Below are 57671 nucleotides of genomic sequence, written 5' to 3' on the forward strand. Positions count from 1 at the left end.
CAGGTTTTGAGTGGATGTTTTGAGTTTCAAGATCATTATCACTAATTAAAAATCAATTTTATTAAATGATTGACTATTTGTTGACCAAACCGCACATAAAAATCTTCTAATCACAGGCATAAAGAAATGAAAGTACTTGAAAGAACTTTCATGCTAAACAAGGATTGAAACACGAGATTGACTTCTGAATTCGGGATGGGATCTGAGTACATAACTAATCCCAAAAAACTTAAACCAAAACCTAAAATAACCCCCAAAGTCATTACTTAACAGGGTGAAAAATTATGACCACCAACCTCGAAACTCCTGAATGTTGTCCTCGTTTTGACCCAGTCCCCTGGGACGGAAAATTGTTTGAATGGAACAATAAAAGGTTCATCAAGGACTCGGTTACCACGCAGTTTTACATGCCTCTGAATTTTGGAGAGGTAATAGTGCAGATGATCGAGAAAATTGCCAGGGCAGGAGCAGAAATGCCGGACCAACTCTGTTTGTCGGACCACACCTCAGAAAGCAACATGGACCTTTACCTGGCTGTTGATAAAGAAGTGGACGGCGCCGAAAACGTAACACTGAGCGGGAAATTTTTGAGCAAAGTCTATGAGGGAAACTTTGAAACAACAGGAGAATGGTGCCAGGACTTTGAAGCATACGCAAAAAGCCAGGGCCTGGAAATCAAGAAATGGTATATGTGGTATACCACCTGTCCGGCCTGTGCCGAAAAATACGGGGAAAACTACGTCGTGATTATTTCCGAAGTGAAATAAAAGTAAAGTAATAATGCCAACGATTTGCTTCTCAGTGATTTGAGATGATATAACGTATTACAAAGACGGTCATTTACATAGCGAAATCTCCCGCTTGAAACGATAAAGCAAAGATAATCTCAGCAAGTATTGGAATTTAGGAATAGAATGAGGTGTTTGCATGCCCGAGAACAATCCTCCTATAACTATATTATATGAAGGTGGAATGCAGTTTGTTGCAGAGAATGGAACTGGATGCAAAATTCCCGTAGAACCGGCTGTTTCTATGGGTGGAAGCGGTAAAACCCCAAATCCGGTAGAGTATCTGGTTACGGCTCTTGGTAGCTGTGTAGGTATTATTATGGTCATGGATTTTTCCAGGAAAGGCTTTAAACTGGACTCTTTTACAATGAAGATCGATGGTACCAGGAGCAAACTCTGCGATTGCTTCTTTGAGAAGCTGCATCTTATAATCACTCTTTCCGGAGACATGGATGATCACACAGTCGCTGAGGTGATTCAGAATACGATGCATACCTGTCCCATTGCGGCGATGTTTAAACAAACAATGGAAATTACCTGGGAATACCAGATTATAGATAGGACTCACGCACTTGAGGTACAAAATCAAGCACATTGGGCTTTGTGACTTGTTTAATTTTTTAAACAGTTGAAGGTTTAATGCTATTGATTTCTCATTTCAACCGCATAAGTCCTGATAGAATGAGATTCGGGAGCAACTTCAGTTAAAAAACTAAAAATATTGAACTCGACTCATTTCAAAAAAGCAACCCGTTTAAAAAACTGTTTGACCGTAAATGCTGGCCAGAGATTTAAACTAAGGATTTTCCAAACCTCTCTATTTCAGTTGCCTTTAAATCCCATAAACTATCTACTAATCCTGATCGACGTGGCACGGAGAAAACAATTTGAAAAGCCCCTGCATGGGGATAAGGAAAGCCTGCGCTTTGCAACCCCTGAGCCAATTGCCCGCTACAGGGCGCAGCGTTTAAGATCAAAGGTTCTGGCTGACATAAGCTGCGGGATAGGAGGCCAAACCGTCTTTTTTGCCCAGCAGTGCGAGTTCGTATATGCAGTGGAAATCGACCCCCAAAAAATCGAGTACGCAAAGCAGAACTGCGCAATGTACGGGCTTGACAACGTGAAATTCATTTGCGGGGATGCTCTTGACCCGAAAGTCATAGAGCAGATCCCGGCCGTTGACGTAATATTTTCTGACCCCTTCAGGCCGGCCGAAGAAAGCGAAAGGCATGTCTCAAGCCTTGAGCCGGGAATTCCAAATGTTCTGGCTGCTTACGGTGAAAAAACCCGAAATTTTGCTTTTGAAGCTCCGCCCCAGATGCCGCCTGAAAGGATTCCTTTTGACTGCGAAAAAGAATACATCTCGCTTGACGGGCAGCTCAATCGCCTGACCCTTTACTTCGGCGGGCTGAAGCAGTATGACAGAATGGCTGTAGCTCTGCCTGCAGGCGAAGGGCTGGTCCCAAAATATGGTCTCCCGCAGGTAAGGGAAACTGACAAAATGAAACTTAACGCCTACGAGCCTGAACCATCAGTAGTTGCAGCCGGACTGCTGCCTGAGCTTGTTGAATCAATGATGCAGATGGCAGGGCCTTTTATGGGGGGTTTCGAGCTTTTCAGAGTTGACAAAAAAAGGCTTTTATTGACCTCGGATGCCCTGATAAAGCAGTCCATGATCAAAAATCATTACCTCGTACTTAAAGTCTGCCCCTTTGAACCAAAAGAGATCAATAAATTCCTGAAAGGCCAGAATATCGGGAGTGTTGTGCTCAGGGCAGGCGTAAAGCCGGAAGATTACTGGGAAGTGCGAAACGAGGTTGAAAAAGGTCTTGACGGAAATAAAACCGTGCACCTCTTTGTAAAAGACGGGACTGCAATCCTTTGCGAAGTTATCTTTAACGATTAATTGAAAAATAATTGAAAGAAGAAGTAAAACGGGAGAAAAAGATAAAAGAAGAAATTGTTGGGAATTTAAAACCCGATACCTTTAGACTTTTGTTACATACTTCCTTCTTTCAGACTTCCTTACATACTTCCTTCTTTCAGACTTCCTTACATACTTCCTTCTTTCAGACTTCCTTACATACTTCCTTTTTGAAGGCTTACTTCCATACTTCCTTCTTGAAGGCTTACTTAGACTTATTTGCAGGCTTCTTTTACGAGTTCAAGCCCGCGGGCAAGCGCATCCTGAATTCTTGAAGGGTCAGTTCCACCACCCATAGCAAGAGCAGGTTTCCCGCCTCCGCCTCCGTTTACAAGCTTCGACATCTCGCGGACAAGGCTGCCGGCATTGATCCCACAACTTACGGCTTTTTGTCCGGCAGATGCCACGAGTTTAACTCCTTCGGCATCACTTGCAAGAAGAGTTACCACATCTTCATGTTTCAGAAGTTCAGTAGCTGTCTTCTGGAGTTCAAGGGAATCGGCTTCGGGAATAAATTCGGCAATAACCTTGAGACCTCCAACCTCGGAAGCTCCTCCCAGCAGCCTGTAAACCCTGGCGCGAGCAATTTCTTCCTTGAGTTTTTCGTTTTCTTTCTTGAGGTCTTTCCATTCCCCAAAGAAACGCTCAACACTTGCCGGAAGCTGTTCTGGAGGCACACTCAGGGTCTTTGCGGAATCTGCCAGGAGAGAATCTATCTTTTGCATGGCACGTACGGCTGCAACTCCTGCTGCAAACTCAACTCTTTCAACTCCATCCTGGATCCTTTCTGCCCTCAGGATTTTGATCGGGCCGACAACTCCCGTACTGACGCAGTGCGTACCTGCACAGGCTTCAACATCGTCCCCGACCTTTACAACTCTGATTTTTTCTCCTGGAGGCACTCCACCCTGATAGAGCCCAAAGCCGTATTCCTGCTCGGCTTCAGTCCTTGGCGTCCACTCCGTAACAACACGCTTGTTTTCCATAACCGTGCGGTTTGCCAGGAGCTCTATCTGCTTCAGTTCATCAGGGGAGATATGCTTGTAATGTGAAAGGTCAAGCCTGGAGTGGTCCACAAACTTCTGGGCACCGGCCTGCCAGATGTGTTTTCCAAGTACTTTCCTGGCTGCATCGTTTACGATATGGGTTGCCGTGTGGTGCCTGGCAAGGGTCATCCTGCGCTTTTCATCCACTTTACCGTTTACAATGTCACCCTTACGGATATCCAGATTCCCCTCAGGGTTCTCTATTGTATGTACTATTACGCCGTCGTAGACCTGGACGTCCACAACCTTGTATACCGCATACCCGGTAGCGATTGTTCCCATATCTGCAGGCTGTCCACCGCCTTCGGCGTAGAAAAAGGTGTTATCCAGCACTATATTGTTGTCAAAGATATCCAGTACAACAGCTTCGAATTCAAGGCGCGTGGGCTCGTCGTAGAAACTGCGCTTTGTCTTCGGGAGGTGTTTAAGCCGGTCTGCAAACGGAACTACTTCTTCTTCCTTTTCCTCAGCCTTGTTATGCAGTTCACCAATAATGGAATAGAAGTTGTCAGGGAATTCGACGTCCACTCCGATTTCGGAGGCTACTTCTTTTGCCATCTCGGGTGGGATTCCGTGAGAATCGTAAAGTTCAGTTAACTGAGATAAAGGAATCTTTTCCCCGGTTTTCTTGAAATGAGATGCTGATTTCTGAATGATCCTGCGGCCTCTTTCCATTGTATTGCGGAACTTCTCTTCTTCGGATTCCAGGATGTCCTGTATGACCGGGAAGTTTTCTCTGAACTCGGGATACTCCGGCATATTCTTTATATGCATATCCATAATCTCAGTAAGCGGGGTCCGGATGTCAAGGTCACCCATCATGCGTAAAGTCCGCCTGATGACAAGCCTTGCAAGGTATCCTGCCTTGACATTCGAAGGAATAATCCCGTCTCCAAGCATGAAAGTCAGACAACGTGTATGGTCAGTAATTGCATAGACCTTTTCTACAGGTTCCATGATATCCGAGAGTTTTTCCACGGTCATTCCAATGCTTGAAGCAACCTTTTTCCTGAGTTCCAGAAGGTTTGCCTGTTCACTTACGTCCATAAACCCTGCAAGCCGAGCATTCTGGGCCAGGATATTTGCATATTCGGAGTTGTCCAGTTCATGCTCAAGCCCTGCAAGCCCCATGAGTTCGTTTACTATGCCAGGGAAAAGTGCGTCATAGATTGTAGGGGAACCCTTCGAAGCCCAGACGAAACGTTCGAGTCCGTATCCTGTATCCACGATGTAGTTATCCATCTTCGAATAGGTTTCACCTTTGATGAGAATGTCACCCTTTTTGTCGGTTTTCAGACCCATGAAAACAAGGGTAGCAAGCTCAAGCCCGTTCACAAGGACCTCAACACAGGGCCCTGCATTTCCTCCGCCGGCCCATGGCTCTTCCTTGTAACTTACAGCAAAGGGATCTAACTTAAGTGAATTAAAGAGTTCATCACATAGCTCCAGAGTATGTTCCTTCCAGTAAATTTCGTTGTCCCTTTTATTGAAGGCGTGATGTGCCATCATTTCAAAAGTTGTAAGATGGCGTCCGCTTCTGCCCACTGAATCCAGGTCGTTCAATCGAATGCAGGGCTGGGAAATCGTGAGGGGATTTGCAGGTGGGGGAACCTGCCCCGAGGTTACGAAAGGCTGAAAATCTGCAATGGATGCGATGGTAAGATAAAGGTCATCTCTCCAGCGAGCAACTACAGGATAACGGTTGATCCTTGTGTGCCCTCTCTCCTCAAAGAATGAGAGGTAATACTCACGCATCTGGGAGATATCAAATTCCCTGGAAAAAACCGGGTTTCCTATAAAGGTATAAGGATCACAGGGCGCATCTCCACATGTCTTTCGGTCAGGGTCACGTGTCCAGAAGAATTTGCCACATGACTGGCACTGCTTCCGGACGAACCCGTTATTTTTGAAAAATTCAAGTTGATATTCATCTTCAAGCATAACAATCTCTCCGGAGGGTTGGGTTTTGCTCTGCCCTGGTCTATCTGATAACAAAAGGGGAAATACCCCAACTCAACCGTTTTAAGAAACTTCCAGGCACTTAAAGTGCTACTATGGAATTTTGAATTTCTATACAATAATTCAGTTTATTCATTGTTAACTTTTATATAAATTATAGAGAGCTGATTTGAAATAATGAAACACCGTGAATCGTGTGCGAATAATTTGCAACTCGATGTTGCTTTTGCAGCATAAATAACTTACCAACATAACGAAATATATAATGAGTTTGTATTAAAGCAACTTCATACTTATAGACTTTAACCTATTACAGATACACTACAGAAAAACCTTATTCCTCATTTAAAAGGCAGGAAGTTATTCTCATTTAAACAAAAGGTAGCTTTGTGTTCGAAGGCTCACCAAAAATCGGAGTTCGGAAAAGGATAAATTCCTGCGTTTTAACTCTTCCCTGTCTAGAATTTTTACCTGTATAGAATTCTTCCTGTATAGAATTCTTCCTGTATAGAATTCTCACCTTTATAGAATTCTCACCTGTACAGAACCACGGTCCTTCCACGTACCTCTATCACAGTGGATCTCGTAGCAGCAGCAATTTCCTCCGCGATAGCCTTTAAGTCTTTTCCTTCTTCAGCGCTTTTCAGTACTCTTACTTTCACAAGTCTGTTAGCTTTTATCTGCTTGTTCAGTTCCTCAATCAGAGTGTCCGTTACCCCATTCTTTCCTATATTAAGAATAGGGGAAAGCTGATTTGCTTCGGCTTTTAACCTGTATAACTTTTCTTTCTCCATTGACCTTCCTCACATTAATTGTAAAACTAATTTTATCAAATATGAAACACTCATATTATTATAATTTATACCCTATTATAATTTACACATTATTATATTTTTTACGAAAAATTATACAATCAATAAATGAAAAGATTATTTACTTCTGAAAACTGTTTGCCACTTACTCGAAGCTACTTGTCACTTACCTGGAGTCATTTACCATTCATCCAGGCTTCTCCCTTTTCTCATTATCTTCTATATCAACGTTTCCTAGCAACCCGAAAAGCAGTCAGGTGAACCTCTGGATTTATAGTGAAAATGAATTATTTTTTCGAGTTTAAGACTATCAGTAATTTAAGTTTCAGATTAATACTTTCAGTAATTTAAGTTTCAAATTAATACTGGCAATAAGTTAAGTTAAGCAAGCAATAAGTTAAGCAAGCAATAAGTTAAGCGAGAGCAATAAGTTAAGCAAGCAATAAGTTAAGCGAGAGCAATAAGTTAAGCGAGCAATAAGTTAGCAAGCAATAAGTTAGCAAGCAATAAGTTAGCAAGCAATAAATTAAGCGAGCAATAAGTTGAGTTTGTTCAGGATTCTTCGATTATTCTTTTTACTTAACGGGACTTATCAACTTATTCTGGACTCACATTAAGTAGATAAAACTAAAATAAGGCTTTTAAGAAAATCTTTATCCGTAAACTCTTTAAATTATGGCTATTTTCCCAATTTGGTAAGAAACAGGACGAAGTTTCCAAATAATTTCGACACCTTTATTAGCAGTCTGGGACTCATAAAGGATAAAAAGCGAACCCTAAAAACAGAACCGGCGAACAAAACTTTTTTTCATAAGTTCAGGACGGAGACTTTAAAATGAATCCCGGCTTGCTTGATCTTATCCTGTTTTCAGAGAAAAGAAAAGATTTTCTTCTGTTCCTGAAAGAAGGACCTAAGGATATCGAAGAGATACTTGAGAGGCTTCAGGTGCCGAGGACGGCTCTTCTTCCGCAGATAAAGAAGTTAAAAGAAGAGGGTCTGGTAATACATGAAGAAGGCATATACCGGCTTAGTGCAATAGGGGAAATTGTCGTCGAAAAAATGCAACCCCTGATTGAGACCCTGTCAGTGTTTGAGAAGGACGAAGAATTCTGGGCCAATAGAAAGCTTGCTCCTATTCCACCCCATCTTGTAAACAGGATTAACGAACTTGGAAGCTATCGTCTCATAGAACCGGATCTAAGTCATACTTTTGATCTGAACCCGGAATTTATAAAAAACCTTTCTAACTCAACCTATATCCACATGTTTTATTCGTATTTCCATCCTCAACTTCCAGCTCTTATTCTCAACCTTGCAAGAAAAGGCATTGAAATTTCCCTTGTTTTGAGTGAAGCTGTATACTTAAGGTTTGTAGAGGATTTCAAAGAAGAGGGAAAAGAATTTCTCAAAATGGAAAAATCAAGCCTTTACATTCTGGAAAAAAAAGAAGTTGAAATCCCCGCGCTAATTGCTGTCTCTAACGGGATAATGACTATGGGATTGTTTAGCGAAAACGGCAGGTTTGACCGCCAGTATGTGATAAATTTCGAACCACAGGCAATAAAATGGGGACAAGAGTTTTTCGAATACTACAGGGATATGAGCAGGGAAGTGAACTACCGCTAAGCTAAATACCCGGCAGCTTCCGGAGTCATCCTTCCTCCTAATGGCGAAGCTAAAGACTCAGAGGTATTATCTACTGTATACGATTCCCAGCATAAAATCAACCCATTTTTAAAGTTTTAGCGTTTATTGCTACGATTACAGTGCTAAGGCTCATGAAAACAGCACCTATAGCAGGGCTCAGTAAGATTCCATATCCATAGAGTATCCCGGCTGCGAGAGGAATGGCAAAAATGTTATACCATGTTGCCCAGAGGAGATTCTGATACATCTTGGAATACGTTTTTCTGGAAAGCCTGATTATGTCAACTACATCTCTCGGATCGTTTTTTACCAGAACTATATCAGCGGTTTCGATTGCAACATCCGTCCCTGCTCCAATAGCTATCCCGACATCAGCCTGAGCCAGGGCAGGTGCGTCATTAACCCCATCTCCGACCATTCCTGTGATGTATTCCGCCTGAACTTCCCTGACCTTCTCGGCTTTCTCATGAGGGAGGACTTCTGCGAAATAGTCGTCAAGCTCCAGTTCCTTAGATACCCAGGCTGCCACATAACGATTATCTCCTGTAAGCATGAGGCATTTAATTTCCATGCTTTTAAGTTTCGAGATAGCTTCCCTGGACTCTTTCCTGATAATGTCGGCAAGTGCAACGGCTCCAAGTGCCCTGTTTTCCTCAAGCAAGAACACGACAGTTTTTCCCTGTGATTCGATTTCTTCAACTTTATCATTTTTGAGAGCAATTCCGTTTTCTTCAAGATATCCAGGACTCACAACAAGGAACTTTTTTCCTCCAATCAGGCCCTGTACACCTTTTCCAGGAATTGAACTGAATTCTTCCACGGATTGAGTCTGCAAACCTTTTTCCCTTGCACTTTCCAGAATTCCTGCTGCAATGGGGTGTTCAGAACTGGCTTCCAGGGAGGCTACAAGGCTTAAGATTTTTTCATCATCCCTCCCATCCTTTCCGGTTCCATTTCCTTCGCCTGAAAGAGAAACTACATCCGTAACACCAAACCGACCTTCGGTTAGTGTACCGGTTTTGTCAAAAATAATAGCCTGAAGGTTCCGAGCTCTTTCAAATGCCTGCCTGTCCCGGATGAGAAGCCCGGATTTTGCAGCAATGGACGTCGAAACTGCGACTACGAGAGGTATTGCAAGCCCAAGGGCATGCGGACAGGTAATAACCATTACAGTCACTGCCCTTTCCAGTGCAAAGACAAGCTGTTGACCGAGAAGAATCCAGAGAATAAAAGTGATAGCTCCTACCGTCAGAGCTGTGATTGTAAGATACATGGCCGCCCGGTTTGCCAGGTCCTGGGTTTTTGATTTGCTTTCCTGAGCAGCCCTGACAAGTTCGACAACCTGGTTGAGATAGGTATCCTTTCCGGTCTTTTCTACACTAACAATAAAAGCCGCTTCTCCATTAATTGAGCCGCCAATAACGTCATTTCCCGGCTTTTTCGTGACAGGCTTTGATTCTCCGGTAAGCATAGACTCGTTGACACTGCTTGTCCCCTCTACAACCGTGCCGTCCACAGGCACTTTTTCCCCGGGCTTGATCAAAACTTTATCCCCTATTTTTAGCTGGTCAACCCCAACATCAACAACTTCTCCATTTTTCTTCAAGTGAGCAACTGAAGGCATGATCTTTACCAGCTCCTCAAGAGCCCTTGAAGCCCCCATAACCGAACGCATCTCCAGCCAGTGTCCGAGCAGCATTATATCGATAAGAGTCGCAAGCTCCCAGAAAAAGACCTTACCGTAAAGCCCGAAAACTACAGCCGAACTGTAAAAATAGGCTACGCTGATTGCAACAGCTATAAGTGTCATCATGCCAGGCGATTTTTCAGAAAGTTCTTCTTTAATTCCCTTCAGGAAAGGATACCCACCGTAGAGATAAACGACCGAAGAAAGCAAAAAAGTTAGATAATCAGCACCTGGAACACGAAGCTCAAAGTTAAAAAAGTCCTGGATCATAGGAGAGAGCAGCAAAATAGGAAACGTTAACACGAAAGAAACAATAAATCTACTTTTAAAATCTTCAAGCATGTGAGTATGATGGTTGCCGTGTCCTTTTCCACCCGCAGCCTCATGGCCTTTATGTTCCATTTCTTCATGTTTCATTCCTTCGTGTTCCATTCCTTCATTTTTCGTTTCTTCATGTTTCATCTCTTCATGTTTCATTCTTTCATTTTTCGTTTCTTCATTTTTCATTTCTTTATGTTCCATTCCTTCGTGTTCCATTCCCCCGTGTTTCATCTCTTCATGTTTCATCTCTTCATGTTTCATCTCTTCATGTTTCATCTCTTCATGTTTCATCTCTTCATGTTTCATCTCTTCATGTTTCATTTCTTCATGCAGCTCAGTTTTTCCAAGCTTCATTTCTTCACGTTGCTCTTGCTCCAGTGATTTCTCTTCAGTATGCATCGTTTGTGCTTCGACATGGTCCTGGTGCGCCATATTTCCGGCAGGCTTATTCCCACTTTTTTCGTGAGACCTACGGGAATTACCGTGCATGTACCTTCCAGAGCCGTGTTCATTACCATGAGATATAGATACATTTACCTGAGTTTTAGAAATCCTGGTGTCCACTCTCTTCTCTTCAGTCTCCATATTTTCCCCGATTCCTCTGATTTAATTTTGTTTTTTAATATATTAGAATTTATTATCTATTTGAAGCTAATGAAGCTAAAAGAACCAAATATCCTGAGAGAAAAAAGAAATTCTTTTATAACCAGCTAATTCAAAGGATTAGTTTCAACCTTAGTTCCGCATTTTTAAGCACATAAATCTCGCTTGATATCGATACATGTGCTTAAACTTAAGCACATTATATACAAGGTAAAAATTTCTAAATCGCAATCATATGACCCCGCAGAGATACAGAAAAGCACATATGCGCCTAAAAAAGCGGAAGTTAGGTTTCAAAGGATAAAAAACAGGAAAAGCAGGAAAAGCAGGAAATGAAAGAAAAGAAGGAAATGAAGGAAAAACAGGAAATGCAGGAAAAGCAGGAAAAATACTCAAAAAATTGATAAACAAATATCGGGAAAGGAAACCAAAGCCAAGCTAATTTAAGCCCTCCAAAGGGAGAATAAAGAAAAAATGGGTATGTGAGAATATTTAACTACTCTTTGCTATCCGAACACTATGACGCACAGTGAGGAACAGAGTTAATAACAAAACGACACAAAAGATCCCGATAAAAATAGCATCCCTAAAGGCTATGTCCAGAGGAATATGACTGATAGACCCATAATCAGGAGGCAAGTAAGTCATACTTTAATCTATGTATCCAAATATAATAAACTTACCGAATTGTCTTATATACCAACTAAAATAAATACATGTGTTTAATTCTATGTTCTGAAAAGCATTTTTGAGTCATGGGGTAGGCTCGATAATTGCATTGGTTTAAAAGTTCTCCGCACAAAGGTGAGAAGATAAAAAGTTAATTGAAAAATTGCATAAGCAAGCGTTTCACACTCAGTCTGGACTCAAAAGACAGCGGACTAAATACCAAGCTGTATTCAGATAACACCGAAAAACGATAAATGAGTAAAATCTATCAGGTAATTCAGATAACACCGAAAAACGATAAATGAGTAAAATCTATCAGGCAATTCAGTCTAAACTAAACAAAATAAATTCTTCAGAAGTTAACTGGAAATCTTATCAAAGGGTTTCTACAGAACTTAAAAATCATATACATATCTGGTTTCCTTAATGACTTTACCATTGCTATCTTTTTCTACGAATCTCATGATTTCTTTGTCATGGGTAACTACTGTGTTGCAGTAAGGGCACAGCTCTGTATTTTTGTACATTACAGAGTGCAGAAATGACTCTTCATCTTCAAACTGAAAAAGCTGTGAGCTGAACCATCTTCTACACTTTGTACACCTAACTTCACAGTCTTTTATGTTGTTCATTTTTTCATCTTCACATTTAGTTTTAGTCTTAGTATTAATAAAATATTATTAAACTTATATATAATCAACGTGGCTGAAATTAGTTATGTCCTAATACCTGAAAAATAAGCTTACTCCAGACTTTTCTATGTATCCTTAAAACAAAGAGCTTCACAGAATATGTGCTGCTTATGAAGAAAAAAACAAACGCCGAGTAACAGTCCAGGGCAGCAAAACTAACTTTGAAACGCTTTAAAAAGCCTTAAAAATGGCTCGACGTTTGCTCATGAATGTTTTATCCTGAAAGTAACAGTTTTAGGTTCAGAGGCATTACATTCGAAGCTTAAATCTAAGGCAACCTTATGAATAATGGGCTATAAACCGATACTAAATTATCTTTAAATGAATTGTAACTCTTGAGTAGGGTTCATTAGAACATATTTAAGGTGGTTCGAACAAAAATTTAGAAGCCCTGTGCATGATTCTCAGGTGCAGTTGATTCTCAGGCGCAGTTATCATTGCTTTGGTCTTATGGTCACGCGACCCGGTGATTACAAGTCACTCACTTTACTGGAATATGTCATAAATGCATGGTCTTATGTAACAAATCATTAGAGCTTGAAACGAGACTTAACTTGGAGACTTGTTCTGACTGTTCTACATAAATTATTGATAAGTTTCAAGCTCTGGAAATTGAATCTATCTACAATTAACTTTCTTGATTCAGGAACCTTTCTACCATAGCCCACTCAACTTTCTTTATATACTTTGCTTGAAGCTTGGAAATATAAAGAACATTGCTACCAATCAGGATTTTCATATCTGACGGTTTGGGTTCGGCTGTACTAATTGGGAGAAGCACAGGGCCCCCTGGGGAGGTACAGAGCCTGAAATCCTGCCCGCTTTTTCTGATATAAGCTCTTACCTTTTCATCAATTGTAAACGACGGAATCATATTAACACCGTGCAGAACTTGTCCGGGAAAGATAAATAATTACAGGTTATAGTTTCAATATAATAAAATTTCTCATAATCAGGAAAAATTCCTTGTTTGTAAAAGTCTCCGGGGCAGTTTTAAATTTCATGAAAGCAATCTAGGACGAAGATAACCATGATGATGAGAGACAGGGGAAAACTTGTAATCTGGCCTGTATATCTCGACCAGACAAAGTCAAGGAGCAGCGGCAGAATAATATCCCGAAAAAATGCTATAAAGGAACCGCAGCTTAATGAGATAAAAGAAGCAGCCCGACAACTTGGCCTGAATCCCGAAGTAGAGCCTGAAAAAGCCTATCCCAAGTCCTGGTGGGAAGTAAGCGGGAGAGTGCTTGTGGATGATAATGGTCCGAAAACCGTTATTGCAAAACAGATAGCTTTAGCCATAAAAAAGATGCGAGGGCCGGAGAGCTCTGCTAAAGCTTAAAGTTAATATTGCTTCTTAATAAAGAACGTTAGTAAAGAAACGTTAGTAGAGAAACGTTAATAGAGAAACGTTAATAGAGAAACGTTAGTAGAGAAACGTTAGTAGAGAAACGTTAATAGAGAAACGTTGATAGAGAAAAAGGGATTTTGAGAAATCCTGAGAGGTCCAAAAAGCCCCAGATCCCTGAAAATCTTTTTGTCTGGGCTTTCGGAAGCTCTAATAAGCTCAGCTAGCCGTTATTTTAATTTTTTATAAGGATACCTCATCTCTTTTCCGCAGCACTGGCAAGAAACAATTATATATCCTTCTTTCAGCCTGTAACGGGCATTTTTTCCGGGCACGAGAAAAGCATAGCAGTGTTTGCAAATTCTGCTTTTTATTTCTCTTGGAATACTCATCCGGTTTCTCATAGAGATGTTCCTTATAAGTTGCACGTAACGCTCGCTGCGTTCAGGATGTTCTGCATGTTCTCTTTTTGCAAGCTCAAAAAGCCGCCACATGCGCTGGGTTGCGATTACCTGAATCAGGTTTTTCTGCTGTTTTCTTGCTATTCTGGACATGGGTAGATTGATCCTGTATTTTCGTCTCAGATCTTGATTTTTAATCTTCTTTAAGAATCAAAATCAGGAATCAAGAATAATCACATTAATCTCAGGGTTTTTGCCGTGTACAAGGGCTTTAAACTTTTCGGGATCTCCATCTGTTATGTCTGGCTTCCCGTAGTGCATCGGAATTACATCTTTTGGGGAAATTGCTGCGGCTGCACTTGCTGCTTCTTCTTCGTCCATTGTATACGTGCCACCTATAGGCAAAAGAGCAACATCTGCCCTAATATCTTTCATCTCAGGGATAAAATCGCAGTCTCCTGCATGATAGATCCGGATTCCTCCAAGTTCCACTATATACCCCACTCCCAATCCACGGGGATGATAGGGTTTATCTAGGTTATAAGCCGGAACTACTTCAATTCGGGTTCCCTTAATCTCAAGCCCGTCGGCCAGCACATCCCCCTCAGCAACCCGCCTTGCGTCCCCCTTGAATTGCAGGGATAAATTTTCAGGGATCAGGGTGGTTGAGTCCGACCGCCGGACCTTTCGGATATCATCAGGGCTGCAGTGGTCAAAGTGCTCATGAGTAATTAACAGGATATCAGCTTTATCTTCAAAAGCTGGTTCTTCGCTGAGGTCGTAGGGGTCAATATAAATCTTCTTTTCATCCCCCTCAAGTAAAAAGCCAGAGTGTCCCAACCACTGAATTGTAACATTTCCAATCTTTACTCGGTTCATTTCATACACCTGTGGACTTCAGTAACTGAGTTTAACAATAAAAACCTTCGAGAAAGAAAACCTTAGAGCATGAAAACCTTAGAGCATGAAAACCTTAGAGCATGAAAACCTTAGAGAATGAAAACCTTAGAGAATGATTTCACGATTAGATTTATAGAAGGATTGTTTTCTGATTATATTAATGATACCCGAAAGAGTTTATTCTACCTTCAAAGAGAAAAATAATCTTTAAAAAGCTAGCAAACTTCTGCTTTATACTCCTGCTTTAAACTTCTGCTTTATACTCCTGCTTTATACTCCTGCTTTATATTAGTAATCACAGAATAGAGGTTTTGATAAAATTAGGAAATTCTTATTGATATGCTGGGTTATCTGTCTTGTTTGATAAAACCTGGTTCAAGCACCCTCTCATAGATCATTTTCTGCATATAGGAAACAATCGGCAATTTGATTATCACTGCTTCTCTTTTGTTTCCTGCGCTGTGAACCCCTATTGATTCCTTTCCATCGGCAATCATAAAAAATTCTTCTTTATACTGGATGCCGTCAATTACAATGTTATTCATGAAATTCGTAAACTCTTTATTGGTTTCCTTGAACTCAAAAGGAAGTGACTTGAACCTATCCAGTTCATCAACTATAAGAGTTAGATTACAGGTTTTTTCCAGTTTTTTTATTTCCTGCTTAAATTCCTTGAGTAACTCAGGGCTTGATGAAAAAATAATTAATTCTTCTCTTACTCCTGCCATGATTTCACGTATCCGGTTCTTTATTCCCCAGTCGCTCTGGATGTACCATACAGGAGAAGTTTTTGGAAGTTCATAACTCAATTCATTGAGCTGTCCAAGTGTCTCTATTGCACAGTTTAAGAATTCGTTTTTTATTTCTCCGATTACCTTCTTAGGATCAACTGCTCGGAAATACGTTGGAGATCCCTGTCTCACTTCCAGATAGCCTTTTTTTGCAAGTACCTTCAGAATTTCATATATTTTGGCTCTTGGCACATTTGTAAGTTCGTGAATCTCACGGGCTGTAGCCTCCCTCAAACTAACGAGCCCAACATATGCTTTTGCTTCATTTTCGGTTAGCCCCAGTTTTTCAAGGTTATGAATTAACTGAGGATTTGTTTGTAATGCCATCTGTTACCCCTAATGTAACAATAAATTTAAATCTTTTCTGTTTGTATACGTCAAAAGATCTAAGTCACAAAAGATTTGCCGCAAAATAGTATAATCTTAGCAAAATATTATATTTATTAACATTTATACAAACTTTGGATGTTATATTTTCAGTTCCGGGATAAAAAAAGGCAAGTATTATTTAAATGTACACAATATTAGATAATGAGCCTTCGGCCCAGAGAAAAAAGGCAAATTCAAGACGTGTACCAAGTTCCTTAAATTGTATTTCACACTAAAAATATATGAGGGGAATCTACTATTAAAAATATTTTTGAAAAACTGGGATTTTTCATTCAGAAGAACCGTTTTTCCATACTCCTGATAGCTTTACTGTGTATACTTATAGCAACGCAGGGAGCGCAGCTCATTGAGATGGAATCAGGAACAGAAACCTTTGTTGGAAAAGACTCTCCTCTCTACCAGGATTATGATCACCTTTATCAAAAAATTTTCCAGACACAATCTGTTGTGGTAATGGTAGAGGGCAACGATGTAGAAACTGCTGACGTGATGAAAGCTGTAGACAGGCTAGAACATCAGGTCCAGGCAACCAATGGGGTAATTGAAACTACAAGCCCCGCTTCACTGATCAAACAGATCAATTATAAGATGACAGGGAAATCTAAACTCCCTGATACCGATGAAGAAATAAAAACCATTGTGGATGGAAACCCTGATATTTTCGGCCAGCTTATTCCTGACAATACTCATATGGTAATTTCGGTAGTCATGGCCGGTTCAGCTAGTGAAGATAATCAGGAAGATATCCTTGCTTCCACTCAAGAAGCTGTTTCACTTGCGGATTTTCCACCTTCCTACAACATTATTGTTACTGGCGATCCAGCATTCAGCGTTTCCATGAACGATGAGATGACTTCCAGTATGGGAGTGCTTCTAGGACTTTCAGCGGTTTTCATGATTATTGTACTGCTTCTTGTGTTCAGACATGTTCGCTGGTGTCTTCTTCCTCTGCCGATAGTTCTTCTTGGTATTGTTTATACCTTCGGAGCCATGGGTTATATAGGAATTCCCATGTCCATGGTTTCCATGGCTGCATTCCCTATCCTTATAGGCTTAGGAATTGACTATGCTATTCAGTTCCATAACCGACTTGAGGAGGAACTTCGGGAAAAAGGGAACAAAACAACAGCAGTTATAGAAACCGTAAAGCATACCGGGCCTGCAGTCCTCACAGCTCTGGTAATGACAGCCCTTGGATTTTTCTCCCTTTTTACATCTACAGTGCCAATGATCCAGGATTTTGGTAAATTGCTTATGATAGGCATTTTAATGTGTTACTTCTCTGCTATCTTTGTAGGGGTTATAACAATTTCTTTATTTGACAAATACTCGGATAAAAACCCCCTGAGGAAGGTAATAAGTAAGATAAAACCTGCAAATCCGGAAAAGAAGAAAAAGTCTGAGGAAGGAGACGAAAGTGATCGCCTGATAGGAAGGATCCTGCAGAAAACTACAAACCTGACTATCAAATATGACGTTGTAGTACTGGGAATTGCACTCTTGCTCTGCTTTGGCGGACTTTACCTCGACCAGTCCGTGCCTATCCAGACTGATGTTGAAACTTTTGTGCCTCAGGACATGCCTGCACTCGTGGATCTTCAACATATGGGAGATATCATGGGCAATAGTGATGAATTAAACCTTATCATCAAGGTTAAGGACGTAGCTAATCCAGACGTCCTTAAGTGGATTGATCAGTTTTCCGAGCATGAAGCAGCGTCTAATAGCCACATTTACGGCTCTTCGAGCATTGTAGATCTCGTAAAGGAATATAATGGAGGGGTAATTCCCGATACCAGCCAGGAAATAAAGGATATTTACTCTGAAATTCCTGATTCACAGAAAGACCGCTATATATACGGGAATAATATGCTTCTCCTGAACTTCGACATAGGAAATGCGGTTGCGGACATAAAGGTAACAGGTATTGAGGAACTCAGGAATGTTGTCAAGCAAGACATGCAGTGGATGCCGGCTCCACCGGGCACAGCTGTCACGATTACCGGAAACTCGGTTGTGTACATAGAGGTTATCTCTGCTCTTACCAGCGGAAGAATTACAATGACTTTCCTTGGCCTGATCCTCGTGCTCGCAGGGCTTCTTATTGTATACAAAGACTGGGTGAAAGCCCTTGTTCCTGTAATCCCAATGTTAATAGTTATTGGTTGGTCAGGCGGAGTTATGAGCCTTCTTAATATCAGCTATACTCCCCTCACAGCAACCCTGGGAGCTCTGATACTGGGAGTCGGGTCAGAATATGCTATCCTCATGATGGAACGTTACTTTGAAGAAAAGGATAAAGGAGCAAGTCCTTTAGAGGCTATCCAGCTAACCAGTTCCAAAATAGGAAGTGCAATTGTTGCTTCAGGGGCCACGACGGTATTCGGGTTTATGGCCCTGCTGGCTTCTCCTTTCCCCATAATAACCGACTTTGGTACAGTTACGGTTATCGATGTCTTGCTGGCTCTCTTGGCAACCTTTGTAGTCTTCCCCCCGCTTATGGTTACTTTTGATATCTGGCGCGATAAAAGAAAAGGGGCCAGGACAGCAGAAAAACAGACAGATACAAAAAAACAAATTCAGGGGGCCGAGATATGATACGAGTGCCCATAACAAAACTAAGGCAAAGAATGATTAAAAAAATTGCTACGTTTGCGTTAATTATACTGGTAGTATCAGTGACTGCACTCCCAGCTCTCGGAGAAGACGATGATGAAAACAACTTCATTGCTCTAGATCATGGGTATACTGTGGATTACTACAAGAGTTACGGGTCACCAGTAATACAGGCGTCAATTACAGGGGATCCCGAGCTTGAAAGGGGAGAAACTGCAGATCTGAAGATAAAAATCGCAAATGCCGGAGCTATATCTGGTTTTAAGAGGTTAAACGCAAATCAGAAAAGAATAAACGATTCCATTGAAGAAACAATTGCACTGGGAGAGATGGGAGAAGAAGAAGAATGTACGACAGCAAAAGATATAGACGCTACTCTTCAATCAGAAACGAAGTACATTGAAGTAGAGTCGACAGGCAATTTCCAGAACGTTGAGGAACTTGAAACCGGTCATATAGCACTTCTTAGTTACACAATAAAAGTTGATGGCAATGCACCTGCTGGAAATTATGAACTTCTTCTGCCAGTGACCTATCAATACCAGGCAAATGTCCGAACTGTAACTGCAGATGCGGTAAATCTCGGAATTACTGATGTAGACTATGCAAGAGAGTACAAAACGAAAACAGAAACTCTCAAAATACCTATTTCCATAAAAAGTGAACCTAAATTCGAAGTAACCAATGTTTCTGGCAACCTGGTGCAGGGTGAAAGTAAGGTTGTTAATGTTACTTATAAAAACACAAGAGAAACTGTAGCAAAAGATGCTTTTGCTCGGATAATTGTGATGAGCCCTCTGAGCACTGAAAAAGCTACGGTAAGATTAGGGGATATTGGACCGGGAGAAGAAAAGACTGCCAGTTTTGAAATTAAGGCCGATTCGGATGCTACTGTAAAAAAGTATGGAGTTAATAGTGAAATAAAATATCTTGATAATGACGGAGATTCTAAATTTTCAGAAAGTATGAAAGTAGACTTACCTCTTAAAGCAACAGAACAAAAATTTAGCATAACAGGAATAGCAATTTTATTGATTATAGTTATCGCCCTTTACCAGATAGTAAACGTACACCGGAAAAGAAACCAGAACGATGAGAATGTATCAGGTGATGAAAATGAATAATAAAAATGGATTATTTATTACTGTCACAACTCTTCTGATCCTTTGTTGGGCAGTCTTCCCAGCGCAGGCAGCTGTACCAGACAATTTTGATATTAGTGAAAACTACTACTCAGTATACGGAGGGCCTGACCTTAATGCAACACTTGTTGGAGACAACCAGTACTCTAGAGGAGATACTGTAACTCTCAATCTAAATATGATGAATAAGGGTGAAATTTCCGGCTTTAAATCTGAAAAGGATGCAGATATTGGGGATTATGCAAATGAGATGCTACAGCAGTCAGAGATGCAGTATGAAGCGCAGGCTACGACAGCAATAGGCATTCTTGCAACCCTTAAATCTGATGATCCTAACATTAAAGTTAAGTCTGGATCCCAGGAAGCTGGAACTCTCAAGCAGGGAAAAGAGAGTGCAAGTCCCACAAAGTTTACAGTTGAAATTAACAAAAACACTCCTGCAGGTACTTATCCTCTTACCCTTGAGCTTTCTTATCAGTACCAGAATAATGTTCAGGTAGGCGGAGATGACTTTGACAGTGTTACAGGCCTTGTAACGAATAAGGAAGTCGGTCTCTGGTATGAAAACAAGACACAGACGCAGACCATAAATATCGAAGTCAAGAAGGAGCCTTACTTTGAAGTTACAAATGTAACAGGTGACCTTTACCCTGATGAAGGTGGGATGCTTTATGTTACATATAAAAACACAGGAGAAGAAACTGCAAAAGATTCAACTGTTAGAATTAGTGCATCTGATCCCTTCAGTACCACTGATGACCAGGCTTACCTTGGAACTCTGAAACCCGGAGACAGTGAAGTTGCTGTTTTCGATATGGATGTAGACGAAACTGCTACTGCAAAGCCATACTCTATAAGCAGCGAGATTTTCTATGAAGATGCTGATGGGCACGACCAGACTTCGGATACTATTAAATTAAATACCGAAGTTCTGGAGGCAAAAAATTCTCTCCCGGGATTTGGGCTTGTGACAGGGATTACAATGGCTCTAGCTGCATGCTTTGTAATGCTCAGGAGAAAGAAACAGGATTGAAGCAGAAAGGTAAATAATAGTAAAGTATGCACGTAGCCTTTTTAAAGGCTACGACCCTCTATTTTTGGAAATATACTCGTGCAGTTTTTCTTGCGATTTTCTAACTTTTGAATTTTACCTGTAGTAGTAATTAGAATTAAAGCTGAACATATTAAGTATAACCAGGCTATTTTATAACTTAATTAGTTTAATTCTGTCATATTGGTACTTTTTATGTGAAGGTGCTTTTTATGTTAAGATACTTTTTATGTGAAGCAAGTGGAGATAAAATATGAAGAGAAAACTTTTCCGAAATATAGTTATTGCAACAGATGGATCTAAGAATGTTCAGAGGGCTATTTCTCACGGTATTGAGTTTGCAAAACTTAGCGGAGCCATTGTCCACGCTCTTTACGTAGTAAATACACCCTCTACAATTTCTGAAAATTGGACTGCTGGTAAAGAAACAATCTATAATATTATGAAAAATGATGGGCAGAAAGCAGTATCTAAAATTAAGAAGATTGGAGAGGCCTCAGGTGTAGAGGTCAGAGAGGTCCTTTTAAAAGGGTATCCAAGTAGTGAAATCATCTATTTCGCGGAAAATAACAATATTGATTTGATAGTAATGGGCTCCCTTGGAGCAACCGGACTTGAAAGGTTCCTAATAGGAAGCGTTGCAGAAACAGTAGTAAGAGGTTCTAAAGTCCCGGTCCTGGTTGTTCGGAGTGAAAAGCAAAGCTGAACTTTCTGTTAACTGGAAGCCTTTGAGAATATAAATAAATCAGAATTCCGGACTAAAAATAGAAAACATAACTCCATCTATAGTCACGAAGCTAAATAATGCAAATATTCAATGAGGTGCAATGAAGGTTTTTGTTGCAACAATCACAGGTGTGACTATATGTATTGGAAAATGTATGCTCCTGTCAAATTGGGTTATAATTTTTCAGTCGGAGCGATCCGTCTCCATTGAATCGATTTTTGCAGGTTTTTTTTCACCGACAATTTTTGCAACCATTACCTCGGTTGATTTGATGACCGCGTAGACCCTGTCTCCTGGTTTGATATCAAGTTTTTCTACAGCTTCTTCAGTGACTACTGAGGTTATAACTGAAGGTTCCATTTCAATCGTAATTTTAGATACTAGCCCGTTTTTTTCCACTTCAAGCACTTTACCAGGTAGCTGGTTTCTGGCTGATAATTTGAAGCTTACGTTTTCCCAGGCTGTTTCATCCCCTATGGTTTCACTAATAAGCTGCTTACTGGATTCGTACTCAGCTAACAGCTTTCTTCCGAGGTCTGTCAGGAAGGTACCCTGATTTTTTCCCCCTCGTACAGTGACGACTGCGGGTTCGCCAAGAGCTTCATTCATTTTTTTAAGTACTATCCAGGCTTGTTTATATGATATCTCAAGCTTCTTGCAGGCTTTCCGAAGCGAGTGCTCTTCTTCTATCGTCTTCAGTAACTTAGCTCTTCCAGCACCCATGACGGTCTTTCCGTCTTCCGTAAACCAGACCTTTGTTCTTGCTTTCACAAATTTCACCTTTTACACCGGAGCACATGGACAGAACTTGCCCTGTAATGGGCATACACCGGAACTCCAGGAAGGATACCCATTTCCTCTGCTGATTGTCGGGTTATGAGGGCATTAAGAAGAACGCTGCAATCAACTTTCACCCGAACAAGAGCTCCCAGCATCCAGCTTTCAGTAACCTTGCCCTGTAGAGAGTTTCTGATTCAGGATTGTGTGGAAGTCTTACTTAAATCTATGTTCTCAGACGTCAGGAAGGCATGTAACTGGCTACCTACCTTAATATCCCTGAAGCGTGAATAATTCTCTCTCCGGCTTCAATCCTTATAAGTCAACGGCCTGCAGAGGTAACCTTACCGTTCAGCATATTTTCAAACCCTACGAAGCTGGCTATCCTGCTATCAATCGTTTTTTCGAAAATTCCTCCCGGAATCCCTACCTGCATAAGTTTTCCGTCTATTATTATCGTGATCCTGTAAGCCATTGTCCGCTGTTCGGTCTGGTCATGGGTAGTATGCAGCACAGTCAACTTTTTATTTGCCCATATATCCTGAAAAATAACGGAAATTACAACAGTAGCCTGAGACTATTTTAAAAATAAACTTTATAATATAATTACTAAAAATAAATCTAGTTTTAATTAAAGCTAGATTGTCTAACTGTAAAAAAAGATGCCTGTAAGACTATAAAGTGTTAAATAAATGTTGTAGTGAAAGTAAATGTTTATTTATTTATATGCCGATACGATGAGCATATATATAAAGTCTTATATTTGAAAATTGAATAATATCTCGAAAATTCGATAAAATAAGTGGCTTATACACATTACTAATATCTCTGAAGGTCTATTTATGAATGGCTATAGTGTTTTTCTTTTAATGCTTACAGTCTATATAGCCGTGCTTGTGGCTATTAGCTGGTATTTTAATAGTAGACAGAAGTCCATTACCGATTTCTGGCTTGCCGGCCGCATGATAGGGCCCACAGCAATAGGTTTTTCGGCGGCAGCTTCATGGTTAACAGCCGGAGGAATTCTTGCAGTTGTCGGATATTTTATGCTAGGAGGAATGGGTTCTATATGGGAATTTGTTGCTCCTAATATCCTTGCTCTCCTTGTTATTGCCGTGCTTGTAAAGAAGATTAAAAGCCTGCCCGCAATCACACAACCCGAACTTCTGGAACAACGTTATGGTAGTTCAATAAGATTGCCAATTGCCGTGATTATTACTGTTGTAATGACCCTTTTTTCAGTATCGGATATTACAGGGCTTTCTCTAGTGTTGCAGGTATTTTATGGCCTTGATCCCCTCTATGCTGCAGCTATTATTGCGATCTCAGTTTCTCTCTACGTAACTTTGGGAGGACTTTCAGCAGTGATCTGGACAGATGTTATCCAGTTTTCCTTCCTTGCGATCTTCGCATTGGGAATGGCTTTTGCATCAGTAGGAACAGTAGCTGACGGAGGACTTAATACTACTGCAATAAGCGCTTCCCAGCTTTTTGGAAATGTACCTGGCAGCTGGTGGAATCCCTTTTCGGTTGGTCTTCCTCTTATAATGATCCTTAGCTTTGCCTTAATTCCTGGCTGGATTACTGAGCAGGATCCCTGGCAAAAAGTCTGGGCTGCAAGAGATGCAAAATCTGCCAGTCGTGGAATGGTAGTCGGTGCTCTCATGATTACTGTAGTCTTCGCAGCCTGCGCTGTAATTGCGATAGCTCTCAATTCTGTATATCCTGAAATAGCAAAGATGGGTTTTCCTGCAGGCATGGATCTGGCAGAACCTGCACTCCTGAACTTTGTCAATACACGTTTTGCCTCTGCCCCTGTGATTATAGCCTTAAGCGCAATCGGGCTTGCGGCAGCTTCTATGTCCTGTACAGACACTTTTTCAACATCAGGAGCCTCCTGTGTCTCCAGGGACATTTTCCAGAGATACATAAAGCCTGATGCCACAATGAAAGAGATGCTCGCGGTAAACAGAATCAGTGTCATCGCTATCATACTTGCGGCAACAGCAGGCTCATTTGTAATTCCAAACATTATCGATGCCATTCAAATCGCAACTTTCATTGCAAGCTCGTCCTACTTCTTCCCTTTAATGGGAGGCCTATACTGGAAGCGGGCTACTAAAGAAGGAGCTTTTGCAGGAATGGTCGTGGGATTCTTAGTTCAGGTGGTTCTTGTGGCGTTGGATCTTATAAAAACACCACCTTTGGGCACCAACTATCTTGAGACAATCCACCCGATCCTCACAGGTCACGGAGTAATTGTAGGAATGACCGTGAGTGCAATTGTTTTCTTTGGAGTATCCCTTATGACAAAACCCTCAAGCAAGATTCACCTTGCGCCTTTCTTCGAAGAGGAAGCTGAAAAGCTCGCCCATTACGAAGCAAAGGGAGTCAGTGAAACAGATAAGTCTTACAGCGCTTTTCTTGAAAACGTTGATGAAAAAATTACCGGGGAACGTGCTCATCTCCAGCTTAATCTCCGAGCTTCTGGAAATCTCAACTGGCATGAAATAACAGAACGGCTTAAAATCAGCTATCCTGCCTGGATAACTCCTACAGGAATTGATTCGGTATACAGGTTGACCCATGGTGATATGCTTTCCTGTGTTGCGATAACGAGAGGGAGCGGAGATAGAGATATCTGGCTCAAAGCCGAGCCTACCCTTGAAACCGTCGGAAGGCAGAAGAGGGAACTTTTCACAGCCTACGAAGAGTTAACAAAAGTACTTGGCCAGAAGAACATAAGCCTGGACTTTTTTTAAGTAAAAGTTGAGGTTCTTACCAGAACCCATCTGTTCTTCTTTTTTCAGATTTAAGCAAATTTTATAGCTTGAAGGCGTTTTCAAGGGTCTTTTTTCCAAACAGAATATCTTCAAGAGAGAATACCTCAAAATTATAGACGCCTCTGTATCCCGAAAGCAATTTCAGGACTGAAAAGTCCGCACAACCTTCTCCGGGAGCCATATGCTCATCTCCATCGTATTTTTCTGTCCATTGCCCACTATTATCATGCAGGTGAAGATGGATAATATGCTTCTTCAAGGTTCGGACAAATTCCTTGAGTTTTTCAGGATCACCTCCACAGGTAAGGTTTGCGTGTCCTATATCAAAGGTGGCTTTCAAGTGTTCGGAATTCACAGCTTCTATGGTCCGGGAAAGCTCTTCGGCTTCGCAGCAAAAATTCGAAGGATCTGTACCTTCCTTGTTTTCAAGGCCCAAAATAACCCCATAATCTTCAGCCACGGATGCAAGCATGCTGAGATTTTTGACCATCGAAAAATAAGATTTTTCCCTGTCAGGTCCAATCCTACCCGGATGTAATACCACAACAGGGGCTCCTATGCGGCCTGCAAGCGAGATTGATTCTTCCATAAGGGTAAATTCCCTCTCGCTCATTTTTGCAGTATCAACCTGGAGAGCTGAAGGATATTTCAAGTCTCCAGCAGAGTAAGGGGCGTGAACTGTATATGCAAAATCGTGTATCGAGATTTCGTCAAGTACCCGGTCAAGCTTTTCAATTTCAAGTGTCGAACCTTTGTAGATCCCAAGTTTGGGGAGATACAATTCTATGGACTCAACATGTTCCTTTAAATCCCCAGGGCGGCCGGCAAAAGATGAAGCTCCTAAAATCACGCATTATGCAAGGAAACTAAATATAAAAATCCTTTTCTGATGCCTGCAGAAATCAAATTCGTAAATAACTTGACGATGTCACATTACAGAGTAAAACGCCATCATTAGATCTAATATACCAAGTATATTGTTCGTAGTGAAATCAATATCAGCGATTGGAGTAACTGTCTAATCTGACAAAGTCGAGATAAATATTAGCCAAATTCCCAAATTTCTAAAATAATTAATGTCTGGATAAGTAAAAATTGAAACTATACAGTGAGTTTCTCTTATATTGCAGCCAAACAGTTTTTTGTCTTATTATTATTTAATAAAGCAGCCAACATATTTATATATAAATAAATGTTACCAGTCGCACAATCTAATTTTATTTATATATAGTTTTTATATTAAATATATAGTTTCTTATGAAAAATATATTTTGACGATGGGTGCAAACAGTGTTAAATAATTTTTTATATATGACACAGAAAACATACCATCTTCTTTTCTCAAATAAACGAGAAAGTTAATAGATCGTACATTTTATAAATATTTCTAATATAAAAACTACATCGGGAAAACTTATTAATATAAAATTATTAATTATATTCCTGAAAATAAATACAAAAATTCATTAGTTACAATCGGAATCTTTATATTATATTGGGGAGAGTTGAATTTTTTTATTTATATAAATTTACGACTTTGTTTATTTTTACCTGCGCTGGCTGTCTTATAAAATTGATTGTATATTATATAGGCATATAATAATATTTTAAAAGCCTACATATTTCGAAAGGTTTATGAATGATCCTCTCTAATCAAAAAATTAACGCGCGTCATAATCATATTTCTTTGTAATGATATGGCAGACGATTTTAAAAAAATGTACAGCGTTTTTTGAATCCACCTTATTACATGTAATAATACAAAGGAGGAAAATGAATGGAACCACTCATAAGCATGGGAGTGCTTGCACTTATTGGAGTGGCTGCGACCATTGCAGGTGCCTCAGAGGACCTGGAATCTGATATCGGTTCGCAGAGTAACCCTAACTCTCAGGTGCAGTTAGCTCCCCAAATGATGTTTCCCCACAGAATATTTAACAAAGCGATATCTGGAGAACCACCATCAAATGCATTAATGTGTTCGATCGGTGCAGCCGTTGCAACAGTACTAATAAGTGAGTTTACGATGTCCCCACTTTTTGCACTGGTATTTGGTTCCCTCATTGCAGCATGCGTACACGGTACCTTTGCGGTAACTGCTACAATGGGCAGATGTGCCAGTCAGAGTCGGTTCAAGCAGCCGATTTATCTTGATATGATAAGATCTCACACCCCAGCAATTATGGGATATGCGTTCATAACAACTTTCTGTGTTCTAGTGGTATCGTTTTTGATGACCGTTGTACTCGGACACCCCTTCCCGCTAACTATGCTGGCTTTTATCTGGGGTATTACAGTAGGTGCAATTGGATCGTCAACAGGCGACGTCCACTACGGTGCCGAACGTGAGTTCCAGCAGTTTGAATTTGGTTCAGGGCTGAATGCTTCGAACTCAGGAAACATTGTAAGATATGCCGAATCTGGTCTCAGGGATGGTTTCGATAACTCCTGGTTCTGTGCTAAGTTCGGAGGTCCTGTCACAGGGCTTGCTTTTGGTATGACTGTATTCCTGGGAAGCTGGGTAACAACTATTTTTGATCCTGCAAAAGGTCTGACCATGGGATGGCTTTCTGTTGTTGCAGGTGTTGTCATTGTCTTTATTTTAATTATCTGGAACTGGAAGATGGAAGTCGAAGCCCGCAAAGCATTTGGACCTTACAAAGAAGATAAGGCTGAGGAGGCTTCAGCATGATTGACGCTATCTTTGGAAACATTATCTGGATGGCCCTTATCACAATCGGCGGCGTTCTGATTTCCTGGAGTGTTCACTTTGTGCCTGTGGGCGGTGCACCTGCAGCTATGGCTCAGGCAACCGGTATTGGTACAGGTACAGTGCAGCTGGCAGCAGGTGCCGGTCTGACAGGGCTTGTTAGTGCAGGCTTTATGATGAATGTAACAGACAACCTTCCGCTAATTCTTGCCTCAGGCGCAGTGGGCGCAATGATTATGATCGCTGTGACCATGATCGTTGGTACCTGGGTCTATGTTTATGGTGTGGGTGTTGTGCCTGCTTCAGCAAAAGTAAAAGTTGATCCTATTACAAAGTACAGGCAGGACCTTTATGTATCCCAGGGTACTGAAGGGCATGGACTTCCTACAGTAAGTTTTGTGAGTGGAGTTATAGGCGGTGGCCTTGGTGGAATCGGAGGGTCCCTTGTTTACTATTCACTCATAGAAGTGGGTATGAACGCAGGCCTGGAAGCGGTTGGAGTTACCAATTCTGTCACAGGACATGAGCTTGTAGCAGTTGCAGCAATATTCGCAATAGGTATTTTCTTTGTGAACGCTGTAATTCCTTCCTATAACATAGGAGGTACAATTGAAGGGTTCCACGATCCTAAATTCAAAAAATGGCCAAAGGCGGTAGTTTCCTCCCTCGTAGCAACATTACTGTGTTCTATCGTGGCGGTAATTGCAATTGCACAGCTTGGAGGTATCTAAAATGTCTGCAGGTGGAGCAGGAGGAGAAGCCAAAGGCGGTTATCCTCCACAAACAATAATGGCTTTAGGTATAGTCGGCGGCCTTGTCGGAATCTACGTTGGCAACTTCATGCCTCCAGCATATTCTTTCTTCGGAGGAATTGGGGCAATCTGTGCAACGGTCTGGGGTGCTGATGCGGTTCGCCGTGTCGCAAGCTATGGACTTGGTACAGGTGTCCCATCAATAGGTATGCTATCCCTCGGTATGGGTATTATAGCAGCTCTTTTCGGGCTTTCAATAGGAGGTCCTGCAGGGCCCATAGTTGCATTTATTGTAGCAGCAATTATAGGTGGTGTTATTGGTGCCCTTGCAAACAGAGTAATTGGAATGGGTATCCCCATTATGGAACAAGCAATGGTAGAGATTGCAGGTGCAGGTACTCTCGTAATTATCGGGCTGAGCGTCGTCATTGCTGGATCCTTCGATTTTGCTTTAGTTGTCCAAAACGTCGTTGCAAATGGATACATTGCACTGATCTTTATAATAGGTGGTATGGGAATCCTTCACCCCTTCAACGCTAGCCTGGGACCTGATGAGAAGCAGGACAGAACCCTTATGCTTGCTGTTGAAAAGGGAGCAATTGCATTAATAATTGCAGGCTTTGCTTCTTCACTCCATGAAGGACTAATGGCTGCTGGCTTAAACATGCTTGTAGGAATTGTCATCTGGTATTTTGCCTTTAGCAAGCACTACGCACTCATTAAGAGAGATGCATACGCAGTGGTTGGTAGTGGTATGCTGCCAAGTCCGGAGGAACTACAATGAGCATGGTTAGAATAGCTCCCGAGATAAATTTAGTTCTGGACCCAGACACGGGAACCGTGACACAAGAACGGAAAGACTCGATTCAGTATTCTATGGAACCCGTGTTTGAGAGAGTGGACAAACTGGACGCAATTGCAGAAGACCTGCTGAATTCCCTTTCGCCCAGCAAACCGCTTCTTAATTCCTGGCCAGGCCGTGAGAACACCTCCTATATGGCAGGATTTTATGGAAACACTTTCTACGGAGTTGTTGTAGGTCTTGCCTTCAGCGGGCTACTGGCTCTTATCATATATATATCAAGTTTGATGAAAGGGGTGGTGTAAAATGGCAGATAAGAGAGAACCAGCCCCAGGATGGCCTATCCTGAAAGGAGAATATGAAGTAGGCGATGCCAAGAACTGTGTACTGGTAATTACCTGCGGATCACACCTCCCGGGAAAGCCAGTCCTTGATGCAGGAGCAGCCGTTACAGGGTCCTGTAAAACCGAAAATCTTGGTATTGAAAAGGTAGTTGCCCACGTTATCTCAAATCCTAATATCAGGTATCTGCTTGTAACTGGCTCTGAAGTTAAGGGGCACGTTACCGGGCAGTCAATTATGGCCCTCCATGCAAACGGTGTAAAAGAAAACAGGATTGCAGGGGCAGTAGGCGCAATTCCATATGTGGAAAACCTGAATGCAGATGCAATTGCCCGCTTCCAGCAACAGGTTGAGGTTGTCAACCTTCTGGATACTGAAGACATGGGTGCTATTACCTCCAAGGTGAGAGAACTCGCCTCAAAAGACCCGGGTGCCTTTGATGCAGAACCACTGGTTGTGGAAATCAGTGAAGAGGGCGGAGAAGAAGAAGAGGGCGGCGTTGTCAGGCCTGTCTCCGGGGAAATTGCAGTTATCCGGAGCAGACTGAAAGCAATTGAATCCCGCATGCTTGATATAGGAAACTTGAACAAGTTCCACTCAGGAGTTCACGCAGGAAAGATCGAAGGTGCCATGATTGGTTTGACAATAACCATATCCCTGCTTGGGTTCTTACTGCTAGGGAGGTAATGAAAATGGCAGAAGAATACGATAAAGGCGTCCCAATGGTGCTTGCCCCTCAGATGGGCGCGATTGATGCTACTGTTGAGAGCATTCGATATAGAGCACAGTTGATTGCGAGAAACCAGAAGCTGGATTCCGGGGTTGCGGCTACCGGAGTGATCGGCTTTGCAGCAGGTTTCATCTTTTCGCTGCTGATGGTCATCGTACTCCCGTTACTAGTCTGGTGAGAGGTGAAATAATATGGATGGAAAAGCACCAGCAGCATTTGTAGAGCCAGGTGAATTTAACGAAGTAATGAAAAGGCTCGATAAGATCGATGAAAAGATTGAGTTTGTCAACAGTGAAGTTGCGCAAAAAATCGGAAAGAAAGTAGGAAGGGATATTGGAATTCTGTACGGCGGATTTATTGGCCTGCTGCTCTTCCTGATATATACCGTGGTATCATCAATGTTCATGTAAATGAGGGATCAAAATGTTCAAGTTTGACAAGAAACAGGAAGTTTTTGAAATAGGTGGAGTTAAATTCGGTGGACAGCCGGGTGAAAACCCAACCGTATTAGTCAGTACTATGTTCTATGCAAGGCACAAGATTGTGACCGATGAAGATAAGGGTATCTTCGACAGGGCAGCTGCAGAAACCCTCTGGAACACCCAGGTCTCACTGAGCGACGCCACAGGTCTCCCCTATGTGAACCAGATTGTAGGAGAAACTCCTGAAGCGATCAAGCGCTATATCGACTGGTTCATTGAGATTGACGACAGGACACCTTTCCTGATCGACTCCTCAGCTGGAAATGTGCGTGCAGCCGCAGCTCAGTACTGTACTGAAATAGGTGTTGCAGACAGGGCAATCCACAACTCGATCAACGCAAGTATTGAACAGGAAGAAATCGATATTCTCACAGAAAGCGACGTATCAGCTGCAATCGTTCTTGCCTTCAATGCAACCGACCCGACCGTAAAAGGAAAGGTAGATATCCTTGAAGTCGGCGGTTCCGGACAGACCAAGGGTATGCTCCAGGTCGGAGAGGAATGTGGAATAAAGTATCCCATTATCGATGTTGCAGCCATGCCTCTTGGTGCAGGCTCAGGTGCAACAATCCGTTCGATACCCACACTGAAAGCAAAATTCGGATTGCCAATTGGTGGTGGATACCACAACATGGCTTCTGCATGGGACTGGCTCCGCAAATTCAAGAAGACTCAGCCTGACCCCAAGGCAATCTACATGCCTGCAGATATTGGTACCAACCTGGTGGCTCTGATTGCAGGGTCCGACTACCTGCTCTACGGTCCAATCGAGAACGTAAACCAGATTTTCCCGGCTGTTGCAATGGTAGACATCATGCTCGGTGAAACTGCAAAGGAACTTGGTGTCGAGATCGCAGACTTGGAAAACCACCCGGTAACCAAGTTGACATAATCAAAAAGAATAAAATTACAGAGAGTCTCAGGACTCAAAAGCAGAGGAAATTTTCCTTTGCTTTTTTCTTCTTTTAAAAAGTTTTGTAGTATTTTCATCTGATTCAGGTTCTTATTCTTGATTTTTTTGGTTTTGCTTCCCTCAGTGCTTTCTGTATTTATCCTCTATATTACTTTGAGAATATTTTTTGACGTGTCTACTTTCATATTATTTTTATCTACTCTTAAGTCTGATCTCCAGATGATAGGACTTTTCGTTGTTTTGTGTGGCTATCTCCATAGTGTCCTCATAAAAACCAATAGTTATGCCTGTAATTGTTGCAACAAAAAAACTCCACTGTGCCTCATCGGCAGTTGCATTATTTAGCTTCGTGACTAAATGTGATCTTGAATTGAAAATCATTTTGTCATAGGATGGCAAAGAGCCAAAAATAGAATATTTTGGTAAGCCAGGAGATAATGCCAGTGAATAGGAATAATATGAATTTAAGGGCAAATAAGTGTGTTATGGATGAGCTAGAAAGGAAAAGATAATGATAAGCTTCTGTCCTTCATCAGGAGAAAAGTCCCTGGCTGGCTAAATAATCCATCTGAACCTGCCAGGTACTTATGACTCCACTCCCAAACTCGCTTTTTGGGACTGTTATTGCCTCTGAAGATTGTGAGTTTTCAGGAAAATTGTAATAACCTGTGAGTTTTTATCCTGCGCTTAAGCAGGAGCTATACAATCTACTCAGAAACTCACGGCTTTTGAACATGTCAACCTATACTCTCAAAATTAAATTAGGGTAGATAATCGAAGGTTAAACAAACTGTAAGGATAGGGTGAAATCAATAATGCGATCTTCCAGGTTATAGCAGTCCGACTTACATCCCAATGTTTTTAATTTACATATTGTACACTCTCTTAACATATATATATAAAGAGTTGTGAACCAGTACCATTCGTTTCCAGTCGTTTGTCAAGCTTTCAGTTCAACGTTCTAACGAAAATTAATTACACTTTGAAAGTAGGACAACATTCTAAAATATACATCCAGGCAATTCGACGGAATTTATAGGTATGCCAATATTGTTATTATATTTTAAAATTAATCGGGACTTTGGATGGAACGTCTTTTAATCCTAATAATCAAAGAGTAGTAATAAATAGAAAGATTTAATATTCGGTAGCACTTACCAGTATCATAAATAGAGTCCTAAATAAGAACTTTTAGAACTCAAAGTGTACTTCTTAAGAAAAAATGTTTTTCTAAATCTCTAACCGGAAACCACAAAAAGTCCTGAATCTTACGGGCATCAAAACGGATCATAGCATAAATAGCCAGGAAACCGGATCTATCGGGTGGAAATATGCTGATCAGAAAGAACATTTCCCTGGATGATAAATACCTTAAAAAGTTACAGCCCCTTCTGGATGCCAATAATGGAAATTTGAGTGCCGCAGTCAGGGATACCATTGAAGTTGCGGATACAGCTCTTTTATGTCATAAAAGTATTGATGAAGCAATTCGATTTTTAAAAGAAACTCCTGCAAAAGAAGAGTTAAATGAGACAATCCAGAACGGAGAGAACATCGTTATAAATAAAACGATGCTTGAATGGCTGTTCAGGTGTACCAAGGGTAGGCTAACGGATGAGGATCTTGTTAATGAGCTTATCAATCCATTTGAGATCCAGGATATGAAACAACTCGAAGATTACCTTAATAGGGTTTCCAGAAGCTATCAATGGGTAATTCGAACTTCAATAAAGTGTGAAGATATTAATAATCCTGAATCTGCACTGGTACTTATTTCCAACTCGACAGTACACAGTAGAGACTTTTTTGCTCAGCTTGTGGCTCATTTTCTTTCAAGATGGAAACAGCTTGATGTTGAGCATGTTTTCAGGAGATCAAACTCGACCCAGATTTCTTTCAAAAGAAATACCTCTATCTCATCGAACGAAATTATGCCCGGAATCCGGAAGAATTTTGGATATCTTGATATTTTATGTAAGGAGTTGGACGACAATACTGAGTTCTGGACTCAGCTTATGTATACTTATAGTGCTGAGCGGTTCAACCTCGTGACTCTTCATCGGAGCCAGTTTGAAGTTTTTGCAACTGGAGAAGTCCCAAACCCGACAAAAATTCTTGAGCGCCTTTGCAAGCAGTTGATAAGTGAAATGACTCTTCCGGACTTGCTGGTTCATTTTAGAAAAATGTACCTTGCAACTCAGCTTGTCAAAAATATAGAAATCTCCCTTGAACCTGGAAACGAATCAGTAACCATTTTCCATGACTTCAAAGATGAAAGGGTTATTCGTAATCTAGTTAAGTATTTTTCAAATATATTCCGGGAAAACGGCACGCCTTTTGAGACATTTTCATATTCGAGCATGATTGTATTTCGGTTCTTCCAGGGGCGAGAACCTGACAGTTCAGATTTATGTTTGATAGAATCAATGAAAGATCCCGATTAAATTGATTCGAATAACCTGAAAAAGTTCAAAGGTCTACTGGAGTTCAAAGATCTACTGGAGTTCAAAGATCTACTGGAGTTCAAAGATCTACTGGAGTTCAAAGATCTACTGGAGTTCAAAGGTCTACTGGAGTTCAAAGATATATTGGCCAGAACCAGAAAATAACTAAAATATTTTTATGACCCAATTGAAAAAATTCAGGACTAAAATCCAGGGCTAAAATTCAGGGCTAAAATTCAGGGCTAAAATTAAAGGGTAAAATTTTAGCCCGTAGATTAAAGTTCCCATAGAAACTTCAGGTACTGAAGCCTATAATTTCTGACACTTATTGTTTAAACCGGTCGTTTAATCTTAGTTAACCTTTTGTAACCCCCAAAGGAAGGACTCTTGCGACCTTACGGGCAATTCCGAGTTCGTGCACGACATTTACCACTTCGCTGCTGGACTTGTATACATCCGGAGCTTCCTCTGCAATGACTGAAGGATGGGTGGCTCTTACTGTAATGCCCCGAGCTTCAAGGTTTTCTTTTATGCTCTGTCCGCGGAATTCTTTCTTTGCATGTGCTCTGCTCATGACCCTGCCAGCCCCATGACAGGCACTACCGAAAGAAACATTCATAGCCTCTTCTGAACCGCATAGTATATAAGAAGGAGTTCCCATGCTTCCAGGAATCAGCACTGGTTGACCTACATCTCTGTATACGGCCGGGACTTCGGGATGCCCTGGAGGAAAGGCTCTTGTTGCTCCTTTCCTGTGTACATACACCTCTTTTTTCTTGCCGTCCACGGTATGTTTTTCAAGTTTTGCCACGTTATGAGCAACGTCATAAAGCAAATCCATGCCCAGGTCGTCAGCATCTCTCTCAAATATTCTTTCAAACGATTCCCTTGTCCAGTGAGTAATTATCTGACGATTTGCCCATGCATAATTTGCAGCACAGAGCATGGCTTTAAAATAGTTCTGGGCTTCCATTGACTGGGCAGGGGCACAGGCAAGTTGTTTGTCCGGAATTTCTATTTTATAGTTCTTTACGGCCTGAGAGAGTTCCTTTAAGTGGTCAGTACAGATCTGGTGCCCTGCACCTCTTGACCCACAGTGGATCATTACCGTAACCTGGCCTTCTTGAAGCCCAAAGGTTGAGGCTATTTCCTGATCATAGATCTTATCAACATACTGCACCTCAAGGAAGTGGTTGCCGCTTCCAAGAGTTCCTAACTGAGGTTTTCCTCTTTTTCTGGCTTTTGTGCTTACCTGGGCAGGGTCAGCTCCTTCCATATACCCATTAGCTTCACAGTGCTTGACATCAGCTTCTACGCCATACCCGGCTTCTACAGCCCAGCTTGCCCCTTCTAAAAAAGCACTGTCCAGTTCTTTATCCGACGCCCTGATCCGGCTTTTGGAACCAACGCCTGCGGGCACATTACTAAAAAGCTCGTCAGTTAACCTCTTTATGTTTGGAACTACCTCTTCTTTCTGAAGGTTGGTACGGATTAACCTTACTCCGCAGTTGATATCAAAGCCCACCCCGCCCGGGCTGATAATACCTTCTTCTACATCAAAAGCGGCAACTCCCCCTATAGCAAAGCCATAGCCAAGATGAGCATCAGGCATTGCCATGGAGTACTTCTGAATACCAGGTAGGGTTGCTACATTTGCAATCTGGTCGATAGTCTCGGGTTCAATGCCTTCAAGCAAACTCTGGGATACAAACAGGCGGCCTGGAACCCGCATGTTAGGGATGTGGCCAACAGGAATTTCCCATTCGTTTTCGGAAAGCTTCCTGACCATACCCTTTACATCCTTCTGTATATTTTCCGTGCTTAATTCCTCAATAGCTGTATCTTCACTCTCTACCATGATTTATGCTCCCTGCTCCTTCATGCTTTAGATATAATCCTGGAACTACTAATTTATCTTCCGTTTTCCAGGGGTTCTGCATATTAATTTGGAAATGTGATCAAGATATACTGTGTCAGGCTGGATTAGAGCCACAATGAATTTTGGAAACGGATTTAAGATCGGTTCGATATAACAAAGTCGATCTAAATGTTTGATATAACAAAGTCGATCTAAATATGACTGAACCAATTCAGGACTAGATAATTCAACTTGAGATATACTTGAGATATACTTGAGATATACTTGAAATATTATAGTACTTGAGATATTATAGTGCAGAATAGGATAATTCCTATACATGAAGATATGCATGGTGCTAGTAGTTAGAGGAGAAACAGCCAGTATTCGGTGAACCAATTCCGGGAAATCGGAAGAAAACTTCTGCGCCTTTATATATCCACAACAACCTGAGCCTTCCAGCCGTCAGCAGTCTTCGTTATTTCTAACTGGTTATAGGTAACGGCCTTAATTTCAGTCTCAAAGGGGAGTTTTTCTAGATAGTACTTTTTGCCCAGTGCCTGAGCTGTTATTGAATATTCACCTTTTTCTTCCCTTATTTTCTCAACTCGAAACTCCCTAAAAACGATTTCATCAACTTCAAATAGATATAGAAGTTCAGAAAGCCAGTCCACAAGCAGGGATTCCAGGTCAGGTGACTTGAGAAAAATTTCTCTTGCGGTGTCTCCCGAGATTTTTCCTGTATCAATTATGACATTAAACATAGCGAGAGCCGCATTTTCAAATACTTCTTCTCGAGTTTTTCCGTAAGCCTGGAACTTTATATCTGCAGTGTGATCCAGATACTCATACTGTTTTCCTTGAGATGACATAGCCAGGTAATTGTGTTTTTTGTTACATTAACTTATTTACCACATAAATCTGTTTTCAAGCCTAGAATTTCCCTTAACTTGGGTAACGAACCTAAACAACAAACCTAGACAACGAATCTGACAACGAATCTAGACAACAAATCTGGACAATAAATCTGGACAACGAATTGAGACAGAACTCTAATTGAAATAAAACTAAGTTGCAAAATTATTAAAAAAAGGATGTTGTTACTGCAGCTCTTTCCATATATAGTAGATTCTCTGGATTGCTGTTATGTGGCTGGTTACAGCAATCAGAATGACGGCCCAGCCAAGAATTGAAAAACCTGCAATTGGACCTGGAAATACAAAGTTGCCAAAGGCTGCAAGAATTATGACTACAAGTCGGTCAGCCCTGCCCATTATCCCTCCATAGTATCTTCCAAGGCTGAGCGCCTGGGCCTGGGTTCCAAGATAGCTGGTAAGGAGCACACCTACAATTGCCGTAACTCCTAACTGCCAGGAAACGTAACCTGCAAAAAAGATGCTACATATTATAAAAACATCCGAGTAACGGTCAATGACGTGATCCAGAAAGTCACCTCTTGGGGTTGCCCTATTTGATTTCCGTGCAATTATCCCATCAAGGGCGTCAAAAATAGAGTTAAGTATTACCAGGATGCCTGCCAGCAGGATAAATTCCCTGGATGCAGGCGAATAATAAAAACTCAGTCCTGCAAAGAATGCACATATAAGGGAGGCTATGGAAACCGTGTTGGGTGATACCTCATATCTAATGAAATAGTCTGCCAGTGGGTCGATAACTTTTGAGGCAAAAGGTCTCAGGGTGTTAAACGTCATGGTACTCGAGATTTTTCTTTAGGTGATACTCGTAACAGAAAGCTGCTCCAGAAACAGGCGTCTCGTCTTACTCGGTATTCTGGGTTGGATTTGCTTATTTATTCATTTCTGTGTTTACCTGCTTTTTTATATTTATACTTAAGCTGTATGGTTATCCACTTACTCAATAGATAAGTTTACTCATTTTATTTCCTGTTTTTCAAGCTCTTACTTATAAATCGTGGATTAAACAAGCGAACGTTTATGTTTACTCATTTTCTCTTTCTGCTGTCACACTCTTAAGGATAGAAAAGAATCACACGAACAAGCATTTGCAAGCGAGCGTTTATAGTTTATTTATTTTTCTTTTCTGCTTTTGCACGCTCGTACAGGTACTTAACTTTGCAGGAATGCTCAAGCTGCGTGGTCACTATATAGGCGTCTCCAAGTGTTCTTCCGATTGCAAAAGTCCCATGACTGTAAACTATAGCGCCTCTATGCCTTGAGAGCGCATTTGCAAGATTTCCTGCAAGCTTGCGGCTGCCTATCCCTCCTCCTACGACCGGAATCTCCCCAAGGAAGTACTGCCCTTCACTATCTACAGGTGAAATTCTTCCTTCAGGGCCTGCGAGCAGGGACTCAACAACCGCATATGGAGCATGAGCGTGAATGATTGCAAGTGCTGAGGTCTGCCTGTAAATCTCCCTGTGCACGACAGCTTCAGAAGATGCAATTATATCCAGGGAAGAAGTGTCCCAAACGTCAACTTCAACAACGTTATTTTCTGTAATTTCATCAAGTGCGGCGCCTGTCCGGGTGATAAGCATCCTGTCGCCAGCTCTGAGGCTGATATTTCCAAAGTTGGATTCAACAAGCCCGTGTTCAACCAGCTTGCGCCCATATTTTGAGATTTCCTGCCACATCGTAAGCGGTATATTACACATTTGGTTAATAATACATATTGCTTAGAAGTTTGCGGTTATGTTTCTAAAAAAGACTCTAATAATTCTTCTTTTCTTCTTAAAGTCTAAAAAATCTGAAACTATAATCCATTTAATCTTTTTAATTTTATGAAACTTCACCTGTTTTGAGCGTATGCTTAATGGGCACACTAACCTCATCTCTATTCTTCAAAAGATCCTTTGGGTCCTTGTGGTCACCAATAACAAGAGCCTTTAAAATACTATATCTGCCTTTCTTCTAAGAATATTACACAAAAAGGAAAAATTAATGATTACGTCCTTTCAAGAAATTCTATGAAAGAATCTAAATTCTGCTCTTTCATTTGAATACAAAAATCATTATTTTTGTCTATATTTTTATATTGTTCGTACATGGAAGTTAATTGATTATACATTGTTGAGTTTATTGATTTATACCATTGCGCATAATCGTAAATTATGTTAACAGACATCGGACACAATAACAACGTTAAACCAAATCCTGCATCCTCATCCTGAAATATTACAAAAGGGAATGTTCTACATGCTTCCGATCTGTTATCGTATATTCTACATTTCGAGTTTATCAATAATGGGCACTGCTCGACGGCATTTATTGCTTTATAACATCCTTCCAACTCTGATTTTACCGCATTCGATTTTAAAATATTCACACTTTCTCTATCTGCATTTTTTAAAATTTTCTCATATTCTTTTCTATGAAAGTCAATAATATGATGTTTGCAGCAACTCGCATTACATGATTCAGGACAGATATAATGTTTAAGTATGCTTTGAGTTTTTGAGAGTAACCAGTCGTGTTTTTCAATACGTTGTCTTCGATCCATGGCCAAGCCTCGTAAACTTCCTTTTTCCACATCTCATAAAGTCTTTTTCTTTCCTGAGCTTCTTTGCTACTCTCAATAATGTCTCTACTTTCTCTCTGCTTCAAGAATATGAATCATAGGAGTCGGATCCTTCTATTAGTTACCCTGGATATAATGTCTTAAGCGAGATAGACACAGGACTCTCTGAGGTCTATGTACTATAACCTCTGGTACCCGGCAAAAAAGAGAATAGATCACAGGCAAATAAAGACGGCTGGCTTCCGGATAAAGAATCCGGCCATAAAGTTTATCTGTGAGTATTGTATTTAGGTAAGTCGCAGTATTTTACAATTGCCTCGTTGGCTCAGCCCGGTAGAGCGAGTGACTTGTAATCACTAGGTCGCGTGTTCAAATCACGCACGGGGCTTTTTACTAATTTTGAATCCAGCTCTTCGCTGTTTTGTATGGGTAACTTTTATTCATCTCCTAATAACCTATCCGAAAAGTGGTTACCTGCTATAACTTTTACGATATGCAATATGCAAAATCGACACGGGTGCCCGGGTATTTATACCTATTGTAACTTTTCGATGTGCATTACTGATTTTTCGGATAGGCTCTAAATGCTAAAGTAACATGTCTAATATCTAGAAACACTTGTTATGGAAAATCATATTCAAGCTTCATGTTTCTCTTTTTGACCTGGCTACTTCCTAACTGAGCAATTATTATCAATCCGCACAAAACAGCGAAGAGCTTTTACTCCTATTCCAAAGAGTCAGTTTGGGTGGGAACAGGTACTTGTGACAATATGAGTGTTCAAAAACGTTTAAAGTCATTGAAAAATACGCCGATATCCTTATTCGTAAGGAGCTAATTTGGCATGAAAGTATGGAATAAAACTGGCTCTCAATACTCCTTTTGGTTTTCTGCTCCTTATCAAATTTAAGTCTTCTATGGCAATTTACTGATTAGTTTAGCGATGGTTTGAAAAACCAAAATTAGGACAACATTACTACCTAAGTTAATGACGAAATCGATAGTAAAAAAGGGTACGGTGAAAAGTACTTTCATTTCTTTGTGCCTGTTATTCGAAGAATTTCATGTGTGTTTTTTATGAGTGGCTAGTCAATCATAAAATACATATACTAAAAGCCATATCATTACTGACTGTTCAGTCAGTCAGTGGCGATATTATGTGATACAATTCTAATATTCAGGAGAATTAAAAATGTCGGGAAATATGGAATCTAAAAATGAATCAAGTATGAAAACTTTTGAACTCAGTGAAAAAGTAACTGTAGAAAAAGTATCCTATAAAACCCGATACGGAATTACCGTTGTAGCAGACATGTACTTGTCAAAAGATATGGATGAGTCAAAAAAATATCCGGCAATTGTCATAGGAACGCCTTATGGAGGTGTAAAAGAGCAAGGTGCTGGTATTTACGCACAGAATCTGGCAGAACGAGGATTTGTTGCCATTGCGTTCGATGAATCTTTTAATGGCGAAAGCAGTGGTGAACCAAGACATGTCTCTTCCCCGGATATATTTGTTGAAGATTTTATCGCGGGAGTAGATTTTTTGGGAACACGTCCTTTCGTGGACAGGAACAGGATTGGTGCTATCGGTATCTGTGGAAGTGGTGGATTTTCAATTACTGCAGCTCAAGTTGACCCACGTATCAAAGCAGTTGCTACTGCAAGTATGTATGATATAAGTAGCATGATAAGAGATGGATTTGGGAAAACAATGACTGATGAACAGCGTGCTCAAACTTTAGTTCAGTTGGGCGAGCAGCGATGGAAAGACTTTGAGAATGGCACTCCAGAAGTGCCGGTGGGTTTTCCAGGTGAACCAGCTGATTCAATTCCAGAAGGATTAGATCCAATTTCAAGTGAATTTTTTGAATACTACGGAATGGAGCGTGGACATCATCCTAATGCAGGAGCTGCATTCACTATTACAAGTAGCATGTCATTCATGAACTTCCCTTTGATGAACTATATTGATACCATTTCACCAAGACCAATTTTGTTCATCATCGGTGAAAATGCTCACTCAAGATATTTCAGTGAAGATGCCTATGAAAGAGCTGCCGAACCCAAAGAACTCTACATAGTTCCGGGAGCAAGACATATTGATCTGTACGACAGGACCGACATGATCCCATTTGACAAATTGGAATAATTCTTTGCAAAAATCTATGTTAAAAAAATGAACAGAGAAGTGTTCTACAAACCGAAATTTGAACAATTATCTGGAGATGGCAGGCTGGATACTTTTTTTCGGTCTCGCCTGTAAGTGATTAGTCAATCACAATGCCGCTAAACAATTCAAAAATTCAGGAGAATTAAAATGTTATACAGAAAAATGCCAAAGAACGGGGACGAGCTCTCGATACTTGGATTCGGATGCATGCGCCTCCCCGTAAAAAAAGACGGTAGTATAGATGAAGAAAGAGCCAGCAAGCAGGTGCGCTATGCAATCGACCAGGGTGTAAACTATATTGATACTGCCTGGCCCTATCACATGGGAGAGAGCGAGCCTTTCTTAGGTCATGCCCTTGCCGACGGATACCGTGAAAAAGTGAAACTCGCAACAAAACTTCCTTCGTGGCTTATAGAGAGCCGAGAAGATATGGATAGATTCCTCAATGCTCAATTAGAGAAACTCAAAACCGACCACGTTGACTATTACCTTATCCACGCTCTTGTTGGTGACCTGTGGGACAATATTGAAAAGCTTGATGTAGCTGATTTCCTTGACAAAGCCAAAGCTGATGGCCGAATAATTAACGCAGGTTTCTCCTTCCACGGTTCGGGAGAAGACTTCAATCGAATAGTGGATGCCTATGACTGGGACTTTTGTCAGATCCAGTATAACTTCCTGGACGAAAAGAATCAGGCAGGTACCAGGGGTTTGGAATATGCAGCTTCAAAAGACCTTGGAGTAATCATTATGGAGCCCCTCCGTGGAGGAAACCTCACAAATCCAGTACCCTCTGCTGTAAAAGAGATCTGGGATGAGGCTCCGACGAAGAGGACCGCTGCAGAATGGGCTCTTCGCTGGGTATGGAATCACCCAGAAGTCACTGTTGTCCTCTCTGGAATGAATGAGGAAACACATATTGAAGAGAACCTTAAGGTGGCAGGCGAGGCTTACCCGAATTCCCTGACAGAAACTGAACTGCAGCTAATAAAGAAAGTCGAACAGAAGTACCGTGAACTGATGAAAGTAGGCTGTACAGGCTGCAGATACTGTATGCCCTGTCCATCAGGGGTGCATATTCCACTCTGTTTTGAATTATATAACAATCTCTACATGTCTAGCAATGTAGACAGTGTAAAGTTTCTCTATGCTGAACATTTAAGCGGTACTTTATCAGTTGGAGAAACCGGATATGCATCCCAGTGCGTACAGTGTGGACAGTGCCTTGAAAAATGTCCCCAGCATATAGATATACCAGCGATGCTTGACTTGGCTGTAGAAAAACTTGAAGGACCTGATCTGGAAAAGAGAGTTTCAATGGTAAAAGAGATGTTCAAACAGATATAACAGCAGGGACAATTCTACATGAAATAGCAAAATGAAGATATTGTTTAATCTTTAAATAAAAGTCAGACTAAACGATATCTTCATTTTCCGCTGTTCATCTTCATGTTTAGTTAATTATATTCATTCAGCTTTGGAATTTTGAATTTTTACCTCAAATTGCAAAGCAACAACCAGATAATTCTGAAAATCAAGCTTGTATGAGTATAGCGCTAAACTCTAAAAAGTCTCCAAACGAATAAATTGTTATCCAACAACTTGATATTTAAACTGTTTATTGCTAAAGCATTTAATTCTTTTAAGCAAAGGTTAATACATGGATCTTACTGACATACTTAAGGCTGTTAAAGAGGGAAAAATGGATCTTGAGAGTGCGGAGCAGCAGGCTCGGGGCCTGGGGTTCGTCTCTTATCTGGATATAGCAAAACTTGATTCTCACAGAAAAAGCAGAACAGGAGTAATTGAGGCTATTCTTGCCGATTGTAAAGATCCTGATGACGTGGTAGAAATTGCGAGGGTCATGGTTGCTGAGAGCAAAAGAGCCCTTATTACACGGGTCTCGCCAGGGCATCTCGAAGCCTTAAAGCAGGCCTTTGGCCAGGATAAACTGGAGTGGAACAGCAGGGCTCGTACAGTTGTTATCCATGACGGCACGCCTGCCCCTAGAACCGGGGGAGTCGTAGGGTTCGTTTCAGCAGGCACGGCAGATATCCCGGCTGCGGAAGAAGCCAGGGTTGTAGCTTCAGAAATGGGTTGTGAGACGGTTGCGGTTTATGATGTGGGTGTTGCGGGAATCCACAGGCTTATCCCGGCGCTGGATAAACTGAAAGCCAGGATGCCAGGAGCAATCGTCGTTGCGGCCGGGAGGGAAGGAACGCTTCCCACAATAGTCTCAGGATTAGTTGACGTGCCTGTAATAGGGCTTCCGGTTTCGACAGGCTACGGAGCCGGTGGAGGAGGAAAGGCTGCCCTGCTGTCAATGCTTCAATCCTGTTCCACACTTGCAGTTGTAAATATTGATGCAGGCTTTGTTGCGGGAGCGTATGCGGCCAGAATCGCAAATATGATTGCGGCTGCTTATGCCCACGGCAAAGAGGATAGGGCCGGGCAGGCAAGAGGGTAACGGCAATAAAAAGGGAATAAAAAGGGAATAAAAAGGGAATAAAAAAGGACTAAAAGGAATAAAAGGAAAAGAAATCGAAATGCAGGAAAGAATTTTATGAAAGCACTTGTATTCAACCCTTTTTCAGGGGCAGCAGGAGATATGATCCTTGGGTGCACTCTCGATCTTGGAGCTAACCGAAAAATGGTTAAAGAGCTGATAGAAGCTTCTGTCAACGTATCCGTAGATATAAGAGAAGTTATGAAAAAGGGAATAAAGGCCCTGGATGTCCGGATTAACGTACCTGAAAAAGAACCAGTCCGTACATATCCAGAAATTCTGGACGTGGTAAAGGCCGCAAAACTGCCCTCCGGTGTGGAAGCAAGTGCCCTTGATATCTTTTCGAAGCTGGCCGAGGCCGAAGCTTCAGTTCATGGGCAGACTGACCTTGAGAAGCTTCATTTCCATGAGGTTGGGCAGAGTGATGCGCTTGCTGATATAATTGGCTCTTCGGCAGCTATCCATTCCCTTAACTGCGATTCCGTTTACTGCACTCCTATAAATGTAGGCAGTGGGACAATAGAATGCGCACATGGAGTTCTTCCTGTGCCAGCGCCTGCAACCCTTGAGCTTCTCAAGAAAGGAAAATTTTATTTCAGGGGAGGGGCTGAGCAAAAGGAGCTTCTTACTCCTACAGGGGCTGCTATTCTTGCTCATTTCGCAAGACCTCTGGAAGCTTTTCCTCAGGGCAGAGTAATTTCAATAGGTTATGGAGCCGGGGATTCCGAGCTTGCCGGGCCCAATGTGCTGCAGGGAATGTTATGTGAACTTGATTCCTGCCTGATTCCGGATATAATTGAGGTACTCGAAACGAACGCTGATGATGTGAGCGGAGAAGTACTGGGGAACCTGTTTGAGGAGTTACTTGCTATGGGGGCAAGGGATGTTGCAATTCTCCCGGCAACGATGAAAAAAGGCCGTCCTGCTCATGTTATTAAAGTCATCGCAAAACCTGAAGACACTGAAAAACTCGCCCGGAAAATCATTATCGAAACAGGGTCTCTGGGTGTGAGAGTTATCCCTACCCGGCACAGGTTGATGGCTGCCAGACGAATAGAACCGGTTAAGTTTGAGGTCAAAGGGCAGATATATGGATCTGCGGTCAAGATTGCCAGGGACTCTGAGGGAATACTGCTCAATATTTCTGCCGAGTTTGAGGATTGCAAAAAAATCGCAAAAGCGAGTGGCATCCCTGTAAAAGAGGTTATGAGAAAGGCAGAGGAAGCTGCAAGAAAGCTTTTCTCATGAAATCCTTAAAAGGTCTAAACTAAGTAAAAATAAAGAACGAAATAGATTTAAAATGAGTAGCGAAGCTGAAAAGTAAATCTGAAAAGTAAATCTGCGAAGTAAAGTTGAAAAGTAAAGTTGAAAAGTAAGTCTGGAAAGCAAAGTTGAAAAGTAAAGTTGAAAAGTAAGTCTGAAAAGTAAAGCTGGAAAGCAAAAGCCTTCTTAAGCTGTGAGGCTTTCACTTTTCATTCTATTTTGCTTGTAAGCCATCCAGATTTAGAGTTTGCCCATTGAATGCAGGAGTTCCGCATTCAGCACACTTGCCCCGGCTGCTCCACGGATGGTGTTATGTCCCATTGCGATGTAGCGGATTCCTTCTCTTATACGGCCCACTGAAACGCTCATGCCTTTTCCCATGTTGCGGTCAAGGCGCGGCTGAGGCCTGTCAATTTCATCTCTTACAATTAAAGGTTTTGCAGGTTCGGAAGGAAGTTCTTTCAGCCTTGGGTCAAATTTCAGGAAAGCTTCCCTTACTTCTTCAGGCGTTGGTTTATCCCTCATTCCGGCCCAGATGGCTTCTGTATGCCCATCTATTACAGGAACCCTGTTGCAGGAAGCACTTACTTTCATATCTGCAGGCACGACTTCAGAGCCGTTGAACTCTCCGAGGAGCTTTAAAGTTTCAGTTTCCATCTTCTTTTCTTCATTTCCTATGTACGGAATGATATTGTCGTAAATTGCCATTGCGGCAACTCCGGAAAAACCTGCGCCTGAGATCGCCTGCATTGTGGCTACCTGTATGGTTTCAAGTCCAAACTGCATAAGAGGCTTTAAGGTAACAGTCATGACAATAGTGGAACAATTGGGGTTTGTAATGATATATCCGTCCCATCCTCTTGCATCCTGCTGGACTTCGAGAAGCCCGAGATGTTCTGGATTTACCTCCGGAATCACAAGAGGTATATCCTTTTCCATCCTGTAGGATGAGGCATTGCTTGCCACTGCAAATCCGGCCTTTGCAAATTCGGGTTCCACTGTCAGGGCAAGGTCTGCAGGAAGGGCCGAGAACACCACGTCCGCATCTACGGCTTTTGGATCTACCGGAACAACTTTGATATCTTCAACGCTTTCCGGCATAGCTGTATCTAACCTCCAGCCTGCGGCTTCTTTATATGTTTTGCCGGCGCTTCTCTCGGATGCTGCGAGGGCTGTAATCTCAAACCAGGGGTGGTTTGCAAGTGCTTCTACAAATCTCTGCCCAACAGCGCCTGTGGCGCCTAAAATACCCGCTTTAATTGCTACCATTTAAGCTACCTCCGGAAAGATAAGAGTCATTGACAAAACTGATTGATAAAACTGACTGATAAAACTGATTGATAAAACTGATTGATAAAACTGACTGATAAAACTGATTGATAAAACTGATTGATAAAACTGATTGATAAAACCGATTGATAAAAACAACTAATAAAAACGATTTATAAAACTGATTGATAAAACCGATTGATAAAAACAACTGATAAAAACGATTAATAAAACCGATTGATAAAAAGGAAAAAGAAAATTGGAATAAATAGATTATTCCAACTAGTTACCTTTTTACTCTTCTACTTTAATTGCCTGGTTCGGGCATGCCTCTTCACATGCACCGCATTCTACGCATTCGTCATTGTCGACTATTGCGATTCCCTTTTCTTCATCAAGAGTGATTGCATCATTGGGGCATTCATCGACACAGGTTCCACATCCGGAACATTCATCTGCATTAACTGTTGCTGGCATATTTATTCACACTCCTTTTTGATTACTCGATATATACGGAAATTAAATGGGACGTTTTTGAAACTTCCATAGGATATCGAAAAGTTTGGTCATAACGCCATTGACAAGACAAACATAAAAACTTATCGCTTTTTAGCAAAAGGAAGCCTTCTAAAATCAGGATGGAGTTAACCACCAGGCAACTAAAAAATCTTATTGAAAGTTATAAAATAAAGGGAAAATTAAAAAAAATTTATTTAACACACCGAATCGTGCATGGAAATTCCAGAAGCGGTCAGACGATACATTCCATCTTCGAGTTTCAGAAAACCTTCCTTTAGCAGGAAATCCATATGGAACTTAAAGAAGAAGTCATTTAATCCGGATTCATCCTTTAGCTGTTTTTCAGTCTTTCCAAAGATTCCAACAATCCGGAGGAGCTTTCTTCTTTCAGGGCTTACGGAAATCTTTTCCATCATCATGTGTTCCAGTTTGACAGCTTCTCCTTCAGTAGGCTCGCTTTTGTTTTCAAAATAAGCATCAAGTTCATCAATTTCCTCGCTCATGTTAAGACTCCATTATTTTTTTGTAATTATAAAACCTCAACTCTTTTTTATACAGTTCCGAAAAGGATAAGTGTGATTGCAAACCTCTTAATTAAATTGCAGGTTTCTACCATACCTTTAAGTTTAGTTGTAAGTCCAGCTTTAATTTAACTTTGAGTCAAGCCTAAGTTCAGCATTAAATTATCTTTAAGTTGAGCCTGACATATTTTTAATCGTCTTTCCTGTATATATTAACCTTGCATATTTGCTCATTTTCATGTTCACCATGACTCTCAGCGTGAGCATCAGTACCATGCTCATGAACCTCTTTTTCAAAGATAAAACCTGATTTCTCGAGATTTCCTTCAATAGTACTTTCAATTATCTCTATGAGTTTATATTTTGAGACCTTTGTAATTGCGGAAAGCAGCCTGAGTTCTATGTTCTCATTTTCCAGAGCCGGAAGAAGCTCTACCTGAGGCACTTCTTTAGATGAGGTTACACTGCCCTTAACCGAAGATTTCGGAAGTTTCATGGAAAGCTTTACATGCCCTATAAACTCAGGATTAAGTTCCCGAACTCTATCCTGAATGGTCTGAAGGTTTTCTTCTACGAAACGTACACTTTCTTCAGGGCTGAAATCCCGTGGTTCAAGGGTATAGAGAGCTGAGTAAGCCGAAACTTCAGAAAGCTCAATGGAGTTTTTCTTTTTCTGGGAAGGCTTTTTAAATCCCGGTACAGCGAGGTGAAGAAGTAGTTTTTCGAATTGTTCATCTTCATGTTTTGCGGAAAATTTCAGAATCCGAGCTTTCGGGTTCATCTCGTAGAGCATTTTCTCAGCATCCAGGACAGTTTCTACAGGAGTTACATCAATCTTGTTTATGCAGAGAACTTCAGCATCTTTTATCTGCGTCTCTATAAACCTCGGGATCTCTTTTGCCTCGGTCCCGAACCGACTAGGATCTATAAGGGTTACTATCGGGGCAAAGGAGAGCTCAGAGAGTCCCATTGTTTCGATTTCTTCTCGTATCTGACCAGGGAAGGCGATTCCTGTCGGTTCGATAATAACAACGTCAGGCATAAACTCTTCTTCAAGGGTCTGAAGAGTATACTGCATGCTTATCCTGAGTGTACAGCAAATACAGCCACTTGTAAGTTCCTCGGTTACAATGCCAGGCCTTGTAAGAATATCCCCATCAAGCCCGATTTCCCCTATTTCGTTTACAATAATCGCAGTCTTCTTTCCTGCGTTACTGAGCTGCCTGCTGATTTTCAGTATAGTGGTTGTTTTCCCGCTTCCGAGAAAACCTCCTATGATCATGACTTTCATGTCTCTCTCCTTTTTTCAATAATAAAATTGTTTTTTAGACGGTCGAGAGGTATAATCTATTTTAAGATATATATAAAATTGACAGTGCCGCCCGAATCAGCAGAGTTGTAGCTCAACCCTTTTAAAAACTGCTTGGCTGCGAGCCATTTATAAAAAATTTGAACGAAAACCTCGAACAACGACATGGTCGAAAAGTGCTAATAAGAAAGCAAATAAGACCTTTAAACCAAAAAAGAAGAAATTCTTTTATTACCGGGAGAAATTATCGGACAGCTTGTAAAGACTCAGGGGTTTTACGCTTCGTCCTATAATTTCTTGTATCTTATTTTGTCAACGTTTTCTGCCGACTTCCCGGGCAATTTGAATGATTCTAAATATACATGTTGAATTTATTTTTTAGATCGCTTTTTTAAAAAACCAAATATACTAAACGATGTCCTATAGTAAATCCTGTTATACACTGCTTTTTTTGGATTCTTTATAAGTCCCGTTCCCTTTTTTCCATAAAATGGTACTACAGCCTTTTTTACTTTACGTTTTAATTTGCCTGTAGTCCTTGCTTTGATAGACTTTTTCAAAGATGGTTTTCTGAAACCAAATTTCATAAACTTCCACACCATTGATTTTATTTTAAAAATAAAAATATAACATTAGTATATAACTGGTTTACTTCTTCTTAATCAGAATAAACGCTGTCAATAGAATACACAAAGTTTGAATACTCCCAGTCCAGACAAAAACGGTGTTTCACGCTTTACATAGACTTCTCTCATCTGTGATACCTTGAGCATGTGCCATTCAGCTTTGTTTCCATTTATGGCATTAGCATTGGGAACCAATGATATCATTTGGTATTTCCAGGTAATAGTGAATAGACATGTTATAAATGATTTTTTATATTTCCCTCTTAATCATAACTCTTAAACGTCGACAGATACGGTTATTCGTAAAACTCCATTTTAAATCATAGTTCTTTTTAATATGAAACTTGGAATAACTTTTTATTTTTCCCACAGCCCATATTGTCCTGATAAGCTTCCTGGCTGATGCACATGTTGCGGTATTGCAGTGCTTTCCTTCACTTATTGTTGAAATACGTTCCAATCACAGGATTTGACACTTTGCCTGCACAAAAGCTCTTCCCAAAACCCATCTTAGCATTTCTGATCCACTTTTGTCAGGTCCTGAAATCACTTATTTTTTTAATTCTCTGGAAGCTGATTTTACATATTTTCTGAACTTCTGAACTCTCAGGCTACGTTTGTTTTATGAAAATGCAGCTATAAAAGTAAAGCTACATGTCACTCTTTATACGAGTTATCGATATAGCCTTAATATTTGAAAAAAAAGATTGCGTTCTCATCAAGGAACCTGGAAGTTCTGAACGGCTCTAAGAGATTTTTATATGGGAAGAGACACTGAGGTACTGGACTCACGGGTTGCGAGCTTTGGTTAATTCTCTTTCCGTTTGATCCCCTTAATTATGGAGTAGATACTAATGAATTGGGTGTTAAAGGGATGAGAACGCAATTCATACTATGCGCTTACCATATATAATATTTTTAGCACAGAATGTTATGTAGTTATCTTGATATTAGCATATCATTATAATTTCAATCCATTATTCTAAGCTTATATGATTGTTATAACCAGGACTATATGCAGTTGAACTGAAAAATCAACAATATCAAATCGTTAACTATATAAAACGTGACTTTAATTCGCAACCTTTAACGTAATTGATTTTGTTTTTCAGGTGCGTGAGTCCTGGTTTGAGGGGATAAATTTAGGGCAACGGTCAGAGGCAAGCTACTCTCAGCAAAGGTTAGGGCAGCAAGACCCAAAAAATATTTCTTCTGGTATTGAATTGGCTGAAAACAATTTAACAGGTTGTCTCAAACTTGACCCATTTCTATAACTGGATAATTGGAATTGTTACCTTTAAATTCAGATCGAAAATTATTCTGAAATAACAGAATAATTTATATATTTCTTTAATGATGAGAGAAAATAAAGAAGCTGCAGAACTAAATTTATTTTTGGAATTACTTGTGATTAATCCCTTTTAATCATTTTGTGATCACTTAGTAGTCGCTTGATAGTTGCCCTTGTATTCACTTTGTAATCACTCTCAGGAGAATTTGCATGCAAAGCAAGCTAATTACGCCGGAAATTAAAGCTTTCCTTATTTCTATAGGTTCGGTTTCCGTAGACCCCTCACTTATCCCACGGGCCCGAGGTTCGACTGCGGGTCCGGGGGCAGGTACGAGTTCAGTTTTTTTCAGGTCGGGAAATAAACGGGTAAGGCTCAGCATAAATAAAGACTCTCCGCTTTCGATTTTGAAAGTTGAAGGTGAAGGAGATGTTGGAGTCTTCTATCAAGGAAAAGAGCTCGTAAGGGGAAAACTTGAACCTGCACCTGCGCACTGCCCTGATCAGGCATTTATAACCCTTTGTGAAAGGTGCGTATTTGACTGCAAATATTGTCCTGTACCCAAGTTACAGGGGCACGTTAAGAGTGACGAAGAAGTCCTGAATATAATCGATGAGGTTTTACGAGCAGGAAATCTGAAAGCTATTTCCCTTACTTCGGGAGTTGAAACCTCAATAGAAGGAGAGGTTGAACGTGTGCTTAAATTGCTTCCTGCTCTCAAGAAATACAATGTCCCCATTGGAGTTTCGGTGTACCCTACTGAAGGATGTTCCAGAAAATTCTATGAAGCCGGAGCTTCTGAAGTCAAGTACAATGTTGAAACTATGGACCAGGAGATCTTCAAAAAAGTCTGTGGAGACCTTTCCCTTGATTACATTCTGGATAGACTCCGGGAAGCTGTTGACGTTTTCGGGAAAAACCGGGTTTTCAGTAATTTTATAATAGGGCTTGGGGAAAGTGACGATTCTGTAAGAGATGGAATCGAGACCCTTGCACAAATGGGAGTGATTCCTGTCCTGCGGCCGGTAAACCCGCATCCTCTAAGGGCCGGAGATTGCTTTACAGAACGTCCGTCCCCTGAACGCCTTTTAACGCTTGCAAAACTTGAAGCCGAAATACTCAAGAAATACGGGCTCGATCCAGGGCTTGCAAAGACAATGTGCCTGAAATGTACAGGTTGTGACCTCGTTCCCTTCGTTGATTTTTAATTTCCACTTTTTTCTCTTCGTTGATTTTTAATTTCTACTTTTTTCTTTTTTCTTTTGAAAATTTGGCTTTTCTCAAAGAGCCCGTCGTAAACGGAACTTATGACTTGAGTAGTAAAACCAGGTACAATATATGTTTCTGTTAAACCTGCATTTTAGGCAACTAAAGGTTTAATGTTATATTCCATTTCAACCACATAATTTCTGCTTTTATTTCTTTAAGAGGAACCCCATAATTTCCACTGGAAACTTCCACGGGTTAATTTTTTTGTTACTATTGATTATTTTACTTTTTTCTTTTTTGTTATAGTTCTATATATTTTTTTAATTTGTTCTTTGAGTTTTAATTTTTATGTGAAAACGGTTCTGTTTACTTTTTTGATGTAATTTTTAAAAATTTTGAAACACTTTTTATCCAGTTATATTTATTATAACCCATCGGCAATTCGCTTACTGTACTCAAATGTTTGTTTTATTATCGCATTCAATCTTATCTTTTTGTTTTCGTTCCTGATAATTTCAGTACCCCCTAATTTCCACTGGAATCTATTGGTTAACAGCCGGGTTTTCATGGAATATATACATACACTTGAGTTTAACTCCGGCTTTTTCAAAAAAACGCAAAAAATATCTCAAAAAGAGTTCATGCCGCTTAAAAAGCACTTTATCTTATTCTGCATTCGTTCACTTATTCTGCATTTGTTCACTTATCATTCGGCATTTTTCTTTTATTGTTCATTCTGTACATAGCATGTGAGATGATTTTAAGGTAATTTGTTCTTAAACTATGTACCTGAGAACTATTTGTTAAAATGTAACTTTTAGGTTTCAATTTAGATAGATATTAGGTTAGCAGCTTTAAAATAGAAAAATGAACGAATTTGAATATTTGAGTAAAGTTTTGGAAAATAACAAGCTACGACTAATTAGTGAGTCCAGAACATGAAATTTAAAGTTTTTAACCGAGGCTTTTTACTTTTAGGAATTTCTTAAGTCTTATTCAAACACCTTATTATATTTATAATGTGTTTCTTCATAATATATAGAAGAAGAGATTAGAAGAAGAAATCTATCTAAAAAATTATAACCCGTTTATTTCCATTGGAAAAAGTGGAACTTACCCCTCTGGCCTTCTTCTTTCGGTATGATTTTAAATTCCACTTTTCCTTTCCAGTTAAACTTTATCTTTTAATTTTTACATCAGTCTTTTTAACCTTCAGGATTTACCTGTTCGACTTTGATATTTCTTCCACACTTACGCCCCCGTGAACAACTTTTGCAATTTTTTGGACAAGGTCTGTTGGGTCACGGGACTGGAAAACATTTCTTCCTATAGCAACACCTCTTCCTCCTGCCTCGAGTGACCCTGCGATCATTTCCAGCAGTTCCTGTTCAGAATCCATTTTTGGACCGCCTGCGATGATTACAGGTACAGGGCATCCTTCAACTACTTCTTTAAAAGTTTCAGGGCTTCCGGTATAATTTGTTTTGATTATATCAGCTCCAAGTTCGGCTCCAATTCGAGCTGCATGTTTTACAACATCCACATCATATTCAGAACGAACCTTTTTTCCGCGTGGGTACATCATCGCAAGAAGAGGAATTCCCCATTCATCGCACTTTCCTGCCACATAGCCTAGCCCCTGCAGCATTTCATACTCGTCTTCAGCCCCGATATTTACATGAACTGATACGGCATCGGCCCCTACTTTTATAGCTTCTTCTACGGTTGTCACCAGAACCTTATGGTTTGGATCAGGAGAAAGAGAAGTTGAAGCTGAAAGATGTATTATAAGGCCCACATCATGTCCGTATCCACGGTGTCCGTACTTTGCAAGCCCCATGTGTCCGAGCACGGCGTTTGCCCCGCCTTCTGCAACCTTGTTTACAGTTTCCTGAAGGTTTTTAAGCCCTTCAATTGGACCTGCACTAACTCCATGGTCCATAGGAATAATAATTGCATTACCGGTACTTCGATTGAATATACGTTCCAGCCTCACGGATTTACCTATAGTGTTCATAGGCTGCATATTTCGAATTAGAGAATATAAACTTTATCAGTATATCTTTAAGGAACCAAATGCCAGGATTTCTCTTGCTTACTTTTCATGACTCAGATTTTCGGAAGGCAGAGACTATAAAGCTTAATCTGCTTTTAAAAATGCACATAATTTGTGAAAAATAACTTAAAAAATTCGGGGAAATATTAAAAAATTAAAAATGTTACTGAAAATTCGAAACGTTAAGAGGGTTAACAAAGGTTACAAAGGTTACAAAGGTTACAAAGGTTAAAACCATTAAAAATATTAAAAAAAGTTTAAACACTTTTTGATGACTTATTTTGGCTCTTCGTTGTTTTGTGTGGATATCCTTATAACGTCCTCATAAAAACCAATGCGGTCTTGAATTGAAAATCATTTTATCCATAGGGAATAGCGAAGAGCCCTTATTTTGTATTTTCGTTCTGATAAATCCCTGAATACCCTTTTTCTACTTCAGTATCCAGAGTATAGAATAAAAGCTGCATAATTCGGGCGTCTTTTTTCAGTCTGAATCCTTCCGTATTATAAACCACCAGCATCGACTCGCTGCGGCCTCTGTATCCTGCATCCCATACCGCGGTTTCAAGGGTAGCTCCGCATCGAATAAGAGTTGAACGTGGCTTTGCAATCGCAGCTAGATTCATGGGAATATTTACAATCTCATTGAAAAGTACCTTGTAAATCCCCTCTGGCAGGTGAATCCAACCATCATTTTCGAATTCAAGAGTTTTTCCATCTGGAAGCTTTCGTTCAGAGTTATCAAAATCCACAGCTCCAGAACCTTCTATTGTTTTCACTTCTTTCAGGGTAAGCTCAAGTCCGTTAGGCTGGATCTGGGTTTCTATATCAACGGCATTTTCAAGCAAAGGAGGCTTTGCCTGTATAAGTTTTCTTAGTTCGGTGCTGGATAGAAGCGTCATCGGAAATGTAATTGCAAAGATTCTTTATTACTGTTTCGGATTTCATGTTATGGTTTTATCCTTTTCTGGATATTATCCTCTTTGATTTCATTTTTATTTCCAGTACTAATATTATTATCTTTATTATATTAAACGAGAATTTATGAAAAGGTTTATTCTTATCAGGTAAATAACCACTACCTATCAAGATATTCATAATCACTAACTCTCAAAACGAACATGATATTCTTTGAATAACATGAAAAACCAATGAAAGTGCTTGCAAATGGCAGTATTTTCATGCTAAATATTCAAACTAATGCTCAATCGGTTTTAATAACGAGCTTGCGAGAGGCTTTTAATGATAGCAAAAAGATCTACTGTATACGTGATTTCCTTTGTATTTTTCATATTCTTATTAACAGGCTGTGCCCTGGCTGCCACGGGCGGCACGTCGGGTCTTTCCACAGAACAGAATTCATGGAATTGCTCTAAGGAAATCCTAATTACTGAGAACGCCGGTAAAGACCTGCAAGGGTACCCTGTTGCTGTTGTTTTGAACTCTTCGAATTTTAACTTTTCAGAGGCAAAAATTGATGGCTCTGACCTTCGATTCTCCTCAGGAAATAGAACATTCAATTACTGGATTGAAACCTGGGACCCTGAAAACGAGGAAGCTATTATCTGGGTCAGGCTTCCGTCTCTTTCTGCGAATCAAACCACTAAAATTCTCATGAGATACGATAACTCCGGGGCCGAAGCCGTAAGCAGTGGAGAAAAAACTTTTGACTTTTTTGATGATTTTGAGGGCAATTACCTTAATGAACTGGACTGGAGCGCTGAAAGTGCAGGAGGAGGACTAGTTGAGGTTAAAAATGGGATCTGTAACGTCTCAGCTCCTAAGGTTCATGCCTATGATTCCTCTATGATCTACAGCAAAAAAAATTTTGAGATAAATTCTATGTTTGTAGTCAAAAGGATGAAAGTCACCACGGGTACGGACAATAGAGGGCCTGTGCTGCAGCAGGGTTTCATAGACCATATAGACAGCAAAAAAAACGAAATCAAGCATGAGACCGAGCTTGCAAACGAAAGCCGAGTGAACCTGGAAACGATTTACAGGAAACAAAAAAAGAACCTCTATGATCTTACTGATGTCAATGTTCCTGAAAGAGAATGGTATGTCTCGGGAATTGCCTGGTATGAAGAGAACAATACTCGCAAAATATCCTGGTTTAAAAATGGTGTCCGTGACCCGAGAATGGACTTCGCCTCAAACGATTCCGTAACCAATATCCCAATGCATGTTTATCTGTATGCTGCTTCTTACAAGGATGCTTCGAAGAATACAGGCTCTATGGCAGTCGATTATGTGCTGGTTCGGAAATTTGTTGGAGCCGAACCCACAGTGAAGATTATTTCAGCTCAGGACGAAAGCAAAGTTTCTTCTGAAAGCGTTTCTGAGACTAACTATGGGAACTCTTTAGGAAATGATTCAAATGGAACCTCTGAACAGAGTATTTCTGAACAGAGTATCTCTGAAAATAACTCTGACAACGTCTCTGAAGATAACTTTGAATATAGCTTTAAAAGCAGCTCTGAAAACGTTTCCGAGCCTCAAACCGCGGCTGGATCCAAACCAAATTCCGAAACTTCCGGAATCAGGCTTTCTTCCCCATACGAGTTCAATTTCTCTGACCTTGTAAATGAACTGAATTCCTCAGGAATAAACACGATTTTCCTCAGCGTAGACAGCGAAGACGTATGGCAATATGAACGTTTTGTGAAAATGGCTCATGAAAAGGGGATTTTCGTACATGCCGTGCTTCTGGAAGACGTAAATTGCACAAAAAAAGGAGCTGGTGACCTCTGCCAGAATACTCTGGACACAGTACTTGATTATAATGAAAAATCCCTTGCTCCCTTTGATGGGATTGATATCGATGTAAACTCTTCTGGCTGGGAAAGCTCTGAAGAAAACGCAATCGATTACAGGACACTGTTTGAAACAGCCGATAAAGAGGCTAAAGAAAACGTATCCATCTCAGCAAGCCTTCCGCTTAATTATACTGCGTCTCAAATCAAGGAAATCGCTCCTTTTGTTGATTTCTTTATTATCAAGGCTTATCCCGGCGAAGATAAAGAGCTTAATTCCGTTTCCAACATTGTTGACGCCGTTGCCCTGGAAATGGGAGAAATAAGAGGTGCTGGCTCAAGAGGAATAATAGAAATCTCTGTGGAAGAAGGCTTTAAGGATAAATATTCAATAAGCCAGCTTTTTACCGGCCTGTCAGACTATTATTCCAATGATTCGGCTTTCCTGGGAGTCTCGATTTTCAACTACGATACCTATAAAGGACTGCCTCAAACACAAACAGAAGAGAAGGGGTTCCCAATTCCCGGATTTAACACCCTCGCGGTGATTCTTGCGGGGCTTGGAGCTT

Annotated in this window: 50 protein-coding genes and 1 tRNA gene (1 of these 51 running past the window's edge); 26 read left to right on the top strand and 25 right to left on the bottom strand. The window is 40.7% G+C overall.

All coding sequences use genetic code 11. The features are described 5' to 3' along the window. Window positions 1–284 precede the first annotated feature (284 nt). The 3 genes from MSKOL_RS01355 (at window position 285) to MSKOL_RS01365 (ending at window position 2694) form a co-directional block, all read left to right on the top strand. Entirely contained in the window at window positions 285–767 is a 483-nt protein-coding gene (locus MSKOL_RS01355) for a hydrolase (protein WP_048153320.1), read from the top strand. A 160-nt stretch (window positions 768–927) separates the two neighbouring features. After that, window positions 928–1395 carry an OsmC family protein gene (locus MSKOL_RS01360; protein ID WP_048153321.1) on the top strand — a complete coding sequence of 156 codons (468 nt, stop codon included), beginning with the start codon at window positions 928–930 and terminating at the stop codon, window positions 1393–1395. A 261-nt stretch (window positions 1396–1656) separates the two neighbouring features. Further along, complete coding sequence (locus tag MSKOL_RS01365; protein ID WP_048158083.1) at window positions 1657–2694, top strand: class I SAM-dependent methyltransferase; 1038 nt, start codon at window positions 1657–1659, stop codon at window positions 2692–2694. Window positions 2695–2927: 233 nt separating this feature from the next. Here MSKOL_RS01365 and alaS read toward each other — a convergent pair whose 3' ends face one another. Next, window positions 2928–5699 carry an alanine--tRNA ligase gene (gene alaS, locus MSKOL_RS01370; RefSeq protein ID WP_048153322.1) on the bottom strand — a complete coding sequence of 924 codons (2772 nt, stop codon included), beginning with the start codon at window positions 5697–5699 and terminating at the stop codon, window positions 2928–2930. 551 nt (window positions 5700–6250) lie between these two features. Beyond that, window positions 6251–6511: a YhbY family RNA-binding protein gene (locus tag MSKOL_RS01375; RefSeq protein WP_048117132.1), complete on the bottom strand. Its 261-nt coding sequence runs from the start codon at window positions 6509–6511 to the stop codon at window positions 6251–6253. An 853-nt stretch (window positions 6512–7364) separates the two neighbouring features. Between MSKOL_RS01375 and MSKOL_RS01380 the strand changes: the two genes are divergently transcribed. Beyond that, complete coding sequence (locus MSKOL_RS01380; protein ID WP_048153323.1) at window positions 7365–8156, top strand: winged helix-turn-helix domain-containing protein; 792 nt, start codon at window positions 7365–7367, stop codon at window positions 8154–8156. Between the two features lie 97 nt (window positions 8157–8253). On the opposite strand, the gene MSKOL_RS01385 is transcribed toward MSKOL_RS01380, so the two are convergent. The 3 genes from MSKOL_RS01385 to MSKOL_RS01395 all read right to left on the bottom strand — a co-directional run bounded on the left by MSKOL_RS01385 (window position 8254) and on the right by MSKOL_RS01395 (window position 13023). After that, window positions 8254–10281 (bottom strand): heavy metal translocating P-type ATPase, encoded by a 2028-nt coding sequence (locus MSKOL_RS01385; RefSeq protein WP_231592593.1) that lies wholly within the window; start codon window positions 10279–10281, stop codon window positions 8254–8256. 1571 nt (window positions 10282–11852) lie between these two features. Further along, window positions 11853–12089: a hypothetical protein gene (locus MSKOL_RS01390; protein ID WP_048117138.1), complete on the bottom strand. Its 237-nt coding sequence runs from the start codon at window positions 12087–12089 to the stop codon at window positions 11853–11855. Window positions 12090–12777: 688 nt separating this feature from the next. Further along, window positions 12778–13023, bottom strand: coding sequence for a hypothetical protein (locus MSKOL_RS01395; protein WP_048117140.1), 246 nt, complete (start codon window positions 13021–13023; stop codon window positions 12778–12780). A gap of 162 nt (window positions 13024–13185) precedes the next feature. Between MSKOL_RS01395 and MSKOL_RS01400 the strand changes: the two genes are divergently transcribed. Beyond that, the gene (locus MSKOL_RS01400; protein WP_048123527.1) at window positions 13186–13491 is read left to right on the top strand and encodes a signal recognition particle protein Srp19; all 306 of its coding nucleotides are present in this window, start codon (window positions 13186–13188) and stop codon (window positions 13489–13491) included. Window positions 13492–13727: 236 nt separating this feature from the next. Here the strand turns inward: MSKOL_RS01400 and MSKOL_RS01405 are convergent, their stop codons facing one another. From MSKOL_RS01405 to MSKOL_RS01415, 3 genes are all read right to left on the bottom strand, one after another. After that, window positions 13728–14051: a ribonuclease P protein component 4 gene (locus MSKOL_RS01405; RefSeq protein WP_048117141.1), complete on the bottom strand. Its 324-nt coding sequence runs from the start codon at window positions 14049–14051 to the stop codon at window positions 13728–13730. Window positions 14052–14114: 63 nt separating this feature from the next. After that, window positions 14115–14777: an MBL fold metallo-hydrolase gene (locus tag MSKOL_RS01410; RefSeq protein WP_048153324.1), complete on the bottom strand. Its 663-nt coding sequence runs from the start codon at window positions 14775–14777 to the stop codon at window positions 14115–14117. Window positions 14778–15145: 368 nt separating this feature from the next. Next, window positions 15146–15916, bottom strand: coding sequence for a TrmB family transcriptional regulator (locus tag MSKOL_RS01415; RefSeq protein WP_048153325.1), 771 nt, complete (start codon window positions 15914–15916; stop codon window positions 15146–15148). Between the two features lie 300 nt (window positions 15917–16216). Here MSKOL_RS01415 and MSKOL_RS01420 point away from each other — a divergent pair, with 300 nt between their 5' ends. From MSKOL_RS01420 to MSKOL_RS01435, 4 genes are all read left to right on the top strand, one after another. Continuing rightward, window positions 16217–18577: an RND family transporter gene (locus MSKOL_RS01420; RefSeq protein ID WP_052725298.1), complete on the top strand. Its 2361-nt coding sequence runs from the start codon at window positions 16217–16219 to the stop codon at window positions 18575–18577. Then, window positions 18574–19719 carry a COG1361 S-layer family protein gene (locus MSKOL_RS01425; RefSeq protein ID WP_048117152.1) on the top strand — a complete coding sequence of 382 codons (1146 nt, stop codon included), beginning with the start codon at window positions 18574–18576 and terminating at the stop codon, window positions 19717–19719. Before MSKOL_RS01420 ends, MSKOL_RS01425 begins: the two co-directional genes overlap by 4 nt. Then, the gene (locus MSKOL_RS01430) at window positions 19712–20770 is read left to right on the top strand and encodes a COG1361 S-layer family protein (protein WP_048117154.1); all 1059 of its coding nucleotides are present in this window, start codon (window positions 19712–19714) and stop codon (window positions 20768–20770) included. The genes MSKOL_RS01425 and MSKOL_RS01430 overlap by 8 nt, the downstream gene beginning before the upstream one ends. A gap of 271 nt (window positions 20771–21041) precedes the next feature. Then, the gene (locus tag MSKOL_RS01435) at window positions 21042–21494 is read left to right on the top strand and encodes a universal stress protein (protein ID WP_048117157.1); all 453 of its coding nucleotides are present in this window, start codon (window positions 21042–21044) and stop codon (window positions 21492–21494) included. A 204-nt stretch (window positions 21495–21698) separates the two neighbouring features. On the opposite strand, the gene MSKOL_RS01440 is transcribed toward MSKOL_RS01435, so the two are convergent. The 3 genes from MSKOL_RS01440 to MSKOL_RS01445 form a co-directional block, all read right to left on the bottom strand. Next, window positions 21699–22286 (bottom strand): TOBE domain-containing protein, encoded by a 588-nt coding sequence (locus MSKOL_RS01440; protein ID WP_048158085.1) that lies wholly within the window; start codon window positions 22284–22286, stop codon window positions 21699–21701. 5 nt (window positions 22287–22291) lie between these two features. Next, window positions 22292–22429, bottom strand: coding sequence for a TOBE domain-containing protein (locus tag MSKOL_RS19000; protein WP_231592353.1), 138 nt, complete (start codon window positions 22427–22429; stop codon window positions 22292–22294). 185 nt (window positions 22430–22614) lie between these two features. Continuing rightward, the gene (locus tag MSKOL_RS01445) at window positions 22615–22812 is read right to left on the bottom strand and encodes a hypothetical protein (RefSeq protein WP_048153326.1); all 198 of its coding nucleotides are present in this window, start codon (window positions 22810–22812) and stop codon (window positions 22615–22617) included. Between the two features lie 322 nt (window positions 22813–23134). On the opposite strand from MSKOL_RS01445, the gene MSKOL_RS01450 reads away from it, so the two are divergent. After that, the gene (locus MSKOL_RS01450) at window positions 23135–25054 is read left to right on the top strand and encodes a sodium:solute symporter (protein ID WP_048153327.1); all 1920 of its coding nucleotides are present in this window, start codon (window positions 23135–23137) and stop codon (window positions 25052–25054) included. 61 nt (window positions 25055–25115) lie between these two features. Here MSKOL_RS01450 and MSKOL_RS01455 read toward each other — a convergent pair whose 3' ends face one another. After that, window positions 25116–25925: a sugar phosphate isomerase/epimerase gene (locus MSKOL_RS01455; RefSeq protein WP_048153328.1), complete on the bottom strand. Its 810-nt coding sequence runs from the start codon at window positions 25923–25925 to the stop codon at window positions 25116–25118. A 927-nt stretch (window positions 25926–26852) separates the two neighbouring features. On the opposite strand from MSKOL_RS01455, the gene mtrE reads away from it, so the two are divergent. From mtrE to mtrH, 8 genes are read left to right on the top strand one after another with little or no spacing between them, the layout of a single operon-like run. Next, complete coding sequence (gene mtrE, locus MSKOL_RS01460) at window positions 26853–27767, top strand: tetrahydromethanopterin S-methyltransferase subunit E (protein WP_048153329.1); 915 nt, start codon at window positions 26853–26855, stop codon at window positions 27765–27767. After that, window positions 27764–28516 (top strand): tetrahydromethanopterin S-methyltransferase subunit D, encoded by a 753-nt coding sequence (mtrD, locus tag MSKOL_RS01465; protein ID WP_048153330.1) that lies wholly within the window; start codon window positions 27764–27766, stop codon window positions 28514–28516. The genes mtrE and mtrD overlap by 4 nt, the downstream gene beginning before the upstream one ends. Before the next feature lies 1 nt (window position 28517). Then, a complete protein-coding gene (gene mtrC / locus MSKOL_RS01470) occupies window positions 28518–29321 on the top strand; it encodes a tetrahydromethanopterin S-methyltransferase subunit MtrC (RefSeq protein ID WP_048153331.1) in 804 nt (267 codons plus the stop codon). Then, window positions 29318–29644: a tetrahydromethanopterin S-methyltransferase subunit B gene (locus MSKOL_RS01475; protein WP_048117176.1), complete on the top strand. Its 327-nt coding sequence runs from the start codon at window positions 29318–29320 to the stop codon at window positions 29642–29644. The genes mtrC and MSKOL_RS01475 overlap by 4 nt, the downstream gene beginning before the upstream one ends. A 1-nt stretch (window position 29645) precedes the next feature. Next, window positions 29646–30368 (top strand): tetrahydromethanopterin S-methyltransferase subunit A, encoded by a 723-nt coding sequence (mtrA, locus tag MSKOL_RS01480; RefSeq protein WP_048117178.1) that lies wholly within the window; start codon window positions 29646–29648, stop codon window positions 30366–30368. Continuing rightward, window positions 30368–30589, top strand: a complete 222-nt coding sequence (locus MSKOL_RS01485) for a tetrahydromethanopterin S-methyltransferase subunit F (RefSeq protein WP_048117182.1) — start codon at window positions 30368–30370, stop codon at window positions 30587–30589. Before mtrA ends, MSKOL_RS01485 begins: the two co-directional genes overlap by 1 nt. A 13-nt stretch (window positions 30590–30602) precedes the next feature. Beyond that, the gene (mtrG, locus tag MSKOL_RS01490; RefSeq protein ID WP_011306266.1) at window positions 30603–30821 is read left to right on the top strand and encodes a tetrahydromethanopterin S-methyltransferase subunit MtrG; all 219 of its coding nucleotides are present in this window, start codon (window positions 30603–30605) and stop codon (window positions 30819–30821) included. Between the two features lie 13 nt (window positions 30822–30834). Beyond that, on the top strand, window positions 30835–31785 hold the full coding sequence (mtrH, locus tag MSKOL_RS01495) for a tetrahydromethanopterin S-methyltransferase subunit H (protein WP_048153332.1): 951 nt from the start codon (window positions 30835–30837) through the stop codon (window positions 31783–31785). Window positions 31786–31998: 213 nt separating this feature from the next. Here mtrH and MSKOL_RS20595 read toward each other — a convergent pair whose 3' ends face one another. Continuing rightward, window positions 31999–32205: a hypothetical protein gene (locus MSKOL_RS20595; RefSeq protein ID WP_197078804.1), complete on the bottom strand. Its 207-nt coding sequence runs from the start codon at window positions 32203–32205 to the stop codon at window positions 31999–32001. A gap of 932 nt (window positions 32206–33137) precedes the next feature. Here MSKOL_RS20595 and MSKOL_RS01500 point away from each other — a divergent pair. Further along, on the top strand, window positions 33138–34250 hold the full coding sequence (locus MSKOL_RS01500) for a hypothetical protein (protein WP_048153333.1): 1113 nt from the start codon (window positions 33138–33140) through the stop codon (window positions 34248–34250). Window positions 34251–34605: 355 nt separating this feature from the next. On the opposite strand, the gene MSKOL_RS01505 is transcribed toward MSKOL_RS01500, so the two are convergent. The 5 genes from MSKOL_RS01505 to MSKOL_RS01525 form a co-directional block, all read right to left on the bottom strand. Next, window positions 34606–36108 carry an RtcB family protein gene (locus MSKOL_RS01505; protein ID WP_048153334.1) on the bottom strand — a complete coding sequence of 501 codons (1503 nt, stop codon included), beginning with the start codon at window positions 36106–36108 and terminating at the stop codon, window positions 34606–34608. A 431-nt stretch (window positions 36109–36539) separates the two neighbouring features. Then, on the bottom strand, window positions 36540–36980 hold the full coding sequence (locus MSKOL_RS01510; protein ID WP_048117194.1) for an archease: 441 nt from the start codon (window positions 36978–36980) through the stop codon (window positions 36540–36542). A 228-nt stretch (window positions 36981–37208) separates the two neighbouring features. Next, window positions 37209–37820 (bottom strand): CDP-alcohol phosphatidyltransferase family protein, encoded by a 612-nt coding sequence (locus MSKOL_RS01515; protein WP_048117197.1) that lies wholly within the window; start codon window positions 37818–37820, stop codon window positions 37209–37211. A gap of 332 nt (window positions 37821–38152) precedes the next feature. Beyond that, window positions 38153–38743 (bottom strand): aldolase, encoded by a 591-nt coding sequence (locus MSKOL_RS01520; protein WP_332310032.1) that lies wholly within the window; start codon window positions 38741–38743, stop codon window positions 38153–38155. 290 nt (window positions 38744–39033) lie between these two features. Further along, a complete protein-coding gene (locus MSKOL_RS01525) occupies window positions 39034–39588 on the bottom strand; it encodes a YkgJ family cysteine cluster protein (RefSeq protein WP_048153335.1) in 555 nt (184 codons plus the stop codon). A 332-nt stretch (window positions 39589–39920) separates the two neighbouring features. Between MSKOL_RS01525 and MSKOL_RS01530 the strand changes: the two genes are divergently transcribed. The 5 genes from MSKOL_RS01530 to larC all read left to right on the top strand — a co-directional run bounded on the left by MSKOL_RS01530 (window position 39921) and on the right by larC (window position 45533). Next, a tRNA-Thr gene (locus MSKOL_RS01530) sits at window positions 39921–39994 on the top strand. A gap of 804 nt (window positions 39995–40798) precedes the next feature. Then, a complete protein-coding gene (locus tag MSKOL_RS01535; protein ID WP_048153336.1) occupies window positions 40799–41758 on the top strand; it encodes an alpha/beta hydrolase in 960 nt (319 codons plus the stop codon). Between the two features lie 168 nt (window positions 41759–41926). Further along, the gene (locus tag MSKOL_RS01540) at window positions 41927–43126 is read left to right on the top strand and encodes an aldo/keto reductase (protein WP_048153337.1); all 1200 of its coding nucleotides are present in this window, start codon (window positions 41927–41929) and stop codon (window positions 43124–43126) included. Window positions 43127–43439: 313 nt separating this feature from the next. Next, the gene (gene larB, locus MSKOL_RS01545) at window positions 43440–44246 is read left to right on the top strand and encodes a nickel pincer cofactor biosynthesis protein LarB (RefSeq protein WP_048153338.1); all 807 of its coding nucleotides are present in this window, start codon (window positions 43440–43442) and stop codon (window positions 44244–44246) included. Window positions 44247–44342: 96 nt separating this feature from the next. After that, entirely contained in the window at window positions 44343–45533 is a 1191-nt protein-coding gene (gene larC / locus MSKOL_RS01550) for a nickel pincer cofactor biosynthesis protein LarC (protein ID WP_048153339.1), read from the top strand. Between the two features lie 255 nt (window positions 45534–45788). On the opposite strand, the gene asd is transcribed toward larC, so the two are convergent. From asd to MSKOL_RS01575, 5 genes are all read right to left on the bottom strand, one after another. Continuing rightward, a complete protein-coding gene (gene asd, locus MSKOL_RS01555; protein WP_048153340.1) occupies window positions 45789–46817 on the bottom strand; it encodes an aspartate-semialdehyde dehydrogenase in 1029 nt (342 codons plus the stop codon). Window positions 46818–47111: 294 nt separating this feature from the next. Continuing rightward, the gene (locus tag MSKOL_RS01560; protein ID WP_048153341.1) at window positions 47112–47294 is read right to left on the bottom strand and encodes a 4Fe-4S binding protein; all 183 of its coding nucleotides are present in this window, start codon (window positions 47292–47294) and stop codon (window positions 47112–47114) included. Window positions 47295–47530: 236 nt separating this feature from the next. After that, window positions 47531–47839, bottom strand: coding sequence for a hypothetical protein (locus MSKOL_RS01565; RefSeq protein WP_048117220.1), 309 nt, complete (start codon window positions 47837–47839; stop codon window positions 47531–47533). Window positions 47840–48047: 208 nt separating this feature from the next. Beyond that, complete coding sequence (locus tag MSKOL_RS01570; RefSeq protein WP_048153342.1) at window positions 48048–49148, bottom strand: CobW-like GTP-binding protein; 1101 nt, start codon at window positions 49146–49148, stop codon at window positions 48048–48050. 389 nt (window positions 49149–49537) lie between these two features. Then, window positions 49538–49753, bottom strand: coding sequence for a hypothetical protein (locus MSKOL_RS01575; RefSeq protein WP_048117226.1), 216 nt, complete (start codon window positions 49751–49753; stop codon window positions 49538–49540). Between the two features lie 1540 nt (window positions 49754–51293). Here MSKOL_RS01575 and MSKOL_RS01580 point away from each other — a divergent pair. Next, the gene (locus MSKOL_RS01580; RefSeq protein WP_048117228.1) at window positions 51294–52289 is read left to right on the top strand and encodes a radical SAM protein; all 996 of its coding nucleotides are present in this window, start codon (window positions 51294–51296) and stop codon (window positions 52287–52289) included. A gap of 1220 nt (window positions 52290–53509) precedes the next feature. Here the strand turns inward: MSKOL_RS01580 and MSKOL_RS01585 are convergent. Continuing rightward, entirely contained in the window at window positions 53510–54307 is a 798-nt protein-coding gene (locus MSKOL_RS01585; protein WP_048123531.1) for a 2-amino-3,7-dideoxy-D-threo-hept-6-ulosonate synthase, read from the bottom strand. Between the two features lie 425 nt (window positions 54308–54732). Then, window positions 54733–55248, bottom strand: a complete 516-nt coding sequence (locus MSKOL_RS01590) for a deoxyuridine 5'-triphosphate nucleotidohydrolase (RefSeq protein ID WP_048117231.1) — start codon at window positions 55246–55248, stop codon at window positions 54733–54735. A gap of 340 nt (window positions 55249–55588) precedes the next feature. Here MSKOL_RS01590 and MSKOL_RS01595 point away from each other — a divergent pair, with 340 nt between their 5' ends. Then, window positions 55589–57671, top strand: the 5' portion of a protein-coding gene (locus MSKOL_RS01595) for a DUF2341 domain-containing protein (RefSeq protein WP_048153343.1). 47 nt of this gene lie beyond the right edge of the window; only the first 2083 of its 2130 coding nucleotides appear in the window; its start codon is at window positions 55589–55591; its stop codon lies off the right edge, out of view.

The sequence above is a fragment of the Methanosarcina sp. Kolksee genome, from assembly GCF_000969945.1.
Taxonomy (GTDB): domain Archaea; phylum Halobacteriota; class Methanosarcinia; order Methanosarcinales; family Methanosarcinaceae; genus Methanosarcina; species Methanosarcina vacuolata.

Bases quoted from the DNA above. Each gene is read 5' to 3' on its own strand.
- MSKOL_RS01400 (WP_048123527.1), top strand. From the start codon at position 13,186: ATGAGAGACAGGGGAAAACTTGTAATCTGGCCTGTATATCTCGACCAG.
- MSKOL_RS01510 (WP_048117194.1), bottom strand. From the start codon at position 36,980: ATGTCATCTCAAGGAAAACAGTATGAGTATCTGGATCACACTGCAGAT.
- MSKOL_RS01575 (WP_048117226.1), bottom strand. From the start codon at position 49,753: ATGAAATTTGGTTTCAGAAAACCATCTTTGAAAAAGTCTATCAAAGCA.
- MSKOL_RS01405 (WP_048117141.1), bottom strand. From the start codon at position 14,051: ATGTCCAGAATAGCAAGAAAACAGCAGAAAAACCTGATTCAGGTAATC.
- asd (WP_048153340.1), bottom strand. From the start codon at position 46,817: ATGGTAGCAATTAAAGCGGGTATTTTAGGCGCCACAGGCGCTGTTGGG.
- MSKOL_RS01475 (WP_048117176.1), top strand. From the start codon at position 29,318: ATGAGCATGGTTAGAATAGCTCCCGAGATAAATTTAGTTCTGGACCCA.
- MSKOL_RS01580 (WP_048117228.1), top strand. From the start codon at position 51,294: ATGCAAAGCAAGCTAATTACGCCGGAAATTAAAGCTTTCCTTATTTCT.
- MSKOL_RS01390 (WP_048117138.1), bottom strand. From the start codon at position 12,089: ATGAACAACATAAAAGACTGTGAAGTTAGGTGTACAAAGTGTAGAAGA.
- larB (WP_048153338.1), top strand. From the start codon at position 43,440: ATGGATCTTACTGACATACTTAAGGCTGTTAAAGAGGGAAAAATGGAT.
- MSKOL_RS01450 (WP_048153327.1), top strand. From the start codon at position 23,135: ATGAATGGCTATAGTGTTTTTCTTTTAATGCTTACAGTCTATATAGCC.
- MSKOL_RS01525 (WP_048153335.1), bottom strand. From the start codon at position 39,588: ATGGATCGAAGACAACGTATTGAAAAACACGACTGGTTACTCTCAAAA.
- MSKOL_RS01515 (WP_048117197.1), bottom strand. From the start codon at position 37,820: ATGACGTTTAACACCCTGAGACCTTTTGCCTCAAAAGTTATCGACCCA.
- MSKOL_RS01360 (WP_048153321.1), top strand. From the start codon at position 928: ATGCCCGAGAACAATCCTCCTATAACTATATTATATGAAGGTGGAATG.
- MSKOL_RS01410 (WP_048153324.1), bottom strand. From the start codon at position 14,777: ATGAACCGAGTAAAGATTGGAAATGTTACAATTCAGTGGTTGGGACAC.
- alaS (WP_048153322.1), bottom strand. From the start codon at position 5,699: ATGCTTGAAGATGAATATCAACTTGAATTTTTCAAAAATAACGGGTTC.
- MSKOL_RS01485 (WP_048117182.1), top strand. From the start codon at position 30,368: ATGAAAATGGCAGAAGAATACGATAAAGGCGTCCCAATGGTGCTTGCC.
- mtrH (WP_048153332.1), top strand. From the start codon at position 30,835: ATGTTCAAGTTTGACAAGAAACAGGAAGTTTTTGAAATAGGTGGAGTT.
- MSKOL_RS01540 (WP_048153337.1), top strand. From the start codon at position 41,927: ATGTTATACAGAAAAATGCCAAAGAACGGGGACGAGCTCTCGATACTT.
- mtrD (WP_048153330.1), top strand. From the start codon at position 27,764: ATGATTGACGCTATCTTTGGAAACATTATCTGGATGGCCCTTATCACA.
- MSKOL_RS01520 (WP_332310032.1), bottom strand. From the start codon at position 38,743: ATGTGTAATATACCGCTTACGATGTGGCAGGAAATCTCAAAATATGGG.
- MSKOL_RS01395 (WP_048117140.1), bottom strand. From the start codon at position 13,023: ATGATTCCGTCGTTTACAATTGATGAAAAGGTAAGAGCTTATATCAGA.
- MSKOL_RS01570 (WP_048153342.1), bottom strand. From the start codon at position 49,148: ATGAAAGTCATGATCATAGGAGGTTTTCTCGGAAGCGGGAAAACAACC.
- larC (WP_048153339.1), top strand. From the start codon at position 44,343: ATGAAAGCACTTGTATTCAACCCTTTTTCAGGGGCAGCAGGAGATATG.
- MSKOL_RS01590 (WP_048117231.1), bottom strand. From the start codon at position 55,248: ATGACGCTTCTATCCAGCACCGAACTAAGAAAACTTATACAGGCAAAG.
- mtrA (WP_048117178.1), top strand. From the start codon at position 29,646: ATGGCAGATAAGAGAGAACCAGCCCCAGGATGGCCTATCCTGAAAGGA.
- MSKOL_RS01435 (WP_048117157.1), top strand. From the start codon at position 21,042: ATGAAGAGAAAACTTTTCCGAAATATAGTTATTGCAACAGATGGATCT.
- MSKOL_RS01430 (WP_048117154.1), top strand. From the start codon at position 19,712: ATGAATAATAAAAATGGATTATTTATTACTGTCACAACTCTTCTGATC.
- mtrC (WP_048153331.1), top strand. From the start codon at position 28,518: ATGTCTGCAGGTGGAGCAGGAGGAGAAGCCAAAGGCGGTTATCCTCCA.
- MSKOL_RS01375 (WP_048117132.1), bottom strand. From the start codon at position 6,511: ATGGAGAAAGAAAAGTTATACAGGTTAAAAGCCGAAGCAAATCAGCTT.
- mtrE (WP_048153329.1), top strand. From the start codon at position 26,853: ATGGAACCACTCATAAGCATGGGAGTGCTTGCACTTATTGGAGTGGCT.
- MSKOL_RS01585 (WP_048123531.1), bottom strand. From the start codon at position 54,307: ATGAACACTATAGGTAAATCCGTGAGGCTGGAACGTATATTCAATCGA.
- MSKOL_RS01560 (WP_048153341.1), bottom strand. From the start codon at position 47,294: ATGCCAGCAACAGTTAATGCAGATGAATGTTCCGGATGTGGAACCTGT.
- mtrG (WP_011306266.1), top strand. From the start codon at position 30,603: ATGGATGGAAAAGCACCAGCAGCATTTGTAGAGCCAGGTGAATTTAAC.
- MSKOL_RS01505 (WP_048153334.1), bottom strand. From the start codon at position 36,108: ATGGTAGAGAGTGAAGATACAGCTATTGAGGAATTAAGCACGGAAAAT.
- MSKOL_RS01380 (WP_048153323.1), top strand. From the start codon at position 7,365: ATGAATCCCGGCTTGCTTGATCTTATCCTGTTTTCAGAGAAAAGAAAA.
- MSKOL_RS01415 (WP_048153325.1), bottom strand. From the start codon at position 15,916: ATGGCATTACAAACAAATCCTCAGTTAATTCATAACCTTGAAAAACTG.
- MSKOL_RS01500 (WP_048153333.1), top strand. From the start codon at position 33,138: ATGCTGATCAGAAAGAACATTTCCCTGGATGATAAATACCTTAAAAAG.
- MSKOL_RS01425 (WP_048117152.1), top strand. From the start codon at position 18,574: ATGATACGAGTGCCCATAACAAAACTAAGGCAAAGAATGATTAAAAAA.
- MSKOL_RS01385 (WP_231592593.1), bottom strand. From the start codon at position 10,281: ATGAAACATGAAGAAATGGAACATAAAGGCCATGAGGCTGCGGGTGGA.
- MSKOL_RS01565 (WP_048117220.1), bottom strand. From the start codon at position 47,839: ATGAGCGAGGAAATTGATGAACTTGATGCTTATTTTGAAAACAAAAGC.
- MSKOL_RS01355 (WP_048153320.1), top strand. From the start codon at position 285: ATGACCACCAACCTCGAAACTCCTGAATGTTGTCCTCGTTTTGACCCA.
- MSKOL_RS01535 (WP_048153336.1), top strand. From the start codon at position 40,799: ATGTCGGGAAATATGGAATCTAAAAATGAATCAAGTATGAAAACTTTT.